The following is a 55,805-nucleotide window of genomic DNA, read 5'->3' as shown; positions in this document are numbered from 1 at the left end:
GGCCGAGCGGGCCAAGCTACTGGCGGGTCTTGAACTGAGCCCGTCAATCGGTCAGGGTTTCGAGCCATCCCCCGGAGATCTTCCGGCCGGGGGCCAATCCCCCCACAAAGAGCGACGAGGAGAACCCTCTCCATGGCCAAGCACCAGCGCACCCGTCGTGTCAACGTCAAGCTGACCGCCGCTGTCACCGCCGTGGCGGCGGCGGCCGGAGTCACCCTGTTCGGAAGCTCGTTCGCCGGAGCCGCGCCCGTCCCCATGGGAACGGTCTACGGCACGGACGCGGCGACCGCCGTCTCCGGCAGCTACATCGTGATGCTGGACGAGAAGAAGACGGACAAGTCCGAGCTCGCCAAGGAGTACGGCGGCACGCTCAAGCGCGACTACTCCTCTAGCATCAACGGCTTCTCCGCCAGCGGCCTTTCGGAGACCGAGGCCAAGCGCCTCGCCGCCGACCCGGCCGTCGGCAAGGTGGTGCAGAACAAGAAGTTCAGCATCAACGCCACCCAGGAGAACCCCCCGTCCTGGGGTCTGGACCGCATCGACCAGACCGAAACCGCGGGCGACAAGGCGTACACCTACCCGGACTCCGCCGGTGAGGGCGTCACCGCGTACGTCATCGACACCGGGGTCCGCGTCACCCACGAGGACTTCGAGGGACGCGCCACCTCCGGCTTCGACGCCGTCGACAACGACGACGACGCCGACGACGGCAACGGGCACGGCACCCACGTGGCGGGCACCATAGCCGGGGCCGCCCACGGCGTCGCCAAGAAGGCCGACATCGTCGGCGTCCGGGTCCTGGACGACAACGGCTCGGGCACCACCGAGCAGGTCATCGCCGGGATCGACTGGGTCGCCGCCAACGCCAAGGGCCCGTCCGTCGCCAACATGAGCCTCGGCGGCGGGGCCGACCCGGCGCTCGACGAGGCGGTCCAGAAGGCCATCGCCGCGGGCATCACCTTCGGGGTGGCCGCGGGGAACGAGTCCAGCGACGCGAGCCAGAGCTCGCCCGCCCGGGTCCCCGAGGCGATCACCGTCGCCTCGTCCACGGAGGCCGACGAGCAGTCGGACTTCTCCAACTACGGGGAGATCGTCGACATCTACGCCCCGGGCTCGGACATCACGTCCACCTGGAACGACAGCGACACCGGCACCAACACCATCTCCGGCACGTCCATGGCCACCCCGCACGTGGTCGGCGCGGCCGCCGTCTACCTGGCGGGCAACCAGGACGCCACCCCCGAGCAGGTCGCCACGGCGCTCACCGGGGGAGCCACCCCGGACGCCATCAGCAACGCCACCGAGGGCACGCCGAACAAGCTCCTCAAGGTCGTCGAGTAGCCGTCCCACCCGGTTCCGGCCGGACGCCGGGCGACGGGGGCCCCACACCCCGCCGCCCGGCCACCGCACACAGCAGCCGCCGCGCTCTCCCCCACGGGGCGCGGCGGCTGCGGCCGTGCCCGGGGGTCGCTCCAGGGGGTGTCCTGCTGATCAGGCCGGGCTCGCGGGGTGGATGCCGCACCTCGCGGCGTTGTCGTCGCTCTCCGAGGCTCCGCGTCCCCTGCCTCCTTCGCCCGGCGATGCACGACACCAGACCCCGCTCCCTCATCCGGCCCGATCAGCAACACACCCCCTAGGGTGAGGAGCCATGACGACGACGTACGCGGCGCTCCTGCGCGGGATCAACGTGAGCGGCAGCCGGAAGGTCCCGATGCCCGAACTGCGCGACGTGCTCGGCGGACTGGGCCACACCGGTATCGCCACCTACCTCCAGAGCGGCAACGCCGTCTTCCGCAGCGACCAGGGCGACGAGGACAGTCTCGCCGCCCACCTCTCGGAGGCGCTGCGGGAACGGTTCGGCTTCTCCGTCGACTGCCTCGTCCGCGACGGCCGCTACCTCGCGGCCGTCGCCGAAGCCTGCCCCTTCCCGGCCGCCGAACTGGCGGGCAAACAGCTCCACATCACCTGCTTCGACCGTCCCGTGGACGCCGGGCGCTTCGCCGACCTGGAAGCGGAAACCTTCCTGCCGGAGGAGTTCCGTCTCGGCGACCGCTGTCTGTACCTGTACGCCCCGGACGGAGTGGGCCGCTCCAGACTGGCCGTCGAACTGGGTCGCCCCCGCCGGACGAAGGGCCTCATCGGCACCAGCCGCAACTGGAACACCGTGGTCCAGCTCGTGGAGATGACCCGTGGCTGAGCCCTCGCCCGCCGTGGCCGCCGCCATCGAAGGCGAACTGCGCCTGCTGGACCCGGTGGTCCGGGCCTCCGCCGGTCTGCTGGCCGAGCTGTTGCACCCCGGGTTCCGGGAGGTCGGCACCCGCGGTCACCTCTGGGACCGGGAGACCATCATCGCCTCGCTGACCGCGGACGACGGCCCGCGCCCCGGCCCGCTGACCGCGTCCCGGATGCGCGGGGCGGAGCTGGGCCCCGGACTGGTGCACCTCACCTTCGACACGGAGTCCAAGGGGGTCCACGCACACCGCAGCTCCCTGTGGCGGCTGACCGGGGAGGGCTGGCGGCTCTACTTCCACCAGGCGACGCCGTTCAGCGCCGAGGCTCCGGCCCCCGGGGCGTGAGGGCGGCCCTCATCCCCGGGGGCCGGAGCGGCACCGGTCTCAGCCCGCCGGGCAGAAGGCGTCCTTCTTCGGCATCTTCCCGTCCACCAGGTAACGCGTGGTGGTGTTCAGCGCACAGGGGTTGTCGCCGTACACGTAGACCCCGTGACCGCTGTCGTCCACGCTGACCAGCCGGGACCGGTCGCTGAACTTCTTCCGCAGCAGCTTCCCCCCGGCGTGCGGGGTCGGCACGTCCCGGAGGTTCTGGACGAGCAGGATGTTGCGCGGCCCGTCGTCGTTGATCTCCACCGGCTCCTCGGCCTGCTCGTACGGCCAGTAGGCGCACGGGAGGATGTTGGCGGAGGCGGCGCCGAACATCGGGTAGCGCGCGCGGTCCTCCCGCACGCCCTTGCGGTAGGTGTCCACGCTCGTGGGCCACTTGACGTCGTTGCAGGTCACGGCCAGGAAGACGGAGAGCTGGTTGTCCAGGGTCGGCGGGGTGTCCGCCGCGCCGTCCCGCTGCCCCGCCGGGCCGCCCGGCAGGTCCGCCAGGCCGTTCCGGCCGCCCAGGGCGCGCAGGGCCTTGGCGTCGCCGCTCTTCAACGACTGCCAGTACTGGGCCAGCTTGCCGTACTGCACCTCCTTGAAGAGGAAGGAGAAGGTGAGCTGGCGCAGCACGGTGCCGTCGAAGCCGTCGACCGGTTCCTCGTCCAGCTGCTGTGCGAGAGCGAAGTAGGTGGCGCGGACCTGGGCGGGGGTGCGGCCCAGCCCGTAGCTGTCGTGGCGGACGGACGCCCACCGGGCGAAGTCGGGGAACGTCTGCTCCACGCCGAGCGCGAAGCGGCGCATGCCGTCGCGGTCGAGGTGGGTGTCGCCGACGATGCTGTCCAGCACGATGCGGTCGGAACGCTCCGGGAACATCGACGCGTAGGCCGCCCCGAGCGCGGAGCCGTAGGAGTACCCCAGGAAGCTGGTCTTCTCCTCGCCCAGCGCCGCCCGGATACGGTCCAGGTCACGGGCGGTGTTGGCGGTGGTCAGATGGGGCAGCACACCGTCGCTGTCGCGTTCGGCGCACTGTCCGGGGATCTTCTCGACCACCTTGGCCCGCGCGGTGACTGCCGCGTCGTCGACCGCGTAGGGCGGGATGTTGCCGAAGTAGGGGCCCTCCGGGGTGAACCCGCAGGTCACCGGCGCCGAACGCCCGATGCCCCGGGTGTCCATGCCGATCACGTCGTAGGTGTCCAGCACGTCGGAGGGGATGCCCCGGTTGGCCAGGAAGGCCGGCTGGGACAGCCCGGAGCCGCCGGGCCCGCCGGGGTTCAGCATGAGTACGCCGCGCCGCTTCTCCGGGTTCGTGCTGGCCAGCCGCGAGATCATCAGCTCGATCCGGTCGCCGTCCGGGTCGGCGTAGTCCTTCGGTACGGGAACGGTGCCGCACTCCAGCACGAGAGGGGCGGCCTCCGCCGCCACGTCCTCGGGGCAGGCGCCCCACCCGACCTTCGACGTCGCCTGCTCCTCGGCTCCCGCCGGTCCCGCGACGAGCGACCCGCTCAGTCCGATTCCCAGGGCGACCCCCAGGGCCGCGCTCCGCCGGATACCGCGTCCTCGTGTCATATCCGCATCTCCCCATGCGCCGGTGATGGATCAGGAGCGCCCATCGCACTCCGTGCCCCAGGGGCACGGTCAAGCCCGCCACGCGGAAGACGGCCCCCGCGCGCCGGGGGTCGACCCGCCCGCCGGGGGGCAGGGGAGGGGCAGGGGACGCTCCCGCCGGGGCGGCCCCGCCGGGCGGCGCGCGCTCCCGGCGACCGACAACGGATGACGGACGACGGACCCCCGGAAAGGGACTGCCGTGGCATGGAGCACGCGTCAGCTGGCGGAACTCGCGGGCACGACGCTCAAGACGGTCCGGCACTATCACAAGCTGGGCCTGCTGGCGGAGCCCGAGCGCTCACCGAGCGGCTACAAGCGGTACAACGTGCGGCACCTGGTGCGCCTCATGGGCATCCGCCGGCTGTCCGACCTGGGGGTGCCGCTCTCCGACATCCCCACGGTGGCCGCCGCCGACGAGCGGTCCAAGGAGGTCCTGCGCGCCCTGGACGCCGAACTCGCGGCGAACATCGAGCGCCAGCAGCGCATGCGCCGCGAACTGGCCGCGGTCCTGGAGGACGGGGCCTCGCTCGACCTGCCCGCCGAGTTCGGGGCCGCCGCCGCCAGCCTGCCGCTGGCCCAGCAGAACCTCCTGGTGGCGTACTCCAGCATCCTCACACCGCAGGCGATGTCCGCCATACGGGAGCAGTACTCCCGCCCCCGGGACGAGATGGCCGAGGAGTTCGAGCACCTGCGGGACGACGCCCCCGAGGAGGTCCGCCGCAGACTGGCGGCCCACCTCGCGGCCGAGGTCCGCGCCCAGCGCGCGGACCCGTCCTCCGTCACGGACCTCGTCGCCGCCTCCCGCCACAGCGGCGCGCTCACCCAGTCCGTCGTCACCCAGGCCCTGGTGGCGTTCTACAACAAGGCCCAGCTCGACGTCCTGCGCCTCCTGCACGGCCTCCTCCAGGAAGAGGAGAAGAAGGAACAGGAGGAGAGCGGGAAGCGGGACAAGAAGGGCGGAAAGGCGAGGAAGGTCACCGAAGCGCCCACCACCCGCCCCGGACCGCCCCCGACATGACCGGTTAGCCTTGCCTCTGTTTGACCGGAGGCCGGTACCGGAAGTCGCCCCTCCGCTGTCCGGAACACGCTGAGGAGCAGATGAGTGGGGGCTGACAGGGCCGGGCGCGGCGTGATCCGCCGTGCCGTAGCGGGGCAGCGCCGCGACGTCGTCATCGGATCGGTGCTCGGCGCCGGTCACCAGATCGGCGAGGCGCTCGTCCCCGTCCTCATCGGGATGATCGTCGACCGCGCGGTGGTCCGCCCCGACGGGGGAGCGCTCGCCGGGTGGCTGGTGATCCTCGCCGTCGTCTACGCCATGCTCTCCTACGGCTTCCGCTTCGGCGCACGGGCCGGGGAGCGCGCCGCCGAACAGGCCGCGCACCAGTTGCGCCTGGACGTCGTACGCCGGGTGCTCGCCCCGCACGGGGGAGCGGAAGCGGGGCGTCCGCCCGGGGCCCTGGTGAACGTGGCCACCGAGGACGCCCGCCGCGTCGGCGCCGCCACCATGGCGCTGACCCTCGGCATCGCCGCCGTCGTGGGCGTCGTCGCGGGCGCGGTGCTCCTGCTCCGCGCCTCCCTGCCCCTCGGGCTCCTCGTCCTGGTCGGCGCCCCGGTCCTGATGGCGCTCGGCCACTTCCTGGCCCGCCCCCTGGAACACCGCAGCGAGGCCGAGCAGGAACAGGCCGCCCACGCCTCCGGGGTCGCCGCCGACCTGGTCGCCGGGGTCCGCGTGCTCAAGGGACTACGGGCCGAGCGCGCCGCCGTCGACCGCTACCGCGCCACCAGCCAGGCCTCCCGCGAGGCCAATGTGCGCGCCGCCCGCGCCGCCGCCCTCCAGACCGGCCTGATGCTCGCGCTGACCGGTGGGTTCATCGCGCTCGTCGCCCTCGTCGGCGGCCGCCTGGTCCTCAGCGACTCCATCGGCCTCGGCGCCCTCGTCTCCGCGGTGGGCCTCGCCCTCTTCCTCCCCGGGCCGATCAGCGTGCTGGCCTGGGTCGGCGCGGACCTGGCCAAGGCCCGCGCCTCCGCCGCCCGCCTCGCGGACGTGCTCGCCGCCCCCGGCGAGACCACCGGCGGCACCGCCGCCCCGGCCGCCCCCGCCCCGGGCGAGCTGCGTCTGCGCGGCCTCGGCCACGCCGGGCTCGACGCCCTCGACCTGACCGTGCGCCCCGGCGAACACCTCGGCATCGTCGTCACCGACCCGGCCGACGCCGCCACCCTGCTGCGCTGCCTGGCCCGCCGCTGCGACCCGGAGAACGGCAGCGTCGAACTCGACGGCGTCCCGCTCATCGACCTGGCCCCCGCCGCCCTGCGCTCGGCGCTGCTCGTCGCCGAGCACGACGCCCAGCTCTTCGAGGGCACCCTCCGGGAGAACGTCACCGCCGCCGCGCCCGCCGGGACCGACCCGCGCCCCGCGATGGAGGCCGCCGCCGTCGACGAGGTCGCCGCCACCCTGCCCGGCGGCGCCGACGGCCGGATCGGCGAGCGCGGCAGCTCGCTCTCCGGCGGCCAGCGCCAGCGCGTGGCCCTGGCCCGCGCGCTCGCCGCCGACCGCTCCGTCCTCGTCGTCCACGACCCGACGACCGCGGTCGACGCCGCCACCGAGGCCCGGATCGCCGCGGGCATCCGGCGCGCCCGCACCGGCCGCACCACCGTCCTGGTCACCAGCAGCCCGGCGCTGCTCGCCGCCGCCGACCGGGTCGTCCTCGTCGACGGCGGCACGATCACCGCCGAGGCCCCGCACGAGGACCTCGTACGCGACCATCCCGTCTACCGCTCGGCGGTGCTCACATGACCACGGCATCCGGCACACCGGGCTCGGCCCGCGACGACGGCAGGGAGCTGCTGCCCACCGCCACGCCCGCCCGCACCCGGGCCGCTTTGCGCGCGCTGATCCGGCCCGACCGGGGCCTCGCCCTCACCGGGATCGGCGTCCTGGTCGCGGCCACCGCCGTCGGCCTCCTGGTCCAGCCGCTGCTGGGCCGGATCGTGGACACCGTCGCCGACGGCCGCCCCGCCGGGGACCTGACCCTGCCCGTCGTCCTGCTCGTCGCGGTCGCCGCCGTGCAGGGCCTCACCACCACGGTCGGGCTGACCCGGATCGCCCGGCTCGGCGAGAGCGTCCTGGCCCGGCTGCGCGAGCGGTTCGTCGAGCGCGCCCTGAACCTCCCCGCCGACCGGCTGGAGCGGGCCGGGGCCGGAGACCTCACCGCCCGTGTCACCGGGGACGTCGCCCGGGTCGCGGAGGCCGTGCGCTCCGCGCTGCCCGAGATGGCCCGCTCGCTCCTCGCCATCGTCCTCACCCTCGGCGCGCTCGCCCTGCTGGACGTACGGTTCCTGCTCGCCGCGCTCCTCGCCGTCCCGGTCCAGCTGCTCACCGCGCGCTGGTACGTACGCCGCGCCCTGACCCTCTACGCGGACCAGCGGGTCGCCAACGGGGCCCAGCAGCAACAGCTCCTGGAGACCATCGGCGGAGCCGTGACCGTGCGCGGCCATCTGCTGGGCGAGCAGCACACCGAGCGGGCCGCGAGCCGCTCCCGCGCGGCCGTCGGGCTGACCATGCGCAGCGTCAACCTGGTGCTGGGCTTCTACGGCCGCCTCCACATCGCCGAGTACATCGGACTGGCCGCCGTCCTGGTCACCGGCTTCCTGCTGGTGCGCGACGGGGCGGTGTCGATCGGCACGGCCACCGCCGCGGCGCTCTACTTCCACAGCCTGTTCGGTCCGGTCAACGCCGCCCTGGTGCTGCTGGACGACGCCCAGTCCGCGGCCGCCGGACTCGCCCGCCTGGTCGGCGTCACCGACCTCCACGAAGCCGCCGACCCCCACGAGGCTGACGACCGCCACCAAGCCGCCGACCGCCACGAGGCCGCCGCGCCCGCCGCCGTACCGCACCAGCGCACCGGCCCCGGGGCGGGCGCCGTCACCGTCAGCGGGATCGGGCACGCCTACGGACCGGGGCGGCCCGTCCTGCACGACGTCTCCCTCACCCTGGAGCCCGGCGAACACGTGGCCCTGGTCGGCACCAGCGGGGCCGGGAAGTCCACGCTCGCCCGGATCGTCGCGGGCGTCCAGCGGCCCACCACCGGCGCGGTCACCGCACCCGCCGGAGCGTCGTCCGTCGTCCTGGTCACCCAGGAGGTCCACGTCTTCACCGGCACCCTCGCCGAGGACCTCCGGCTCGCCCGCCCCGATGCCACCGACGCCGACCTGCGCACGGCCCTGGCCACCGTGCACGCCCTGGACTGGGCCGAGGCGCTGCCCGAGGGACTGGCCACCGTCGTCGGCGAGGGCGGCCACCGCCTCGACCCCGCCCGCGCCCAGCAACTGGCCCTCGCCCGGCTCGTCCTGGCCGACCCCGCCCTCGCCGTCCTCGACGAGGCCACCGCGGAGGCGGGCAGCGCGGGCGCCCGGGTGCTGGAACGTTCCGCCGGGGCCGCCCTGTCCGGCCGTACCGCCCTGGTCGTCGCCCACCGCCTCACCCAGGCCGTCGCCGCCGACCGGATCGTCGTGCTGGAGGCGGGCCGGGTCGTCGAGAGCGGACCGCACGAGAAACTGCGGGACGCGGGCGGGCCCTACGCGGCGCTGTGGCGCGCCTGGTCCGGCAGCCGCACGGCCCCGCACGCCTGACCGGCCGCGGGCCGGGCGGGCTCACGCCGACAGCGACGCCCCCACCGGCGCCCGCGCCTCGTCGTACCGCCGCAACAGCAGCCGGGCCAGCTCCGGGGCGGGGCCCAGGACACCGGCCAGGACGTCCGCGCCCGCCGCCTCGGCGCCCGCCGCGATGCGGTCGGGCAGGCGGCCGGGGGCGATGACGTACGGGGCCACCGCGATCCGCTCGACACCCTCGGCGCGCAGGGCCCGTACCGCGTCCTCGGTCGAGGGGAAGCCGCCGGGACGTACGGCGGAGGCGACCGCGGGCCGCACGGCGCACCAACCGGTGTGCCGCAGCTCCCGCGCCATGTCAGCGATCACCGCGATCGCCTCCGGGTCCGTGGACCCCGCCGAGGCCAGCACCAGCCCCGTCCGGGGCAGGTCGCCGGAGCGCGCCCCGGCCTCGCGCAGCCGCCGCTCCAAGGTGGCGTCGAGCAGCGGGGACGGGCCGAGGACGTCGGCCTGGCGGATGTGCGGGCGGGGCAGCCGGGCGCGGGCCTCGCGCAGCACCGAGGGGATGTCCGTCTTGGCGTGGAACGCCCGGGTGAGCAGCAGCGGGAGGGCGACGACCTCGCCCACCCCCTCCGCGGCCAGCCGCTCCAGCACCCGCGGGACGGACGGGGCGTTGAACTCCAGGAACCCCGTCTCCACCCGGAGCCCCGGCCGTGCGGCCCGGACCCGCTCGGTGAGCGCGTGCACGGTCGCGGCATGGCGCGGGTCGCGGCTGCCGTGGGCGATGACGAGAAGGACGGGATGTGCCATGGGACAGCTCAGTTCTTGACGAGGAGACCGCGGCTGCGCAGCACCCACCGCTCCAGCGGACTGAAGATCAGCAGGTCGATCGCGATGCCGACGAACAGGATGAGCAGGATGGAGAGGAAGACCCCGGGCATGTCGAAGTTGCTGCGCCCGTTCTCCAGCAACTGGCCGAGCCCCAGACCCAGTTCGGGTGAGGAGGCGATGATCTCGGCGGCCATCAGCGAGCGCCAGGAGAACGCCCAGCCCTGCTTGAGGCCCGCCAGATAGCCGGGCAGCGCGGCCGGGAGGACGATGTGGACCGTCCCGCGTATCCCGGTCGCCCCCAGCGTGCGGCCCGCCCGCAGGAACAGCGGCGGCACCTGGTCGACGCCGGAGACCAGCCCGTTGGCGATCGAGGGTACCGCGCCCAGCAGGATCACCGCGTACATCATCTGGTCGTTCAGCCCGAGCCAGATCACCGCCGGGGCCACCCACGCCACGGAGGGCAGCGACTGGAGCCCGGCCAGGATCGGGCCGATCGCCGCCCGGACCAGCTTCACCCGGGCGACCAGCAGCCCCAGCGGCGTACCGATCGCCACCGCCAGGAGGAAGCCGAACAGGCCGCGCGAGACGCTGGTCCAGATGACCTCCAGGAGCGTCCCCCTCAGCCACATCTCCCGGGCGCTGTCCCACACCGCGGACGGCGGCGGCAGCTTGTAGACCTCGGTGACCTGTGCGCGGACCAGCAGCTCCCAGACGATCAGGACCAGGGCCACCGCCACCACCGGCGGGAGCACCTTGTTCCGCAGGACCTCGCCGACCGGGGTGCGGCGGACCTGCACCGCGTCCAGGGCGTCGAGCCCCGCCTCCAGGCCGGCCAGGTCGTCGGGCTTCGCGCCCGGGGCGCCGGCCGGGCCGTCCGGCCGCTTCCGGTCGGACGTGGTGTCAGTGCTGGCCATGGCGGCGGATCTCCCCACGCAGTTCTTCGGTGATCTCGACGGACAGCTCCGCCACCGCCGTGTCCTCGATCCGGCGCGGCTGCTCGATGTCGACCGTCCACTCACGGGCGATCCGTCCCGGCCGGGACGACAGCAGCACGACGCGCTGCGCGAGCCGTACCGCCTCGCGGACGTTGTGGGTGACGAAGAGGACCGAGGCGTTCGTCTCCCGCCAGATCCGGGTCAGCTCGTCGTGCAGCACATCACGGGTGATGGCGTCGAGCGCCGCGAACGGCTCGTCCATCAGCAGCAGTTGGCTGTCCTGGGCGAGCGCGCGGGCCATCGCCACCCGCTGGCGCATACCGCCGGAGAGTTCGTGCACCCGCTTGCCGTACGCGCCGCCGAGCCGGACGAGTTCGAGCAGCCGCTCCGCCTCGGGCCGGCGTTCGGACTTGGCCACCCCGCGCAGCCGCAGGGCCAGTTCGACGTTCTTCCCCGCGGTCAGCCACGGGAAGAGGGCGTGCTCCTGGAACATCAGGGCGGGCCGCCCGCCGGGGGTCTCGATCGACCCCGCGGACGGGCGGTCCAGTCCGGCCACCAGGTTGAGCAGCGTCGACTTGCCGCACCCGGAGGCTCCCAGGAGGGTGACGAACTCGCCCGGGGCGACATCGAGGGTGATGTCGTCCAGCACGAGCTGGGGCCCGGTGGGCCCGGCGAAGGACTTCGAGACGTGCGCGAGACGTGCGGCGTGCTCGACCGCCGTGCTGTCCTCGGCCTGGGTGAGCGTGGTGGTCGCCATGACCGTCACCTCCTGGGGATCCTTGGGTCCGTTACGGGTGGACTACTGGACGCCGAGACCGGCGTCGGCGACCTCGGGACGGCCCTCGGCCTTGAGGATCTTGTTCAGCGGCCCCAGGTCGTAGATGCCCTCCAGCTTCGGGTCCTCCAGCAGACCGGCCTTCACCGAGTAGCCCGCCTGCGTCCTGAGGGTCTCCGCCAGCGGGTCGTCGGTGATCTCGATGGACTCCCACGCCGGGTCGAGGATCTCCTGGGGCAGCGGCTTGCCGCTGAGCTTCTCCAGCGCCTTGTTGGCGGAGGCCTTCGCCTCCTCGGGGTTGTCCTTGATCCACTTGTTGGTGGACACCGACCCGCGGACCACCGCCTCGACGACGTCGGGGTGCGCGTCGAGGAACTTCTGCGACACGATGATGTGGGTGATCACGAACTTCTTGTCCGGCCACAGGTCCTTCTCGTCCAGGAGCACCTTCGCGCCCTCGGAGACCAGCTTGGAGGCGGTCGGCTCGGGGACCCACGCCCCGTCCAGCGAACCGGACTTGTAGGCGTCGGGTGTCACCTTGTTGTCCGAGCGGACCACGGAGACGTCGCCCTTGCCGCTCTGCGGGTCGACCTTCCAGCCCTTCTCGGAGATCCAGTTGAGGAAGGCCACGTCCTGGGTGTTGCCGATCTGCGGGGTCGCGATCTTCTTGCCCTTGAGGTCGTCCAGGGTCTTGATCTTCTCCGGGTTGACGACCAGCTTCACCCCGCCCGAGGCCGAACCCGCCACGATCCGCAGCCCCTTGCCCTGCGACTTGACGTAGGCGTTGATGGCGGGGGAGGGGCCGATGAAGCCGATGTCGATGGACCCGGCGTTCAGCGCCTCGATCTCGGAGGGACCCGCGTTGAAGGTCGTGGACCGGACCTTCGTGCCGCCCAGCTCCTTCTGGATGGTGCCTTCCTGGATGCCGACCAGGGCGGTGGCGTGCGTGAGGTTCGGGAAGTAGCCGATCTTCACGGTGTCCGTGGAGAGCTTCTTCCCTCCGGCGGAGACGTTCGCCTTCTTCCCGCCGTCGTCCGTGCTCTCGGAGCCGTAGCCGCAGGCGGTGGCGGTCAGGGCGAGCAGGGGCAGGGCGGCGACGGCGACGAGGCCGCGGCGGACGGTGGAACGGGGGGCAGGCACGGGAGGCTTTCCTCTCGTAGGCCCGGTGCGCACGTCCCGCTGTCTGTTCAGGGGGGCGTGGCCGGGAGGTCGGCAGGTCTTCGGCGGTACGGGTGCGGGGGGTCCAGGGCGCGCGAGCGGTGCGCGTACGTCATCGCGCACATCGCCCGACCCCGCCCTGGCCGCTCCCGAGGGCGCCGCTGCCGACCCGGCCGCCCTCCTTGGCGAAGGTCGAGTAGAAGTCGCCGCTCATCAGAAGTCCCACTCGGCGTCGTCGTCGCCCACGACCGGCTCCGGGGCGGCGGCGAACGCGGCGCCCGCCATCCCGGCGCTCAGCGTCGTCCCGTCCGCCGGATCGATCAGCAGGAACGATCCGGTGCGCCGGGAGTCGGCGTACGCGTCGAGCGCGAGCGGTTCGGCGGTCCGTACGACGACCCGCCCGATGTCGTTGGCGACCAGCTGCCCGGGGGCCGGGTGCTGGGAGAGGTCGTCCAGGGTCAGCCGGGACGGGATGTCCCTGACGATGGCCTTGACCGTGCGGGTGGTGTGCTTGAGCAGCACCCGCTGGCCCACCGAGAGCGGCTGGTCGGCCACATGGCAGACGGTCGCCTCGACGTCCTGGGTGGTGGCCGGGGCGTCGTCGGCGGGGGCGATGAGGTCGCCGCGCGAGATGTCGATGTCGTCGGCCAGCCGCAGCGTCACCGACTGCGGGGCCCAGGCGACGCCGACACTCTCCCCGAGCGCGTCGATGCCGGTGATCGTGGTCCCGCGCCCCGAGGGGAGCACGGAGACGGCGTCGCCGACCCGGAACACCCCGGCGGCGATCTGACCGGCGTACCCCCGGTAGTCGGGGTGCTCGGCGCTCTGCGGGCGGATCACGTACTGCACGGGGAAACGCGCGTGGCAGGCGGTGAGGTCGTGGCTGACCGGGACCGTCTCCAGGTGCTCCAGGACGGTCGGCCCGCCGTACCAGTCCATGTGCGCGGACGGCTCCACCACGTTGTCCCCGGCCAGGGCCGAGATCGGGACGGCGGTGATCTCCGGGACGCCCAGGGACGCGGCGTACGCGGTGAACTCCTCGGCGATGGCGGCGAACACGGGCTCCGCGTAGTCCACCAGGTCCATCTTGTTGACGGCCAGCACCACATGGGGCACCCGCAGCAGCGCGGCGACGGCGGCGTGCCGGCGGGTCTGCTCGACGACCCCGTTGCGCGCGTCGACCAGCACCACGGCCAGCTCGGCGGTGGAGGCCCCGGTCACCATGTTCCGGGTGTACTGCACGTGCCCCGGCGTGTCCGCGAGGATGAAGCGGCGCCGGGCGGTGGCGAAGTAGCGGTAGGCGACGTCGATGGTGATGCCCTGCTCGCGCTCGGCGCGCAGCCCGTCGGTGAGCAGCGCCAGGTCCGGTGCCTCCTGGCCACGGCTGAGGGACACCTGCTCGACGGCCTCCAGCTGGTCGGTGAGGACCGACTTGGAGTCGTGCAGCAGACGTCCCACGAGGGTGGACTTGCCGTCGTCGACGGACCCGGCGGTGGCGAAGCGCAGCAGGGTGGTGGCCGACAGCTGCTCGGCCGACAGGGCGGGTGTGGTCATGGGGGCCTCTCGTGTGGATCAGGCCGGATCAGGGAGCGGGGTCCGGTGCCGTGCATCGCAAGGCGGAGGGGGACTCATGGCGGAGCCGTGGTGAGTGACGACAACGCGGCGGAGGTGCGGCACCAGGGGACGCGAGCCCGGCCTGGTCCACACGAGAGGCCCTCAGAAGTACCCCTCGCGCTTGCGGTCCTCCATCGCGGCCTCGGACATCTTGTCGTCCGCGCGGGTCGCGCCCCGCTCGGTGAGCCGGGAGGCGGCGATCTCGGTGATCACGGCGTCCAGCGTGGTGGCGTCGGAGTCGACGGCGCCGGTGCAGGACATGTCACCGACCGTGCGGTAGCGCACCAGCCGGGTCTCGGTGGGCTCGTGCTCCTTGGGGCCGCCCCAGTGACCGGCCGTCAGCCACATGCCGTTGCGGTTGAACACCTCGCGCTCATGGGCGAAGTAGATCTCCGGCAGCTCGATCCCCTCACGCTCGATGTACTGCCAGACGTCCAGCTCGGTCCAGTTGGAGATCGGGAAGACCCGTACGTGCTCACCGGGTGCGTGCCGCCCGTTGTACAGCTGCCACAGCTCGGGCCGCTGGCGGCGCGGGTCCCACTGGGAGAACTCGTCGCGCAGCGAGAACACCCGCTCCTTGGCGCGCGCCTTCTCCTCGTCGCGCCGCCCCCCTCCGAAGACGGCGTCGAAGCGGTGTCGCTGGATGGCCTCGGTGAGCGGGACGGTCTGGAGCGGGTTGCGGGTGCCGTCGGGGCGCTCGCGGAGCTTCCCGGCGTCGATGTACTCCTGGACGGAGGCGACGTGCAGCCGCAGCCCGTGCCTGCCGACGGTGCGGTCGCGGTAGTCCAGGACCTCGGGGAAGTTGTGCCCGGTGTCCACGTGCAGCAGCGCGAACGGCACCGGCGCGGGCGCGAACGCCTTCAGCGCCAGGTGCAGCATCACGATGGAGTCCTTGCCGCCGGAGAACAGGATCACCGGCCGCTCGAACTCACCCGCCACCTCACGGAAGATGTGGACCGCCTCGGACTCCAGGGAGTCCAGGTGGCTGAGCGCGTACGGGTGCGCGGTGTCCTCGGACACGGTGGTGGTGACGGCACTCACGCCAGGCCCCTCTCGGTGAGCAGCGCGTGGAGCGCCGCCGCTGACTCCTGCACGGTCTGCTGGTGCGACTCGATGCGCAGATCGGGCGATTCGGGCGCCTCGTAGGGGTCGTCGACCCCGGTCAGCCCGCTGATCTCGCCCGCCGCCTGCCGGGCGTACAGCCCCTTCACATCGCGTACGGAGCACACCTCGACGGGCGTCGCGACGTGCACCTCCAGGTAGGTGGTGGACTCGGCGGCGTGCCGCTTGCGGACTGCCTCGCGGCTGTCGGCGAACGGGGCGATGACGGGGACCAGCACCTTCACGCCGTTGGCCGCGAGGAGTTCGGCGACGAAGCCGATGCGGGCCACGTTGGTGTGGCGGTCCTCGCGGGAGAAGCCGAGGCCCGCGGAGAGGAACTCGCGGATCTCGTCGCCGTCGAGCACCTCCACCCGGTGGCCCTCGGTCCGCAGCCGGCCCGCCAGCTCGTAGGCGATGGTGGTCTTGCCCGCGCTCGGCAGACCGGTCAGCCAGACCGTGGCTCCCGTCTCCGTCACGCTCATCGAGGTCTCCTGATCAGTCGTCATCAGCCGTGCAGCCCGCACTCGGTCTTGCCCCGCCCGGCCCAGCGGCCGGCCCGCGCGTCCTCGCCCTCCAGCACCCGGCGGGTGCACGGCGCGCAGCCCACGGAGGCGTAACCGTCCATCAGCAGCGGGTTGGTGAGGACCCCGTGCTCGGCGACGTAGGCGTCCACGTCGTCCTGGGTCCAGCGGGCGATGGGGGAGACCTTCACCTTGCGGCGCCTGGCGTCCCACCCGACGACCGGGGTGTCCGCCCGGGTGGGGGACTCGTCCCGGCGCAGCCCGGTCGCCCACGCGGCGTACGCGCGCAGGCCGTCCTCCAGCGGCTTGACCTTGCGCAGCGCGCAGCACAGGTCGGGGTCGCGGTCGTGCAGCTTCGCGCCGTACTCCGCGTCCTGCTCGGCCACACTCCGGCGCGGGGTGATCGTGATGACGTTGACGTCCATCACCGCGTCCACCGCGTCCCTGGTGCCGAGGGTCTCGGGGAAGTGGTAACCGGTGTCCAGGAAGACCACGTCGACGCCCGGCAGCACCCGCGAGGCCAGGTGCGCGACGACGGCGTCCTCCATCGAGGAGGTGACGCAGAAGCGAGGTCCGAAGGTCTGGGCCGCCCACGTCAGGATGTCCTGCGCGGAGGCGTCCTCCAGCTCCCGGCCCGCCCGCTCGGCGAGTTCCCGGAGCTCCTGGTCGTGCAGCTCACCGTTGATCAGAGTGTCCGTCATATCCGGTCCCCTCCACCGCTGTCGCGCTGAACGCTTCGGGTCAGCAGGCCCAGGAACTTCAGCTGGAAGGCGCGGTTGCAGGAGGCGCATTCCCAGGCGCCGTGACCGGTCTCGTTGGGGCGCAGGTCCTCGTCGCCGCAGTACGGGCAGTAGAACGGGGCGGCTCGCTCGCTCATGACAGGGACTCCGCACTGGCGCGCGCCGCCCAGGTCGCGAAGCGCTCGCCGTCCTCGCGCTCCTCCTGGAACCGGCCGAGCACCCGCTCGACGTAGTCCGGCAGTTCGGCCGATGTCACCTTCAGACCGCGGACCTTGCGGCCGAACCCGGCCTCCAGCCCGAGCGCACCCCCCAGGTGCACCTGGTAGCCCTCGACCTGCTCGCCGTTCTCGTCCAGCATCAACTGGCCCTTGAGACCGATGTCCGCGACCTGGATGCGGGCGCAGGCGTTGGGGCAGCCGTTGATGTTGATGGTGATCGGGTGGTCGAACTCCGGGATGCGGCGCTCCAGTTCGTCGATGAGGGAGGCGCCGCGCGCCTTGGTCTCGACGATCGCCAGCTTGCAGAACTCGATGCCGGTGCAGGCCATCGTGCCCCGCCGGAACGGAGAGGGCGTGACCCGCAGGTCGAGCGCCTCCAATCCGGCGACCAGCGACTCCACCTGCTCCTCGGCCACGTCCAGCACGATCATCTTCTGCTCGGCGGTGGTCCGCACCCGGCCCGAGCCGTGCTGGTCCGCGAGGTCGGCGATCTTGCTGAGCGTCGTCCCGTCGACCCGGCCCACCCGCGCGGCGAAGCCGACGTAGAAGCGGCCGTCCTTCTGCCGGTGGACTCCGAGGTGGTCGCGCCAGGTCTGGGCGGGCTGCTCGGGCACGGGGCCGTCGACCAGCGTGCGCTTCAGGTACTCGTCCTCCAGGACCTGGCGGAACTTCTCCGCGCCCCAGTCCGCGACCAGGAACTTCAGCCGGGCCCGGGTGCGCAGCCGCCGGTAGCCGTAGTCGCGGAAGATCCCGATGACCCCGCCGTAGACGTCGGCCACCTCGTCCAGCGGCACCCAGGCGCCGAGCCGCACCCCGAGCTTGGGGTTGGTGGAGAGACCGCCGCCGACCCAGAGGTCGAAGCCGGGGCCGTGCTCGGGGTGGTTCACGCCGACGAACGCGATGTCGTTGATCTCGTGCGCCACGTCCAGCTGCGGGGAGCCGGAGACGGCGGACTTGAACTTGCGGGGGAGGTTGGAGAAGTCGGGGTTGCCGATGAACCGGCGCTGGATCTCCTCGATCGCGGGGGTGCCGTCGATGATCTCGTTCTCGGCGATGCCCGCGACGGGGGAGCCGAGGATCACGCGGGGCGTGTCACCGCAGGCCTCGGTGGTGGAGAGGCCCACCCCTTCCAGCCGCCGCCAGATCTCCGGCACGTCCTCGATCCGGATCCAGTGGTACTGCACGTTCTGCCGGTCGGTGAGGTCGGCGGTGCCGCGCGCGAACTCCTGGGAGACCTCCCCGATCACCCGCAGCTGCTGGGTGGTCAGCCGGCCGCCGTCGATCCGGACGCGCAGCATGAAGTACTTGTCGTCCAGCTCCTCCGGCTCCAGTACGGCCGTCTTGCCGCCGTCGATGCCGGGCTTGCGCTGGGTGTACAGCCCCCACCAGCGCATACGGCCGCGCAGGTCGTTCGGGTCGATGGAGTCGAAGCCGCGCTTGGAGTAGATCGTCTCAATACGTGTCCGTACGTTGAGACCGTCGTCGTCCTTCTTGAACTGCTCGTTCCCGTTCAGCGGCGTGTGGTGGCCCACGGCCCACTGACCCTCGCCACGGTGTCGTCCGGCCTTGCGGCGGGGCGTGGCGGTCGCAGGCTGATGCGGGGTTGCGGCCATGGCGATACGTCCTTCGGGACTGCGGGAGGGCGGCTCTGAGCGGCGCACTCGCGCTGAGGCGCGGCGGTGCGCGGGGCGGTTCAGAGGAGAGGTGAACGCGGCGGTGCTGGTGCTGTCAGCCCGCCGGACAGATGGCGCTGGACATGCGGCCGAGGTCGACGTGACGTCGACTCACCAAGGCGATTCCAGTTCCGGACATGACGGAAGCGTGTCACGCGCACTTCGGGGCAGTCCACCACTATCCATTATGTGGACGCGTTGGTCTCGCATCGTGGGAAACTGTGGTTCCGGTCACAGAGCGCGCCCCGGGGGCCGGTTCCCCGGCGCCGCAGGACGCCATGGGAGCGGCTCAGGGGCCGTACGCCCCCGGCCACGGGCCCGGAGTCGCCAAGACCGGTTCCACCTCGGTCCTCGTGTCGAAGAGCCGGAAGCCGCGCCGCAGGTAGTTGTCCATCGCGTACGGCCCGTCCTTGGAACAGGTGTGCAGCCACACCCGCTCCGTCCGGGGCCGCTGCGGCCACCGCTCCGCCAGGTCCCAGGCGCGCGCCGTCCCGTACGACAGGAGGTGACCGCCGATCCGCCGCCCCCGGAAGGCCGGGACCAGACCGAAGTAGAGGATCTCGACCGCGCCCCCGTCTTGCGCCTCCAGCTCGACGTACCCGGCCGGCGTCCCGTTCACGTACGCCACCCAGGTCTCCGTCCCGGGCCGCTCCAGAAACTCCCGCCACTGCGCGTAGGTCATCCCCAGCCGGTCCGTCCACCGGATGTCACCGCCCACGGCCGCGTACAGGAAGCGGCTGAACTCCGGCAGCGGCACCTCGGACCGGACGATCCGCACATCGCCCTCCGGTACGGCCGCGGGCCGCAGATCGGTAGCGGAGGTCTGCTCCAGGGACCAGGTGGTCACCTCGGTGGTCGGCGCTGTGGCCTGCGGGACGTCGCTCATGACGGCCAGCGAACCACGCCTGCGCGCCCGTCCGCCCGGCGGCCCCCGCCTCAGCCGCTCCCCGGCCTCCCCCGCGCCCCCGTCACCACCGGCGCCGTGGAGTGCGGCAGCAGATCGCCCGGGTGCTCGGGACGGACCACCTCCACCCGCACACCGTCCCCGAAGCGGTACGGGCGGTGCGCCAGCACCTCCGCCAGATGCCGCCGCAGCCGGGATATCTCGGCCCGGACCGTCACCGTCCTGGTCGCGTCCCCGAAGATGTCCCGCGCCAGCTCGGACGCCGTCCGCCCCTCCCGGTGCACGAACAGCGCGTACAGCAGCTCGGCGTGGCGCGGCGATAGCCGCTGGGTGCTGCTGCCCAGCGGACCGGTCAGATGCACCGCCAGCGCCCGGGGCCTGCTCAGGTCCAGCACCACCCGGCGCGGCGGCCCCTCCGTCCCGCCGCTCTCGTCCACCTGTACGAGCCAGCCCCCCGGCAGCGGCTCCACCCGGCACATCCCGAGCGAGGGGAACCACACCCGGCCCGCCCGCAACGACTTCGGCAGCGGCAGCCGGTCCACCGGAGGCATCCCGGTCACCGCCGCCAGCCGCCCGTGGGTGTCCACCGCCAGCGCCCGCCCGCTGATCCGGCACAGGATCGGCGCGGCCACCGCCCGCAGCCGCTCGATCTCCACCAGGTGCCGGGTGCGCAGCTCGGCCTCGGCGAGCCGCGCCACCGAGTCGACCAGGGCCAGCGTCGCCGGGTGGAACGTGGCCGCCGGGCCGCTGATGTCCACGATCCCGATCAGCTGCCCGTCGCGCGGATCGCGGACCGGGGCCGCCGCGCAGGTCCAGCTGTGCAGCGCCCGGATGAAGTGCTCGGCCGCGTGCACCTGGACGGGGACCCGGGCCGCCAGCGCCGTCCCTATCGCGTTCGTCCCGGTCGCCGCCTCCGCCCAGGCGGCGCCCTCCTCCAGGCAGATGTCGTGCGCCCGGCGCAGCACCCCGGGGTTGCCCTGCCGCCACAGCACCCGGCCCTCGGTGTCGCTGACCACCATGATCTGCTGCGCGGCGTCCGCGATCGAGGCGAGCCCCGACCGCAGCAGCGGCATCAGCTCACCGAGCGCCGAACCGCGCCGCCGGTGCTCGATCTCGTCCGCCTCCAGCAGTCCGCTCCCCGGGGACTGCTCCGGATCGATGCCGCTACGCACCGCGCGGTCCCAGGAGGCTTCGATCTCCGCGCGGGGTGCGACGCCGCCGCGCTCACCCGAGAGCCGGGCCTCCCGGGCCCGGTGGAGCAGCCGTGCCGCCCCCCGGCCGGACCCCTCGCCGGACACCCGCACCACCCCGGCAGAACCTGTCTCGGTCATGGTCCCCCGTTCTCCCCGAACGCTTCCCACCCCGTCCACACAACGGCAGTTCACACAATGGTTGCAACCCTTTGCAACTCTGGTGTCGCGCCGCGCGACCGTACGAGAGTTGGGGGTACACCGTGGGCCGGGCCTGTTCCGGCCGGGCGGTGGTGCAGAAGCGTGGAGGGTGGTGCCGTGTCGGCGCGGCACCACCCTCTGTCGCCTCCGGCGGGAACCGCGCGGGTCAGCTGAGCATCCCGGCCCGCAGTTGCGCCAGGGTGTTCTTGAGGATGCGGGAGACGTGCATCTGCGAGACGCCGAGGTGCGCGCCGATCTCCGCCTGCGTCAGCTCCTGGCCGTAGCGCAGCCGCAGGACGGTGCGCTGGCGGTCGTCGAGCGCGGCCAGCAGAGGCGTCAGCGCGTGCAGGTTCTCCACGTGCTGCAATCTGCGGTCCTGGTCCCCGAGCATCTCGGCCCAGCTCAGCGTCGTCCCCCCGGTGCCGGAGCCGCTTCCGCCCAGGGGAGTGTCCAGGGAGCCCGCCGTGTGACCGTTCGCCGCGATCTGCGCCTCCGCCACCTCGTCCTCGGGCAGGCCGAGACGGAGGGCCAGTTCCGAACGGGTGGGGGCGCGGTCCAGGTACGCCTCCAGATCCTCGTGCGCCGCCCGGACCGAGGACCGCAACTCCTTGAGCCGCCTGGGCACTTGGACGGACCAGGTGGTGTCGCGGAAGAAGCGTTTGATCTCCCCGCTGATGTAGGGGAGGGCGAAGGCGGGGAAGTCCACCTCGCGGGAGAGCTCGAAGCGTTCGATGGCCTTGATGAGACCGATGGTGCCGACTTGCAGGATGTCCTCGAACTGCCCGTGGTGCTGTGCGCGATACCGCTTGGCCGCGAACCTCACCAGATTCATGTATGTCTCGACCAGCGTGTTACGGGCGTACTGGAATGCGGCTGTGCCCTCCTCCAGTTCGGCGAGCTGTTCGAAGAGCAGGCGGCTGATCTCCCGGGAGTCCTGCGGCGGGGAGGGAAGCCGTTCCTGGCCGGTTGGAAAATCATTTTCCGCTTGCGGAACTGCTGTCGAGGTCCCGATGAGAGCCTTCATGGCACTTCTCCGTACGGCGACGCGAATATCTTCCCGGTAAACCTACAGGGCTCGGAGGGAGAGCCGGTACGGCGCCCTTCGTGAAATAGGAAGGGCCTTTCCAGGGAAATATGAAAAGCGTTAATTAAACATTCACACAGATGGGATGTGGCCGCTCCGGAGACATTCCGGGGAAGCCCACCAGGAGCGTCTCCCGTCCACCGCATCGGTTCCCGTCCGACGTCAGCCCGGAAGCGGCCCCCGCCGCGCGCCGCGGGGGGCGGTCGCGTGCGCGCGACACCCGAGGGGGTCACCGGCCCGCGACCGCCCGGCGGGTTCGCCGTCGGCCCGCGCCCGCCTACCGGACGTTCCTGGACGCCAGGCCCGCCGCCGCGCACAGCGCTCCCCAGCCTCCCGCGACCGCGGCGGCCTTGCGGCGCGCGGCCGGATCGGGCAGCTGCGTACCGAAGAGCACCGCGTCGCCGAGGTCGGCCGCGACCCGGCACGCGGTCGCGGCCCGCAGCGCGGAGCCGTCCTTGGCGATCAGCATGGCGAGGCCGATCGCCGCGTCCCGGACGCCCAAGGCGCGGATCAGCAGCGCGGTCGGAACGGGTACGGACCCGTCCTCCTCGTCCAGGCCGCACGGACGGGCCATCAGCGCCGGGCGCACCAGAACCCCCACTCCGTAGGCGGCGGTCGCCGCACCCACCCAACGCACCGGACCAGCTCCCACAGCGTCCTCCTCATCTCTCCGCCGACGCCGCCGCCGGACGTCCCTTCCGAACGCCCCCGACGGCACGACGGATCACGAGTTCCCACGCTTCACCGGTCGACACCTGGGGGATGTCCTGTCGATCATGCCGGGCCCACGTGCCCCGGCACCGCACCTCGCCGTGTCGTCGCCCCTCGCCACAGCCCCGCCCCGGCCTTCCGCCTGACGACGCACGGCACCGGCCTCCGCCCCCGCGGGACCCGGCCCGACCGGCGGGGCACCCCCGGCACACACCGCCGATCGGCCGCCACACCCCCGGAGCATTCCGGTCCCCGGGGGGTGTGGCCCGTACCAGACGGGGCAACGGACCGGCATGGCTGTTCTGCGTAGAGTTGCCCGGCCCCTGCTGGCCGCCACCTTCATCCGTGACGGGCTCGCGGCGGTCCGCGAGCCCGCCCGCCCCGACGTCCCCGAGGATTCCGGGCGAGAACGGGAGGCGTCCGCACTCGCCTCGCGGGTCCCGTTCCTGCCGGAGGACCCCGCGCAGCTGGCCCGCCTCCAGGGCGCGGTCCAGCTCGGCGCCGGAGTCCTGCTCGCCCTGGGGCGTGCGCCCCGGCTCGCGTCCGCTGCCCTCGCGGTGACCCTGGTCTCCTCCACCCTGACGGCGTCCGGGGACCGGGCCGCCGGGAAGAGCTCCCACGAGGACGGGGCGGACGAGGAGGACAGGGCGCGGCGCGTGGAGATCCTCACCAAGGTGTCCCTGTTCGGCGGGCTGCTGATCGCCGCGGCCGACACCCACGGCAAGCCCTCGCTCGCGTACCGGACCCGCCGGACCGCGAGCCACGCGTCCGACGCGCTCAGCCACCGCGCCCACGCCGTCACCCACCAGGTGGGGAACGCAGCGGGCGCGACCGTGGACAGCGTCACGCACTCCGTCGAGGCGGCCCGCAAGCGCCTGAGCTGAGCACCGGGGAGCCGGCGTCCCGGCCGGTGTCGTCGTGGGTCCCTCCCGGAGCGCGGGAGGGACCCACCGCTCGTCCCGGTCCACCCGCCGCTCGTCCCGGTCTACGCGGCGACCGGCCGGGCCCGCGCCACCACCGAGGCCAGGTCCAGCGTGTGCGGCAACGTGCCGAACGTCGCCCCCCGGTCCCCGCCGAGCCGCGACGCGCAGAACGCGTCCGCCACCTCCGGCGGCGCCCAGCGCACCAGCAGCGAACCCTGGAGCACCAGCGCGACGCGCTCCACCACCCGCCGGGCCCGCGCCTCGATGCCCTCCAGGTCCCCCAGCTCCGTCAGCAGGTCCTTGACCGCCGCGTCCAGCCGGTGGTCGGCCCCGCGCCCCTTCCCGACCTCGCGCAGGAACGCTTCCACCGCGCCGGGCTCCCGCTGGAGCGCCCGCAGCACGTCCAGGGCCTGCACGTTGCCGGAGCCCTCCCAGATCGAGTTGAGCGGCGCCTCGCGCAGCAGCCGAGGCATCCCCGACTCCTCCACGTACCCGTTGCCGCCCAGGCACTCCAGCGCCTCGCCGACCACCGCGGTGCACCGCTTGGTGACCCAGTACTTCGCGGCGGGCACCGCGAGCCGCAGGAAGGCCCGCTCCTCCTCGGTGTCCGTGTCGCAGGCCGCCGCCAGCCGCATCGCCAGGACGGTGGCCGCCTCCGACTCCAGCGCCAGGTCGGCCAGCACGTTGCGCATCAGCGGCTTCTCGATCAGCGGCCCGCCGAACACCGAGCGGTAGGTGCTGTGGTGGACGGCCTGCGCCACCGCCTGCCGCATCAGCGCCGCCGAACCGATCACGCAGTCCAGCCGGGTGGCGGCGACCATCCCGATGATGGTCCGCACCCCCCGCCCCTCCTCGCCGACGAGGCGTGCCCACGTCCCGTCGAACTCGACCTCGCCGGAGGCGTTGGACCGGTTGCCCAGCTTGTCCTTCAGCCGCTGGATCGCGAACGGGTTGCGCGTTCCGTCGGGGAGCACCCGCGGCACCAGGAAACAGCTCAGCCCGCCCGGCGCCCGCGCCAGCACCAGGAACCCGTCCGACATCGGCGCCGAACAGAACCACTTGTGCCCGGTGAGCAGATACTCGCCCTCGCCCGGCAGCGGCTGTGCCCGCGTCGTGTTGGACCGCACGTCCGTGCCGCCCTGCTTCTCCGTCATGCCCATCCCGAGGAGCGCCCCGGCCTTCTCCTGGGCGGGCCGCAGCCCCTCCTCGTAGACGTACGAGGTCAGCAGCGGCTCCCAGACGGCGGCCAGCGCCGGATCGGTCCGCAGCGCGGGCACCGCGGCGTGCGTCATCGACAGCGGGCAGCCGTGCCCCGCCTCGGCCTGCGTCCACACCAGGAACCCCGCCGCGCGCCGCACATGACCGGCCGGGCGCCCCCAGGCGTCCGTCAGCCCGGCCGACACGGCGTGGCCCAGCAGCCGGTGCCAGGACGGATGGAACTCCACCTCGTCGATCCGGTTCCCGTACCGGTCGTGCGTGTGCAGAACCGGCGGATGCGCGTTCGCCCGCGCACCCCACTCCTGCGCCTGGGCGGACCCGGCGGACCGGCCCAGCTCGGCGAGTTCGCCCAGCGCCCCGGGCAGGACACCCGGGTCGACATGCCGCTCGACCGCCTCGGTGAGGACCCGGTCGGCGGCGAAGACGTCATAGCCGACCAGGGGCGGAACCTGGTTGGACACGGTGTGGGTGGTGGCTGCCATGCCGTTACGGTAAGGAGGTGCAGGCAGCAAAGGAAACACCCGAGCGGCCACCGGGCCGGCTCCACCGGGCGCGAGTGCTCTACCGCAACGTCTCCAAGCGCCGGATGGCGTGGCAGTTGCTCAAGGACACCGTCAACTCGTGCATCGAGTACCGCATCCTGGGCCTCGCGGCCGAGGCGGCGTTCTTCACCCTGCTCTCGCTGCCCCCGCTGCTGCTCGGCCTGATCGGACTGCTCGGCTACGTCGACGAGTGGACGACCACGGAGACGGTCGCCTCCATCGAGCGCAACATCCTCTCCGCGTCCCAGACGGTGCTCTCCGAACGCGGCGTCAACGACTTCGCCAAGCCGCTGCTCGCCGACGTCACCACCGGGGCCCGCCCCGACGTCATCTCCATCGGCTTCGCCATCGCCCTGTGGTCCGGCTCCCGCGCGGTGAACGTCTTCATCGACACCATCACCGTGATGTACGGCCTCGACGGCCACCGCGGCATCGTCAAGACCCGGCTGCTCGCCTTCCTGCTCTACGTCGTCGCCCTGCTGCTGGGCGCGGTCGTGCTGCCGCTGCTGGTGGTCGGCCCCGACCGGGTCGTGGAGTTCGTGCCCTGGGGCACCGAGGTCATAGCCGTGGCGTACTGGCCGCTCGTGATCCTGCTCAGCGTCGCGTTCCTCACGACGCTCTACCACGTGTCCGTCCCCGTGCGGTCGCCCTGGATCGAGGACGTGCCCGGGGCGCTGGTGGCGCTCGGCATGTGGGTGCTCGGCAGCTTCCTGCTGCGCATCTACCTCACCAACACGGTCGAAGGGCCGACGATCTACGGCTCGTTGGCGGCGCCCGTCGCCGTCCTGCTCTGGATCGGCATCTCCGCCTTCGCTGTCCTGGTCGGCGCCGCGGTCAACGCGGCCATCGACCGGGTGTGGCCCTCGCTCGCCACCGCCGCCGCCCGCGAGGTCACCGAGCGCGCCCGCGCCGCCCAGGCCGCCGAACTCCTCGCCCGCTCCCGGGCCTCCGCCTACGAGGCCGCCACCGACGACGACGAGGACGAGGGCCCCGCGTACATGCCCTCCGAGTTCCCCGAGCGCTGGTCCCGCTTCCTTCCGCCCGACGACGTGAAGTCCCGGCTGCACGCGACCCGCGAGAAGGAACCCAAGGGCCCCAGGGAACCGCAGGAGGCGAAGCCGCCCAAGGACACCGACCAGCCGCCACCCTCGGGCGCCTGGTAGACGGCCGCCCCGGCCCTCACCCCAGGCAGTCCTCCGGCGAGGTCCCCGGGTCGGTCACGGCCAAGCCCAGGGCGGCCCGCTCGGTGATCCAGCGCGTCGGCCGGTACCGCGGATCGCCGGTCGACGCGTGCAGCGCCCGCTGGAGCTCCAGCATCCGTACGGCCCCGACACGCTCGCCCCACGCCAGCGGCCCGGCCGGATAGCCGAGGCCCGTGGTCACCGCGAGATCGATGTCGGCGGGCGCGGCCAGCGAGCGTTCCGCGATCGAACAGCCGACCGCGACCACGGAGGACAGCAGCCGCTGCGCCACCGTCCCCGCCGTGTCCCGCACCACCGACACCGCGTACGGCTCCCCGGCCCCGCGCGCCAGCACCGCCCGCGCGTCCCGGGCGGCCTCCGGCGCGGTGGCGGGCGTCACCGCCAGGACCCGCCGCCGCCCCGCCGCGGGCAGCACCTCGACCCCGAACGTACGCTCCCGGGGCAGCCCGCCCGTCGCGATCGCCGCCGCCACCGTCGTCCCCCACACCGGCACCAGCACCACGGCCGCAGCCGACGGCCCCGCGCCCCGCTCGACGCGGACCCCCGCCGCCTCCAGCGAACCGCTCAGCGCCTCCTCGTACCCGGCGGTCTCCGCCCGCCCGGCCGAGGCCAGGAACACCGGGCGCTCCCCGTCCCCACCGACCGGGCTTTCCGGCGCGGGGCCGGACGCCCCGTCCCCGTACGCGTACCAGCCCCGGCCCGTCTTGCGGCCGTGCAGCCCCGCCACCACCCGGTTCGGGGTGAGGAAGGAGGGGCGCAGCCGGTCCTCGTGGCGGAAGCCCGTCCAGATCGCGTCGACGACCGCAGCCGTCACGTCCAGTCCGGTCAGGTCCATCAGCTCGAAGGGGCCCATCCGCAGCCCCAGGACGTCCCGGGCGATCCGGTCGATCTCCGCCGGAACGGCCACCGACTCCTCCAGCAGCGCCAGCGCCTCGGTCACCAGCCCCCGCCCGGCGTGGTTGACCAGGAAACCGGGGGTGTCGGCGACGGTCACCGCCCGGTGCCCGCAGCTCTCCACCCACGCGGTGAGCAGGGCCGGGATCTCCGGGCGGGTCGCCGCCCCCGGCACCACCTCCACGATCCGCATCAGCGGCACCGGGTTGAAGAAGTGCAGCCCGGCCAGGCGCGACGGGTCCTGGAGCGTCGCCGCGATCCGGGTGACCGACAGGGAGGAGGTGTTCGTCGCGAAGAGCACGGAGGCGGGCAGCGCCCGCTCCAGCTTCCCGAACACCTCCGCCTTGGTCCCCAGATCCTCCCGGACCGCCTCGATGACCAGTTCCACGTCCGGGCCCGCCGCCCACGGGTCGCCGAGCGGCACCAGCCGGGCCACCGCCGCGTCCCGGGCGGCCGCGGTCGTCCGGCCCTTGGCCACCGCCCGGTCCAGCATCGAGGCGACGAAGTCCAGGGCCGCCGACACCGCCTCGGGCCGTACGTCGGCGAGTTCCACGGTGTGCCCGGCGCTCGCCGCCCACTGGGCGATGCCACGGCCCATGGCCCCGGCTCCGACGATCCTGATACGCATGGCGGAAAGGCCCTTTCGACGGAGGAGAAGCGGTCGGACCGACATCGTCGCGCCCTCACCGTGTCAGGGCCCATTGATCGGTGTCCACTACCGGATTAGGGTCCCATCGAGACCCCCCGGCTCTGTCGGCCACACCTCCCCGCCCACGCCCCGACAACCCGTCGGCCGCCCTCCCCACCGAGCCGCCCGTCGCCCGGGACGCCCTGCCGACACCCGTACGCGCGGCGGACGGTGAGGCGACCGGGACGCCCGGACTCCCGGTGCCGGGCGCGTCCGCCCCGGAACCGCCCCGGTCGCCGGACGCGAAGCTCACCCCGTCGCCCGTCGCCCGTCGCCCGTCGCCCGTCGCCCCGCCCCGCCCGTAGCCCCGAAGGAAGGCCGCCCGTGCCGCTCGACGTCGTCATCTGCGAACCCCTGCGCACCCCCATCGGCCGGTTCGGCGGGGTGTTCGCCCAGCAGACCCCGGCCGCGCTGGCCGCGCGCGTCATCGCGGAGGTCGTCGCCCGCACCGGCGTCGACCCCGGCCGGGTCGACGAGGTGATCCTCGGCCACGCCTACCCGACCAGCGAGGCCCCCGCCGTCGGCCGCGTCGCGGCCCTGGACGCCGGACTCCCCGTCACGGTCACCGGCTCTCAGATCGACCGCCGCTGCGGCTCGGGACTCCAGGCGGTCCTGGACGCAGCGATGCAGATCCGCGCCGGGTTCAGCGACGTCGTCATCGCGGGCGGCATCGACGTCATGAGCGCCGCCCCCTACTACACCCACGACGGCCGCTGGGGCATCAAGGGCCCCGGCCTCCAGCTCCACGACGCCCTGGCCCGGGGCCGGGTCACGGCGGGCGGCGTCAACCACCCGGTGCCCGGCGGCATGATCGAGACGGCGGAGAACCTGCGTCGGGAGTACGGCATCAGCCGCGCCGACCAGGACGCCCTGGCCCTGCGCTCCCAGCAGCGCGCCGCCCACGCCGCCGCCGAGGGACGCTACGACGCGGAGACCGTCCCCGTGAGCGTACGCACCCGCAAGGGCGAGACGACCGTCACCGCCGACGAACATCCCCGCCCCGACACGACGGCCGGACAACTCGCCGCCCTCCGCCCGGTGATGGCCACGTCCGACCCGGACGCCACCGTCACCGCGGGCAACGCCAGCGGCCAGAACGACGCGGCGGCCGCCTGCCTGGTCACCAGCGCCGCGACCGCGGAGCGCCTGGGCCTCACCCCGCTGGTCCGCCTGGTCTCCTTCGCCCGCGCCGGGGTCCCCGCCGCCACCATGGGCATCGCCCCCGTCGCCGCGACCCGCACCGCCCTCGACCGGGCGGGCCTCACCCTCGCCGACCTGGACCTGATCGAGCTGAACGAGGCCTTCGCCGCCCAGGTCCTCGCCTGCACCAGGGAGCTGGGTCTCGGCGAGAAGGACCACGAACAGCGGATCAACGTCAACGGGTCGGGCATCTCGCTCGGCCACCCGGTCGGCGCCACCGGAGCCCGGATCCTCGCCACGCTCACCCGCGAACTGCACCGGCGCGAGGCCCGCTACGGCCTGGAGACCCTGTGCATCGGCGGCGGTCAGGGTCTCGCCGCGGTCTTCGAACGCGTCGCGGTCTGACGGTTGGCGGCCGCCCGCCCGGCGCAGGGCAGACGGAAAGGTCCGGCCGGACAGTCCCCGCTGTCCGGCCGGACCTCGTTCTCACGCAGGCGCGGTATCAGTCCCGCGCGCTACGGGTACGGCGCATCAGCACGGCCCCGCCGAGCATCAGCGCGGCGCTGGCACCGGCGGCCAGACCCAGCTCGGCGGCACCGGTGTCGGCCAGGTGCGCACCCGGGGTGTGGGAGCCGGGAGTGCCGGACCCGGGGGTGCCGCCACCCGGAGTGTCCGTACCGGGGGTGTCGGTCGGCGGCTCGTCGACCGGCGGCTGGTCCACGGGCGGCTGGTCCACCGGCGGTTCGTCGACCGGGGGCTGGTCCACGGGCGGTTCGTCCACCGGGGGCTCATCGACCGGCGGCTCGTCCACCGGCGGCTCGTCCGTCGGCGGTTCGTCCACGGGGGGCTCGTCCACCGGGGGCTTGTCCGTCGGCGGTTCGTCCACCGGCGGCTTGTCGACCGGGGGCTTGTCCGTCGGCGGGTGCGGGGGCTTCGGCGTGTCGGTGTTGACGCACTTGTTGCCGAAGGCCGGGTTCAGCAGGGCGATCACATTGACCGTGTTGCCGCACACGTTCACCGGAACGTGCACCGGCGCCTGAACGGTGTTGCCCGAACCGACCCCCGGCGAACCGATGGCGGCACCCTCGGCCGACGCGTCGGCGTGCGCGGTGCCGCCGACCGCGGCGAGGAGGCCGGAGGCGGCCGCCACGACGATGAAACTCTTGTTCAAGACCTGTCGCATTACTTGTTACTTGCCCTTCCCTGACACATGCGCGCTGGACGAATGCCATAACGACCGGGGGCTGTGGGGGAAACTTGGCGATGCGTGGAAATTTTGTAATCACCCGAACGGATGGCGTGTGCGTATCCCGCAACCTCCGTTCCCCAGGTAGGGAAAACGATTCCGCCGAACACGAACACGTGGTCGTGCGAACGGATTCGGGGCGACGCGTGCGCATCCGCACGGCAGCCGGAGCCCGCCACTCCACCGCGTGCCCGGCATTCGGGTGAATGGGCGGAACCAAACGCCCGGGACCGAGTTGGTCAGGGCGCTCCGCCAAGGGGCAACCAGTACGAGAAGGGTTAATCGTGATCAAGAAGGTTCTGGCTACGGGCGCTGTCGCCGCCTCCGTCCTCGGTCTCGGCGCGACGCAGGCCATGGCGATCGGCAACGACGGAGGCACGACCTCGGTCAACGGAAACGGCGCTTCGCAGTCCTACGGCAACGCCGAGACCCACGGTGACTGGAGCCCGCAGTTCGGCCTGGTCCAGGGCTCGCTGAACAAGCCCTGTGTCGGCCTCCCGCTCAAGGGCAACGTCGGTTCGCTCGTCGGTCTCGTGCCGGTCTCGGTCCAGGACATCAACGTCCTGTCCTCCCCGCAGAACCAGCAGTGCACCGAGAACTCCACCCAGGCGAAGGGCGACGAGGCCCTGTCGCACATCCTGGAGGACATCCCGATCCTCTCGGGCAACGGTGCGGGCAACAGCTGACACGGCTGACATACCCGGGTCCGGGCCCTCGGCGTTCCTCCCCCGAGCGGCCTGGGCCCGCCGCTTTCCGCGAGAACGCGCGGCGGCTCCGGTCGCCGCGTCCGCGCACCACCCGCCGAATCGACGTCGCGTCATTCAGGCGGTTCTCCGGGAATCCGCTCCCCGGGCAGTTTCGATTCCGGCCGTCCGTCGTCACGGAGGGCAGCGCCGGAGTCACGAGCGATCCATACAGGGCTCGGGGCGGCACGAACGTCGTGACCGCGCCGGACTCCGCCGAGGAAAGGGACACACAGTGAAGTACACCAAGGTTGCCGCCGTCGCCGCCGGAACGCTCATGGCGATGGGCGCCGCCGCTCCGGCCATGGCCGACTCGGGTGCCGAGGCCGTCGCCGCGCACTCCCCGGGCGTGCTGTCCGGCAACATCCTCCAGGTCCCGGTCAACATTCCGATCAACCTGTGCGGCAACACCGTCAACGTGATCGGCCTGCTGAACCCGGCCTTCGGCAACGCCTGCATCAACAAGTGAGTCACTGACCGGCCGGGCGTCCAGCCCGGGACCGGTCGGCCCCGGACGGCGATCGCCGTCCGGGGCCTTTTCGTTGAACGGCCGCCGACGCGACAGAAAAACGCCCCCGCGCAGTTTCCCGATTGCGGACTGATCGTTATTCAGAGGGAAAGCGGCAGAAGTCACAGGTAAAGAAAGCTTGTGTGCGGCACGGGAACGTGACCGAAGCAGACGCCGCGCAGAAGGGAACTCCGAAGTGAAGTACGCGAAGACCGCCGCGCTCGTCGCCGGTTCCGTGGCCGCCCTCGGCGCGGCCGCCCCCGCCTTCGCCGCCACTGACGTCACGGCCCCCAACTTCAGCCTCGACCGTGGCCTCAACCAGGTCATGGCCAGTGCCCCGCAGGTGGTGGACCCGCTGGTCGAGGCCGTCGGCGAGACCACCGAGACCGTCTCCAAGGACGGCACGGTCGGCAAGCTGGCCGGTGAAGCCACCGGCGTGGCCGAGGGCGCCGCCCCGCTGCTCGGCGGCGTCCCCCTCGGCAGCTGACCGTCCCGCGCCGGCGGCCCCCGGGTTTCGCCGGACGCCCTTTTTCTCCGGTCACCGCATTCCCGTCCGTTCCGGCATCGCCTTTCCGTGAACGCGCGGAGGAATAGCCACCGTTCGAGTGAACGGGCATAACCAGATCCCGCCGGAGCGAGTTGTTCAGAACGCTCCGGACAGGCGGGCACACGTTTCATCCCAGAAGGGCTTTTCATGATCAAGAAGATTATGGCCTCGGCGGCCGTCGCTGCCTCGGTCGTCGGTGTCTCCGCTGCGGCCGCCCCGTCCGCCATGGCCATCGCCAACGACAACGGCACCACGTCGGTCAACGGCAACGGCGCCTCGCAGGCCTACGGCAACTCCGCCACCCACGGTGACTGGAGCCCGCAGTTCGCCCTCATCCAGGGCTCGCTGAACAAGCCCTGCATCGCCCTGCCCGCGAAGGCGAACGTCGGCTCCCTCGTCGGCCTCGTGCCGGTCGCCGTCCAGGACATCAATGTCCTGTCCTCCCCGCAGAACCAGCAGTGCACCGAGAACTCCACCCAGGCTAAGGGTGACGAGGCCCTGTCGCACCTCCTCGGCGACATCCCGATCCTCTCGGGCAACGGCGCCGGCAACAACTGACGCCACGAAGAACCACCGGGGGCCAGTCCCTCCGTCCGGCGACCTCTCGCCGGACGGAACGGGCTGGCCCTTCGGCGTGCGGTGGCCCGTCCCGCGCCCTGCCGGAGGGCGGTCGGGCGCGAGCGGTGCGGCGATTGGGCCGGATGCCGTAGCCCCGGCAGACGATCCGGCCCCGCCCGGGTAGGGCCTCTTCATGGATCCGTACGGCAGTCAGCCCCCGCACCGCGGAGAGCAGCCCGCACCGAGCAGCACGCCGATCTACGACCGGCTCGTGGCCGAATGGCGAGCGGCAGGCCACGGCCCCGCCCCGCAGGAGACCCCGGAACCCGTCCCGCGGAGCGGCGGGTTCGTCCCCGCCGCCCGCACCCCGGACGAGACCGCCGGGAACTGAGGAGAAAGCGTCGACCTTGCGCCGGATCGAACCCATTTGGGTGGTACCGCGCAACCGATCGCGGTCCGCGTCGGTTGATCAGTACGTTCCACAACGGGACGCTCCGAAAGGTGAAGCTTGATGAAGAAGATGATGGCCGGCGCGGCAGTGGCAGTGTCCCTGCTCGGTCTGTCCGCAGCCGCGGCTCCCACGGCCATGGCGATCGGCAACGACGGTGGCACCACCACGGTCAACGGCAACGGTGCCGAGCAGGAGTTCGGCAACGCCGAGACCAAGGGTGACTGGAGCCCGCAGAACCAGCTGGTGCAGGGCACGCTGAACAAGCTCTGCGTCGGCCTGCCGGCCAAGGTCAACGTCGGTTCGCTCGTCGGCCTCGTGCCGGTCGCGGTCCAGGACGTCAACGTCCTGTCCAACCCGCAGAACCAGCAGTGCTCCGACAACTCCACCCAGGCCAAGGGCGACGAGCCGCTGTCGCACATCCTGGACGGCATCCCGGTTCTCTCGGGCAACGGCGTCGGCAACAGCTGACCCACCCGGCACGGGCGGTCCTGAGGTCATCCTCCGGGCCGCCCGTCCTCGTTCCCGCGCCGCCGCGGCGGTCGCACGACGAGGCCCACCACTCCACGGGGGGTGGTGGGCCTCGCTGTGTGTCCCGCCGTGTGCGACGCGGCGGCGGATCAGCCCAGGGTGCGGACCGGGAGCAGGCAGTGCGCGGCCGTGCGGACGACCTCCTCGTCGGCGGCGAAGGCGCGCAACTGGTCCTCGCTGACCGGCTGCCCGGGGACGGCCTCCGGCCACGGCGCGGTCGCGAACATGCCGTACACCTGGCCCTGCGCCTGGGCCGCCGCCAGCCACTCGGCCGGCGCCGGGTACTGCGCCTTGAGGTGGGGCAGCGTGAGGACGGCCTGGCCCGCCTGGACGAGCAGCTTGGCCTGGATGCTCGACGTCTGCGCCGCGTCCTGGATCGAGCCGCCGACCTTCAGCCCCGCCCGCTCCAGAGCGGTCCGCACGGCCTCGCGGCCGACCTCCGGACCGTCCTGCCCGTCACCCAGCGAATAGGCGAGCAGGAAGGCGGTGTCCTGGTCGGCGTCGGGCTGCCGGCCGCTCCAGCCGATCAGGATCTGGGTGCCCAACTGGGCCGGTGTGTAGGTGTTGGCGGAGGTCTGGGGTGTCGTCATGCTCGGCACCCTAACGGCCATGGACCCGCCCCTATGCACGCGTATCACCCGATCGGGGGAGAGGTGCTCGCAACTCCGGCGAACGGGTCCGTCGACCGGAAAACCCGTTGACGCCGCTCCCCGGCCCCGGTCTAGGGTGAGCGGGTCACCAGGTGCAGGAAACAGGAGGTGAGGACATTGACGACTGTCGTCGCGGTGGGCACGGCCCACAAGAGCATCGTCCTCATCCCCGTGGCCACCGGCTGACCACTTCTCATCACTCCGCGCCGAGCGCGCGTGCCGGGGCCACCCTGTGAAGGGTCTCCCTTGTCTTTCCCGCTTTCTCCGGCAGCTTCGTCCCACCCCTCCGCCGCGCACCCGCTGACTCCCTACGGCTGGGACGAGCACTGGGCGGCAGCCTTCTCCCCTCACACCCGGCAGGGGCTGGTCCCCGGGCGTGTGGTGCGGGTGGACCGCGGCCAGTGCGACGTCATCACCGCCGACGGCCTCGTCCGCGCCGACACCGCGTTCGTCGTGCCCCGGGACCCGATGCGGATCGTCTGCACCGGCGACTGGGCGGCGCTCGACGCGGACGGCGACCCGCGGTTCGTCCGTACGCTGCTGCCGCGCCGTACCGCCTTCGTCCGCTCGACCTCCTCGCAGCGGTCCGAGGGGCAGGTGCTGGCCACCAACATCGACCACATCGCCATCTGCGTCTCGCTCGCCGTCGAACTGGACCTCGGCCGGTTGGAACGCTTCCTCGCGCTCGCCCTGTCCAGCTCCGCCGGCGCCGCGCTGCTCGGCGACGGGCCGCGCACCGGGGCGGAGCACCACCCCCAGGTGATCGTGCTGCTCACCAAGGCCGATCTGGTGCCCGACGCCGTCACCGTGACCCACCTCGTCCAGGACGTCGAGGCGATCGCCCCCGGCGTCCAGGTGCTGCCCGTCAGCTCCACCACCGGCGAAGGGCTCGACGTCTTCGAGGCCGTCGTCTCCGGCGGTACGAGCGTGCTGCTCGGCATCTCCGGCGCGGGCAAGTCCACCCTCGCCAACACCCTGCTCGGCCAGGACGTGATGGAGGTGCGGGCCGCCCGAGCCGTCGACGGCAAGGGGCGGCACACCACCACCACCCGCAACCTCCTCGTCCTTCCGCACGGGGGCGTCCTCATCGACACCCCCGGTCTCCGCGGCGTCGGCCTGTTCGACGCCGAGGCCGGGGTGGGCGAGGTGTTCGCCGAGATCGAGGAACTGGCCGCGGGATGCCGGTTCCACGACTGCTCCCACACGGTCGAACCGGGGTGCGCCGTGCTCGGCGCGCTCGCGGACGGCACCCTGCCCGAACGCCGCCTCGACAGCTACCGCAAGCTGCTCCGCGAGAACCAGCGGATCGTCGCCAAGACCGACGCCCGGGTGCGCTCGGAGATCCTGAGGGAATGGAAGCGCAAGGGCGCCGAGGGGAGGGCGGCCATGCAGGCCAAGCGGGGCCGGGCGCGGTAACCGCAGGCGTACGGCTCGACGTCCGAAAACCGCGAGTGCGGCAGGGGTGGCTGCCGCACACTGGACGGTGTGATGGACGAGAGAACCAGCTACGAGGCGGTGAGCAGCCGCGACGCACGGTTCGACGGGGTGTTCTTCTTCGCCGTCGTCACCACCGGCGTCTACTGCCGGCCGAGCTGCCCGGCGATCACGCCCAAGCGCGCCAACGCGCGCTTCTACCCGACCGCGGCGGCCGCCCAGGCGGCGGGCTTCCGCGCCTGCCGCCGCTGCCGCCCCGACGCGGTGCCCGGCTCCGCCGAGTGGAACGTCCGCGCCGACGTCGTCGGCCGGGCCGTGCGGCTGATCGCCGACGGGGTGGTGGACCGCGAAGGGGTGCCCGGACTCGCCGGGCGGCTCGGCTACAGCGCCCGGCAGGTCCAGCGCCAGCTCACCGCCGAGCTGGGCGCGGGGCCCGTCGCGCTCGCCCGCGCCCAGCGCTCCCACACCGCCCGGGTACTGCTCCAGACCACTGGGCTGCCCGTCACCGAGATCGCCTTCGCCGCCGGGTTCGCCAGCGTCCGGCAGTTCAACGACACCATCCGGCGGATCTACGCCCGTACCCCCAGCGCCCTGCGCGCCGAGGCCGGGACGGGGCTCGGCGGCCGGGTCCGGGACGGGGCGCGGTCCGGGATACCGCTGCGGCTCGCCCACCGGGGCCCGTACGCCACCGCCGCCATGTTCGACCTGCTGGCCGCCGACGCGGTCGCCGGGGTCGAGGAGATGACGGGGGAGCCCGGGGGCCGCACCTACCGGCGGACCCTGCGGCTGCCCTACGGCTCCGGGATCGCCGCCGTCGACGAGGCCTCGCCCGGCCCCTGGCTGGAGGCCCGGGTCCACCTCACCGACCCGCGCGACCTGACCACCGCCGTCCAGCGGCTGCGCAGGCTGCTGGACCTGGACGCCGACCCGTACGCCGTGGACGAGGCCCTCGCCGCCGATCCCCGCCTCGCCCCGCTGGTCGCCGCCCGCCCCGGGCTGCGCTCGCCGGGCGCGGCGGACCCGGAGGAGGCCGCCGTACGGGTGCTGGTCGGGCGGGAGCGGGCCGGGGAGCTGGTCGAGCGGTACGGGAAGCGGCTCGACGCGCCGTACGGCGGGCTCACCCGGGTCTTCCCCGAGCCGGGCGCGCTCGCCGGTGCCGTCGAGGACCCGGCGCTCGCGGCCCTGGCCGCCGCGCTCGCCGACGGGCGGGTACGGCTGGACGCCGGAGCCGACCGGGACGAGGCGGAGCGGGCGCTGCTGGCCCTGCCCGGCGTCGACCGGCCGACGGCCGCGCTGATCCGCATCCGGGCCCTCGGTGATCCCGACGTCGATCCGTGGGGCACGCCCGGCTCGGCGGCGTGGCGGCCCTGGCGCTCGTACGCCGTACGCCACCTGGACACCGCCGCCGGTCAGCTCCAGAGCACCGCGCCCAGCCAGGCCCCCGCCACCAGCAGGCACGCGAACAGCTCCACCAGCACCGCATAGCCCGTCGCCCGCATCACCGAGCGCACCGACGCCCAGGCCGCGCCCCGGCTGCCCAGCCGAAGCCGCTCCGCGCCGAAGATCGCCCCCACGTATCCGAGGACCGCGCCCGCCACGGGCACCACGAAGAATCCCGCGATCGCCGCGAGGCCGCCCGTCACCAGCGTCCGGCGGGGCGCCCCGGACTCGCCGGGGCGGCGCGGCGGCAGCAGCGGTTTCAGCGCCTGGTTCAGCAGCATCAGGGCCGTCGCGCCGATCAGAACGGCCCAGGCGGCCGTCGTCATGTCGGTCAGCGCCCACCACAGGACCGCAGCCCACACGATCGCCTGTCCGGGCACCCCCGGCAGCAGCACCCCGACCAGGCCCAGCAGCATGACCAGGCCGACGGCGACGAGCTGCCACACACTCATCCGACCAGCGTGCCGGAGAGCACGCGGCTCCGCCCGCCGAGGCGATCAGGCCGATCCCCGCCATCTGCGCCGATGACGTCCCGGGAGGGTCAGGGGGGTGGCGTACGGGAGACCCAGCCGCGTTCGTAGGCGTGCCAGCCCAGCTGGAGGCGGGTGGAGACCCCGGTCAGCTCCATCAGCCCCTTCACCCGCCGCTGCACGGTCCGCAGACCCAGATCGAGCTGCTTGGCCACGCTGGCGTCCGTCAGCCCGGCCAGCAGAAGCGACAGGATCTCCAGGTCGGTCGGATCGGGTCCCACCCTCTCCTCGCGCACCCCGCCACCCTCGCCGAGCCGCAGCGGCATCGCCTCCCGCCACACCGCCTCGAACAGGCCCGTCAGCGACTCCAGCAGACCGCTGGCGTGCACGACCAGCGCGGCGGGCTCCTCGCCGCGCCCGGTCAGCGGGACCATCGCCAGGCTGCCGTCGGCGACGACCAGCTTCGTCGGCACCCGGTCCACCACCCGGCACCGCTCGTCGCGGCTCAGCGCCGCCGAGAGCTCCAGGATGCCGTAGGGCATCGACAGGACCTCGCGCTCGACCACCACCCGGTAGCTCACCCCCCGTGCGGCGGCCCGCTCCTCGGACTCGTTCTCCATGCCGGTCACCGCGATCGGCTTGCCCGTCACCAGGGCGCACACCTCGGAGACAGCCCCCAGCTGCAACTGGTGGAAGCGCTGGGCGACGGCGCTCGCCCCCGTCACCACCTCCACCAGATCGTGGACCGCGGGCTCGCCCGCCTCCGCCCGGTACTCCTCGGCCAGCAGCGCCGAGGCCAGCTCCGCCTGCTCCAGTTCGTGCCGCTGCTGGATCAGCAGCGCGCCCAGGGCCACTCCCGGAGGGGCCGCCACCCAGCGGCCCGGCCGGGACGACGACTGCGCGGCCAGCCCCTGCTGTTCCAGCCGTCGCAGCGCCCGCTCGGTGTCCGCCTCGGGAAGGGCCAGCCGGTGCGCGAGATCGGTGAGCTCGGCGGCCCCCGCCGCGACGAGCGCGCGGTACGCGGCTTCCTGTCTCTCGTCGAGACCTATCGCCCCCAGCATGCTCCGGACCTCCCCGGGTGTGGTGATCGCGCGTCGCGACGCCCTGGACGGCGGGCGTCGAGTGGCGGGAAGAGGCCACGGCGTAAACCCGCCGCTCACATCATCTCCTGTCCCTCCGGCCCCTCTGCCACTGTTGCGTCACCGCAGCACCGACGACCTCCGGAACGCGGCCGTCCCTCGGGACCCCGCTGAGCCGGTGATCGGCTGATCCTACGAATGGCTGAAAAGCCGATGAGCCGATCATCATGACCGGTCTGCCGGGTGTCCTTCCCGTGGGGGGTGGGGTCGCCCGGCAGGCCTCGTCGTTGGCCCGCGATCGCAGGCCACATTTTCCGGATGCCCCGTTTTCGGGCGCCCTTCGCGGTGGAAAATAGGGGCATGAGTCAGCAGGGGGAGAAGCCCACCGCCCATGAGGACGACTGGTGGCGGAAGCTGTACGACGACGCCGTCCCGGACACCGGTCCCAGCAGCGCGCCCGACAGCCTCGACGACCGCTTCGACTCCGTGTCGGACACGGTGAGCGCACCGGCCCCGGCGCGGCCGCCCGGACCGGTGACCGTGCCGGAGCCACGCGACGCCGCCCCGCCCGGTCCGCCGCCCGCTCCGGCGGCCCCGCCCGCCGTATCGCCTCGGCCGGCCGCCCCGCCCGACCCGCCGCCGGCGCCGACACCGGCGGGCTCCGCCCCGCCACCGCCGCCGGCCGATCCCGTACCGCCGCCGTCCCCTCCGACGACGGCACCACCGCGTGCCGAGCCCGCTCCGGCGCCCTCCGCGCCTGCCGCCCCACCGGTTCCGCCGCCGCCGGCCGTCCCTCCCTCCGCGCCCTCCGCCCAGCCCCGCACCACCGTCTTTCCGGCCCCCTGGGAGCCGCCCGCCGGGCAGTCCGGTCCGCGGACGTTCGCCGCGCCCCGGCCGCCCGGACCTCCGGCGCCGCCCGAGCCGGACGGCGCGGACGCCCCCGGCGCCGTGGGCGAACCGCCGCCGGACCCAGCGGCCCAGGGATCCGGCGCCCGGCCCGACGTCGGGCATCTGGGGGACCGGCCGCCCACGTACGACGCCGAGCCCGCCGCCCTGCCCTCCGCCACCTCGGAGAACCTGGACGGACTGGTGCCCGACACCGTGCTGGACGGTGCGCGGTACGGGACGTACACCCTGCGCGCCGTCTCCGTCCGCGGCGACTCCGCCCGGTTCCGGGGGGAGCCCCGGCGTGACGGGCTGCTCACCGCCCGGTTCGGCAGCGGTGAGGGGGCGCTCGTGCTCGTCGCCGTCGCCGGGGGCGCACGGGCCAGTGAGACGGGGCACCTCGCCGCGGCCGACGCCTGCCGCTGGATCGGCGGGGCCGTGGCCCGCAGCCACCTCCGGCTCTCCGAGGACATAAGGGCGGGCCGCCGGGGCGACCTGAAGTCGGGGCTGCACCGGCTCACCGACCGCACGTACGGCAAGCTGCGCGCCCGTGCCGCCGAACTCGGCGTCGAGCCCGCCGCGTACACCGCGAACCTGCGCTGTCTGCTGCTGCCGGCCGACCCCGACTGCCGTACCCGGGTCTTCTTCGGGATCGGCGGCGGGGGACTGTTCCGGCTCCGCGACGGGCTGTGGCAGGACCTGCAGCCCCTGATCCCGGAGGCCCCGGAGGGCGGCGGGGTCCCGCAGGGCAACGGCGAGCCGGAGGAGGGGCCCGACGGGGACCGGCTGACCATGGACCTCCAGATCACGACCGCCCCCTCGCCGCCCATCGACGCCCCCGTGCCCCCGCCCGCCGAGCCGTTCCGGTTCCGGGCCTCCCTCGCCCGCCCCGGCGACACGCTGATGCTGTGCGGCAACGGACTGGCCGAGCCGATGCGCGGCGAGGCGGCTCTCCCCGCCGAACTGGCCGAGCGCTGGGGGAGGAACGGCGCGCCCGGACTGCCCGCCTTCCTCGCCGACACCCAGCTTCGGATCAAGGGGTACGCCGACGACCGCACCTGCGCCGCCGTCTGGGAGGCGTAACCCCGCACACCGTGGGTTGATGGAGTACGGAGCCCGAGCCGCCGGAGTCCCGGGCCCCGTAGTCCGGACAGCCGCAGTGCACGGAGCACGGGCAGGGAAGGGTGCGCACCCATGGCCAAGCAGAACGTGGCGGAGCAGTTCGTCGACATCCTCGCCAGGGCGGGCGTCAAGCGCCTGTACGGCGTCGTCGGGGACAGTCTGAACCCGGTGGTGGACGCCATCCGGCGCACCCCGGACATCGACTGGGTCCACGTCCGCCACGAGGAGACCGCCGCCTTCGCGGCCGGGGCGGAGGCGCAGATCACCGGCTCGCTCGCGGCGTGTGCCGGGTCCTGCGGACCGGGCAACCTCCACCTCATCAACGGCCTCTACGACGCGCACCGCTCCATGGCGCCGGTGCTGGCCCTCGCCTCGCACATCCCCTCCAGCGAGATCGGCCTCGGTTACTTCCAGGAGACCCATCCGGAGCTGCTGTTCCAGGAGTGCAGCCACTACAACGAGATGATCTCCCATCCGGAGCAGATGCCGAGGCTGCTCCAGACGGCGATCCAGCACGCGATCGGACGCGGCGGCGTCAGCGTCGTCACGATGCCGGGCGACGTCGCCTCCAGGCCCGCCCCCGCGAAGAGCGCCGAGCACGCCCTGGTCACCGAACGGCCCAGCGTCCGGCCCGGCGACAGCGAGATCGACAAGCTCTGCCGCATGGTGGACGAGGCCAAACGGGTGACGCTGTTCTGCGGCAGCGGCACGGCCGGGGCGCACGCCGAGGTCATGGAGTTCGCCGGGAAGGTGAAGTCACCCGTCGGGCACGCGCTGCGCGGCAAGGAGTGGATCCAGTACGACAATCCGTACGACGTCGGGATGAGCGGGCTGCTCGGCTACGGCGCCGCGTACGAGGCGACCCACGAGTGCGACCTCCTGATCCTGCTCGGCACCGACTTCCCGTACAACGCCTTCCTCCCCGACGACGTGAAGATCGTCCAGGTCGACGTACGCCCCGAGCACCTCGGCCGGCGTTCCAAGCTCGACCTCGCGATCTGGGGCGATGTGCGCGAGACCCTGCGCTGTCTGACGCCCCGGGTGAAGCCCAAGTCCGACCGGGCGTTCCTCGACCGGATGCTGAAGAAGCACGCGAACGTCTTGGAGGGCGTGGTCAAGGCCTACACCCGCAAGGTCGACAAGCATGTGCCGATCCACCCCGAGTACGTCGCCGCCGTGCTGGACGAGGTCGCGGACGAGGACGCGGTGTTCACCGTCGACACCGGGATGAACAACGTCTGGGCCGCCCGCTATCTGACGCCCAACGGCAAGCGGCGGGTGATCGGTTCGTTCAGCCACGGCTCGATGGCCAACGCCCTTCCGCAGGCGATCGGCGCCCAGTTCACCGACCGGGGGCGGCAGGTCGTCGCGATGTCCGGTGACGGCGGATTCTCCATGCTGATGGGCGACTTCCTCACCCTGGTCCAGTACGACCTGCCGGTCAAGGTCGTCCTGTTCAACAACTCCTCCCTGGGGATGGTGGAGTTGGAGATGCTGGTGGCGGGCCTTCCCTCGTACGGGACGACCAACAAGAACCCGGACTTCGCCGCCATCGCGCGCGCGGCCGGGGCCTACGGCGTCCGCGTGGAGAAGCCCAAACAGGTGCAGAGCGCGCTCAAGGACGCGTTCAAGCACAAGGGGCCCGCGCTCGTCGACATCGTCACCGACCCCAACGCGCTCTCCATCCCGCCGAAGATCAGCGCCGACATGGTCACCGGCTTCGCACTCTCCGCCAGCAAGATCGTGCTCGACGGCGGAGTGGGCCGGATGCTCCAGATGGCCCGCTCCAACCTCCGTAACGTGCCCCGTCCGTGAGCCCCGCCGAGCCCGCCCGCCGCCGGGCCGCGCCCGGCGGGTGACGGCATGCGCTGGCGAGGTGTGCCGTGCGCCCCTCGCCGCTCCCGCCCGTCCACTTTATTGATGAGTCGACAAGCGTGACCGTGTGCGTACAGGGGCATGCATCCCGTGAGGCTGTTCGACGGCAGCCGGATCCGAGGAGGTCGGTTCACTGTGCGGGCGGGGGAAATGACGAAGCGTCAGAAGAGGGCCGGGGCCGCTGAGGGGCGCGGCCCCCGGGTCCGGAGACCGGGACAGGCGCCGCAGTCGGCCCGGATGTGCCGCAGGGTCGGGCATACGGAACGATCGGCGGTGGGAGAAGTCCGGCGCGAGCTGCGGGAGTTCCTCCGGCATCGCTCCTGCCCGCAGGAGCGGACGGAGGCGGCGGAGCTCCTGGTGAGCGAGCTGGTGACCAATGCGCTGATCCACACCCGGCACGGAGCGGTGGTCACCGCGACCGCGACATCCGCCACCCTGCGGGTCGAGGTGCAGGATTTCGAGGCGGACCTGCCCGCGCCGTACGTACCGAACGCCGACGACGGTACGCACGGCAGGGGGCTGATCCTCGTCCGGAGCCTCGCCGACGCCTGGGGCGTGGAGGCGCGGGCCCTGGGCAAGGTGGTCTGGTTCGAGCTGCGCGGCGAAGGGGGCTGAGGGCTCCCTCCGCCGCGTCGGCGGCTCAGCCGAACTGCTGCTCCAGATCCTTGAGTTTCTGTTCCAGTGAGTCGAGCCGCGGGAGTGTCTGGGTGTCGTCCTCGGCGGTGAGGTCGACCGCCCGCGGGTCATTTCCCTGGTTCGGAGCGTCCAGGTTCTTCGAACTCGAACCGTCCGCCGACGGCTTCGGGCCGACGGCTTGCAGGGATGGCCGGGGTCGCAGAGGCAGCTGACCCGGCTCTGCTATGGCGGGCTCCGCGACGGGCGGCGCCGCGCCGCCCGAAGCGGGAGCCAGCGAGGGGACGTCCACCTGGTGGCCGCCGCGGATGCCGCGGCCCCAGGCGCGGTTCTGCCGGTTCAGGGCCTTGATGCGGGCCCGGTCCAGCTTGGCCTGCTCCCTGCGGCGGATGCGGTTCTGCTCCTGCTCCTTGCGGTCCTCCCGCACCTCGTCGACCGCCTCGTCCAGCGTGCGGACGCCTTCGAGGAGCATCAACGACCAGGCGCCGAAGGTCTCCCGGGGCGCCCGCAGCCAGCGGACGATCCGGATCTGCGGCAACGGACGGGGCACCAGGCCCTGTTCACGCAGCGCCGCCCGGCGGGTCTGCTTCAGCGCGCGGTCGAAGAGCACCGCGGCCGAGAGGGACATCCCCGCGAAGAAGTGCGGAGCGCCCGCGTGGTCCATGCCCCGCGGGGCGTGCACCCAGTTGAACCAGGCGGCCGCACCGGCGAACGTCCACACCAGCAGCCGGGAGCCGAGAGCCGCGTCACCGTGGCTCGCCTCCCGTACGGCCAGCACGGAACAGAACATCGCGGCGCCGTCCAGCCCGAACGGGACCAGATACTCCCAGCCGCCGCTGAGGTTCAGGTTCTGCCGGCCGAAGCCGACGAGCCCGTGGAAGGAGAGCGCGGCGGCGACCGCCGCGCAGCAGAACAGCAGGACGTAACTGGCGGTGGCGTACAGCGCTTCCTTGCGTCTGCGGCGTTCCTCGCTGCGTTCCCAGGAGTCGTCGGCCGCGGCCTTGGCACGCTTGCCGCGTGCGACCACCGTCACCGCCGCCATGACCCCCACGAGCAGCACGGCGCCCGGAAGCAGCCAGTCAAGCGATATGTCGGTCAGTCTCATGCGCGGTCCCTTGCGTCACGTAGGGCGTTTCGCACGCCATCGTGACGGAATTCCCCCGGCACTCCGCGAGTTTCGGGACAAGAGCACGCCATGGGGGAGGGAGAGGCTATCGATGGGCGGAATCTTCTCGAACCCCCGCCCGGTCCGACCGAGTCGCGTTCGATTCCCTCCCCCGGACGGGCGGTGTGGATCAGGAGGCCGCGCCCGCCAGGGATGACGGGGCGGCGCTCAGCTTCCGCACCCGGTCCGCGTCGCAGGTGCGCGGGCAGGTGACGCAGGTGTCCTCGGGGCGCAGGGTGTAGAAGAGGCAGCAGCTCGCCCGGTCCCGGGTGGGCAGCGACCGGCCCTCGGGCCCGGTCAGCTCCCGGAACCCGGCGGTGCCGACGTAGGGCTTCGTGGTGCCGGGGAGCAGCAGCTCCAGCTCGGCCATCGCGCGGCGCTCCTCGCCCAGCAGATGCGCGATGTACCAGAGGCCCTCGACGATCTCGTCCGTCGCCATCCCCCACAGCGCCCGCTTCCCGCGCCGCATGCGCGGTCCGAAGCCCTCCAGCACCGGGGCGAGGTGCTCGGTCAGGGCGGCCAGCACCTCGGCCCGCAGCGCCGCCTCGTCCGGCACGACCCTGGCTCCGGGCAGTCCGGCCGCCGGGTCGTCCGGCAGGCAGGCGAACTCCCGCACCCGCACGGTCAGATGCCCCAGGGCCCGCTGGAAGGCGACGTCCTCGACCGGGACGCGGGGGACGCGCCGCTGGAGGAACCAGGGCACCGTCACCAGCAGGCAGGCGGGCCAGGCGTAGCGGTGCAGACCGAAGCTGGCCACCACGTCCGGGCGGGCCTGCCGACCGTGGTCGCGCAGCACCTGGGCGTTGTCCCAGGCCAGGAAGGCGTCCACGGCGCTGCCGCCGGCCGCCAGCTCGGCCGCCCCGACCCAGCCCGCGCCGGACGGGGCGAGGGCGCGGTCGTCGAGCACCTCGGCGCGCAGACCGGGGAAGACCGCGGTCAGGCGGGCGTACGCCGCGCTCACGGGGGACGTCGCGGCACCGGTGGACGGCGGGGAGAGGGTCATGCAGGGACCACCGAATCGGGGTTCGTTTGCAGGTAAGGTTTACCTTACCCGACGCCGTCGATGTGTGAACCGCAGCCCCGGTCTTCTATCGTGCACACAAGGCCCGGCGTACGCGAGTCGCCAGCGGCATACGGAGGAGGTCCGGGTGGAGCAGGGCAGCGTGGACGAGGGCGCGAGCCCGGCGTACGCTCCCGGCGCGCTCCCGCGCCTCCCGGCGGCGGGGCGGGTGCCGGAGCAGGCGCGCGGCGAGTCCGCCCGGGGCGAACCCGCCCGCGGTGGACCGCCCGCCGCCCGGACGGTGCGGCGCCACTCCGTGCGCGGTCAGATTCTGGAGTCCCTGCGCGCCGCTCTCGTCGACGGCGAGCTGGTCCCCGGCCGGGTGTACTCCGCCCCGGCTCTCGGCGCCCGATTCGGGGTCTCCGCCACCCCCGTGCGCGAGGCGATGCAGCAGCTGGCCGTCGAGGGCGCCGTCGAGGTGGTGCCGAACCGGGGCTTCCGGGTCACCGAGCGCGGTCCCCGCGAGCTGGCCGAGCTGGCCGAGGTGCGCGCGCTGATCGAGGTCCCGGTGATGCTGGGCCTGGCCCGTACGGTCCCGGCCGACCGCTGGGGCGTCCTGCGCCCCCTGGCGGAGGCCACGGTCGCGGCAGCCGCCGGGGGCGACCTGGCCCGTTACACCGAGTCCGACCGGGCCTTCCACCGGGCGCTCCTCGCGCTCTCGGGCAACGAGCAGCTGGTCGCGATCGCCGACGAGCTCCACCGGCGCTCCCAGTGGCCTCTGGTCGCCGGTCCCGCCGTCCGCCAGGCCGATCTGCTGGCCGACGCGGCCGAGCACACCGCCCTGCTCGACGCCCTCATCGCCCAGGACCTCGGCGTCGTCGAGGCCCTGGTCCGGGAGCACTTCGCCGGCGCGGACGGCTGAGGCGGACGGCGGACCGGCGACGGCGGGGGCCGGTCGGGCCGCCCCTGCGCCCCCGGTCCGTGAGCAGCCGGGCTCCGGGGCCGTCTCAGCTCGCCTCGGCGGTGCGCTGGGCCGGGGGGCCGAGATAGGGGGCCAGCCAGGTGGGCACGCCGCCCAGCAGGCGGAACAGCCGCCCGGCCTCGGCGCGCAGCCGGGCCGCCTCCGGTTCGGGCTCCGCCTGGGCGAGGGAGATCAGCGCCGGGGCCGTACCGACCAGGAAGCCCAGCTCCTCCCGGATGCGCAGCGACTCCGCGAAGCCGTGCCGGGCCTCGGCCAGCTCGCCCTCGCGCAGGGCGAGGGCGGCCAGATGGCGCCAGGTGGAGGACAGCAGCAGCTCGTCCCCCTGGTCGGCCGCACCGGCGTGCGCCCGGCGGAAGGCGGCGCGCGCGGACTGCGGCGCGTCCGCGATGTTCTGGGCGATCAGCCCCCGCCGGAAGTCCAGCAGCGGCCGCGCCGGGGAGCCGGGCGCCAGCAGGGCCGCCGACCGGCTGAGCGCCACGCTCGCCTCGTCGGCCCGGTCCCGGACGGCCAGGAGCGTGGAGGCGTACGCCAGGTGCCCCCGCTCACAGGCGGCCGCCCCCCGTTCGTCGTCCGTGCGGGCGACGGCCTCGGCGGTGCGCAGCGCGTCCTCGGCGTCCGTCCAGCCCTGGCCGGTGTAGAGACACCGCTCGGTCAGCAGGGCGGTGCGCTGGAGGGCCGCGGCCGGGTCCGCGGCGTGCGGTTCCAGCAGGGCGGCCGCGTCCAGCCAGCAGGCGCGGGACCGCAGCCGCCATACCGCTGTCTGGAGCGGCGGATCGTCATCTGCTGTCGTTCCGGAACCAGACATGGCGGTATCCGCCACATTGCCCTCCCCGAGCGCGCCATTGTGCTGTTGAGTGCGTGAGTACCGCCGCATCTCAGCACGGATTGGCACGCCGGGCCAAGGGGTCCGGACGATGTCAGGTGAAGGAATTCACAATCGCCCCGGCCGCGGCCGTGGCCCGAGCTCCCCGGTCCGGCCCGGAAGATCAGCTCATCCGCAGGGCGAGGAAGAAGTCGAGCTTGTCCTCCAGCCGGGAGAGGTCGCGCCCCGTCAACTGCTCGATGCGGCCGACGCGATAGCGCAGCGTGTTGACGTGGAGGTGCAGCCGGGCCGCGCAGCGGGTCCAGGACCCGTCGCTGTCCAGGAAGGCCTCCAGCGTCTCGATCAGCTCCGCGCGGTGGCGCCGGTCGTAGTCGCGCAGCGGGTCCAGCAGCCGGGCGGTGAAGGCGCGGCGCACGTCGTCGGGCACGAACGGCAGCAGCAGCACGTGCGAGGCCAGCTCGTGGTGACCGGCCGCGCAGACCCGCCCGGCACGGGCCGCGGCCACCCGGCGGGCGTGCCGGGCCTCCTCCAGCGCGCCGCGCAGCCCTTCGGCGGAATGCACAGCCGCGCTGACACCCAGTGTCAGCCTGCCGTCGTCGGCGAGCCCGGCCGAGAGGGGCTCGCGTACGGAGGCGAGCAGCGCGTCGGCGTGCAGCGCGGGGTCCTGGCCCGCCGGGCCGCCGTCCGCCGGGTCCCCGGCCGTGTCGCCCGGGGCGCCGGCGTCCTGTCCCGCCTCCTCCCCGGTGTCCGGCGGCGAGGCGGTGAGGGCGGGCAGCGGGACCAGGGCGATGGCCTCCTCGCCCGTGTGGGCGACGGCGATCCGGTCGGCGGAGTCGGGGCCGCTGACCGCCGGGTCGACCAGGATCTCCTCCAGCAGCGCCTGGGCGACCGGGCCGCTCGCGATGTCCCCCGCGACGGCCGGGGCGCCCGCGGGGGGCTGGGCGGCGCTCTGTGCCGGGTCGGTCCAGTCCACCCGGGCCACCACCACCTGCCACTGCGGGGCCGCCCCGAGGCCGGGCAGCAGGACCGGGGCGGCGACCCGCAGCCTGGCCGCGATCTCGGCCGGGGCGGCGCCCGTCTGGACCAGCTCCAGGACCTCCTGGGCGAGCCGTCGGCGTACCGTACGGGCCGCGTCGCGGCGGTCGCGTTCGACCGCGATCAGCTGGGTGACGCCCTGGAGCAGGTCCAGCCGGGGCGCGGGCCAGTCCGAGGCGTCCGCCTCGACGGCCAGCAGCCAGTCGGACAGCACCGACTCCCGTACGTCGCGGGAGGCCGGGACCGCGCTCCGGCCGGTGCTGCGGATCGGGAAGAGGGAGTACGTCCTCCCGGCGACGGCCGCCCGGTGCGGGCCGCGGCGGCCGGTGCGGGTGGCCGCCAGATGGTGCCCGGCCAGGGCCGCGCCGAGCGTCCCGGGCAGCGCTTCGCCCGCCCCGGCGATCTGGCGGCCGGTGGGGGACAGCACCCAGGCCCGCAGGTCCAGGTCGGAGGTGAGCAGGTCCAGGACGACCTCGGGGCCGCCGCCCGCCGGGCCCGCGGTCATCAGCCTGCGGTGGCGGTCCACCACGGCCGCCAGATCACCCGCCCGCTCCCCGGAGACCTGGCGTACGACGTGTTCGGTGATCGTCGCGAAGGCCACGGTCTCGTGCACGGCGAAGAGCGGCAGGCGGTGGCGCAGGCACGCCTCGACCAGATCGGCGGGGATGGCGCCCAGCTCCGCCTCACCGGCCGCGAGACCGGCCACCCCGGCGCCCGCCAGGATGCGGACGAAGGGCTCCGCGTCCGCCGCGTCCCGGCGCCACGCCAGGCCCGTGAGCACCAGTTCGCCGCCGGAGAGATAGCGGCTGGGGTCGCGCAGGTCGGTGGTCATGACGCCGCGGACCGTCCGGTCCAGCTCGTCCTCGCCGCCGAGCAGCCGCAGGCCCAGCGCGTCGGTCTCCAGCAGTGCGCGCAGCCGCATCTCGTCGCCGCCGTTCTGTGTCCGTGGGGGGGGTGAGCAGGTGGGTGAAGCAGGCCGTGGGCGGGGGACTGCCGAGGCCAGGGGGTATCGGTGGATTGCGGTGAGGTTACTGATCCCCGCCATTCGTTCGAATCTACAAGACAAGGACGGAGACCAGCCAACTCCTTCAGTGTTTCGGTGACTGCACCGGCAGGGGCCGGGCTTGTGTACTGGGCCACACAGCACATGAACGCCACGTGAACGAGCTGAACGAGCCACGTCGAGGGCAGGCCGTCCCCAGCCCCAGCGAACGACCCGATTGAGAAGAAGAGAGCCACTCATGGACTTCCTTCGCCCCGCCAGCTGGGAGGAGGCGCTCGCCGCCAAGGCCGAGCACCCCACGGCTGTCCCCATCGCGGGCGGCACCGATGTGATGGTCGAGATCAACTTCGACCACCGGCGGCCCGAGTACCTCCTGGACCTGAACCGCGTCGGCGAGCTGTCCGAGTGGGAGGTGGGCCAGGAGAGCGTACGGCTCGGCGCCTCCGTGCCGTACAGCAGCATCATGGAGCACCTGCGGGCCGAGCTGCCCGGCCTGGCGCTCGCCTCGCACACCGTCGCCTCCCCGCAGATCCGCAACCGCGGCGGCGTCGGGGGCAACCTCGGCACCGCCTCCCCGGCCGGCGACGCCCACCCGGCGCTGCTCGCGGCCGACTGCGAGGTCGAGGCCGAATCCGTACGCGGAACGCGGCTGATTCCCATCGACGCTTTCTACACAGGGGTCAAGCGCAACGCCCTGGAGCCGGACGAGCTGATCCGGGCCGTGCACATCAGGAAGGCCGACGGGCCGCAGCAGTACTCCAAGGTCGGCACCCGCAACGCGATGGTCATCGCGGTGTGCGCCTTCGGTCTCGCACTGCACCCCGAGACCCGCACCGTGCGCACCGGCATCGGGTCCGCCGCCCCGACGCCCGTGCGGGCCAGGGAGGCCGAGGACTTCCTGAACGCCGCGCTCGACGAGGGCGGTTTCTGGGAGAGCGGCAAGATCATCACTCCCGCGATCGCCAAGCAGTTCGCCGCCCTCGCCTCGGGCGCCTGCAACCCGATCGACGACGTGCGGGGCACGGCGAAGTACCGCAGGCACGCGGTCGGCATCATGGCCCGCCGGACGCTCGGCTGGACCTGGGAGCAGTACCGCGGCGCGGGCCGCACGCTGGAAGGAGCTGCGTAACCATGCGAGTCAATTTCACGGTCAACGGCCGTCAGCAGGAGGCCGACGACGTCTGGGAGGGGGAGTCCCTCCTCTACGTCCTGCGGGAGCGCATGGGCCTGCCCGGCTCCAAGAACGCCTGCGAGCAGGGCGAGTGCGGCTCCTGCACGGTCCGCCTGGACGGTGTCCCCGTCTGTTCCTGTCTGGTCGCCGCCGGACAGGCCGAGGGCCGCGAGGTCGTCACCGTCGAGGGTCTGGCCGACTACGCCAGGCACCGCGAGGACGCCCACCCCGGCGGCGGCTGCGCCTCCGGCGCGTGCGGCACCACCCTGGACGCCGCGCAGCGCTGGCAGGCCCGGCCCACCGACGGGCAGACCGGCGAGGCCGTCGAGCTGTCCCCGATCCAGCAGGCGTTCATCGACGCCGGAGCCGTCCAGTGCGGCTTCTGCACCCCCGGCCTCCTGGTCGCCGCCGACGAACTGCTGGAGAACTCCCCCTCCCCGTCCGACCAGGACATCCGTGAGGCGCTCTCCGGCAACCTGTGCCGCTGCACCGGCTACGAGAAGATCCTCGACGCGGTCCGCCTCGCGGCCGCCCGCCAGGAAGAGGCGGTCCAGTCATGACGACGCGCCCCGACGCCACGGCTCCTCTCGCGGCGGCCGCCCCGAAGGCCCAGTCCGTACCGGCCGGAACCCCCACCAAGATCACCCAGGGCTCCCCCACCAAGGGCGGCATCGGCGAGTCCACGCTGCGCCCCGACGGCACCCTCAAGGTCACCGGGGAGTTCGCGTACTCCTCGGACATGTGGCACGAGGACATGCTGTGGGGCCAGACGCTGCGCTCCACCGTCGCCCACGCGGAGATCGTCTCCATCGACACCTCCGAGGCGCTGGCCACCCCCGGCGTCTACGCGGTGCTGACCTACGACGACCTGCCCGCCGAGATGAAGAACTACGGGCTGGAGATCCAGGACACCCCGGTTCTGGCCCACGGCAAGGTCCGCCACCACGGAGAGCCGGTGGCCATCGTGGCCGCCGACCACCCGGAGACCGCGCGCCGCGCCGCCGCGAAGATCAGGATCGACTACCGCGACCTGCCGCTCGTCACCGACGAGGCGTCGGCGACCGCACCCGACGCCGTGCTCGTGCACGAGGGCCGCGACGACCACCACATCGGCCACGTCCCGCACCCCAACATCGTGCACCGCCAGCCGATCATCCGCGGCGACGCCGACGAGGCCGCCAAGCGCGCCGACGTCATCGTCACGGGCGAGTACACCTTCGGCATGCAGGACCAGGCGTTCCTCGGCCCGGAGTCCGGACTCGCGGTGCCCTCCGAGGACGGCGGCGTCGAGCTGTACGTCGCCACCCAGTGGCTGCACTCCGACCTCGGCCAGATCGCCCCGGTCCTCGGCCTGCCCGAGGACAAGGTCCGTATGACGCTCTCCGGCGTCGGCGGGGCCTTCGGCGGCCGCGAGGACATCTCGATGCAGATCCACGCCTGCCTGCTGGCGCTCCGCACCGGCAAGCCCGTCAAGATCGTCTACAACCGGTTCGAGTCCTTCTTCGGCCACGTCCACCGGCATCCGGCCAAGCTCCACTACGAGCACGGCGCCACCAAGGACGGCAAGCTCACGCACATGAAGTGCCGGATCGTCCTGGACGGCGGCGCCTACGCCTCCGCCTCCCCGGCGGTCGTCGGCAACGCCTCCTCGCTCTCGGTCGGCCCGTACAAGATCGAGGACGTCGACATCGAGGCGGTCGCCCTCTACACCAACAACCCGCCCTGCGGAGCGATGCGCGGATTCGGCGCGGTCCAGGCGTGCTTCGCCTACGAGGCGCAGATGGACAAGCTGGCGGCGAAGCTGGACATGGACCCGGTGGAGTTCCGGCAGCTCAACGCCATGGAACAGGGCACCCTGCTGCCCACCGGGCAGCCCTGCGACTCCCCGGCCCCGGTCGCCGAGCTGCTGCGCCGGGTCAAGTCCCGGCCGCTGCCGCCCGAGCAGCAGTGGCTGGCGGCGGGCAGCGAAGGCACCTTTGTCGACGTCCGCGCGCTGCCCGGCGGGCTCTCCAACACCACCCACGGCGAGGGTGTCGTGCGGGGCGTCGGCTACGCGGTCGGCCTGAAGAACGTCGGCTTCTCCGAGGGCTTCGACGACTACTCCACCGCCCGGGTGCGGATGGAGGTCATCAACGGCGAGCCGGTCGCCACCGTGCACACCGCGATGGCCGAGGTCGGCCAGGGCGGCGTCACCGTGCACGCCCAGATCGCCCGTACCGAGCTCGGCGTCAACCAGGTCACCATCCACCCGGCCGACACCCGCGTCGGCTCCGCCGGCTCCACCTCCGCCTCCCGCCAGACGTACGTCACCGGCGGCGCGGTCAAGAACTCCTGCGAGGCGGTGCGGGAGCAGGTCCTGGAGCTGGGCCGCCGCAAGTTCGGCACCTACCACCCGGCCTGGGCCACCGCCGAACTCCTGCTGGAGGGAGGCAAGGTCGTCACCGACGGCGGCGAGGTCCTCGCGGACCTGGCCGACGTGCTGGAGGACGAGACCGTCGACATCGAGCTGGAGTGGCGCCACCGGCCCACCGAGGCGTTCGACCTGCGTACCGGACAGGGCAACGGCCACGTCCAGTACTCCTTCGCCGCGCACCGCGCGGTCGTCGAGGTCGACACGGAGCTGGGCCTGGTGAAGGTCATCGAACTGGCCTGCGCCCAAGACGTCGGCAAGGCGCTCAACCCGCTCTCCGTCCTCGGCCAGATCCAGGGCGGCACCCTCCAGGGCATGGGCGTCGCGGTGATGGAGGAGATCATCGTCGACCCGCAGACCGCGAAGGTGCGCAACCCCTCCTTCACGGACTACCTCCTGCCCACGATCCTCGACACGCCGACGATCCCGGTCGACGTGCTCGAACTCGCCGACGAGCACGCCCCGTACGGGTTGCGCGGCATCGGCGAGGCCCCCACCCTGTCGTCCACCCCGGCCGTCCTCGCGGCGATCCGGAACGCGACCGGGCTGGAGCTCAACAGGACCCCGGTGCGGCCCGAACACCTCACCAGCACCTGAGCTACCGGGGCCGGGTGATCCCCGGCCCCGTCTCCGAGCGGTCCCCCCCCCGGAACTCTCCGGGCGGTGCGCGAGCCGGGAACGTCACACTTCTCCGCATCCCGCACCGCCCGGAGACACCCGGCACCGCTCGCGGTTCTCCGCCGTGCCGTCCCCGCACGGCAGCGCCTCACGGATCATCCGTGCCGCCGGCACATCCGTATCTGCCTCACCAGTTCGTCCCGGCCGTCCCCGGGTCGTGCGCCGACGCAGTCATCCCAAATCCCGCATTCAGGAATCGTCACGCGGGTGCCCCTGTGAACCTTGGGAGTCAGGCATCATGACCCAGCAGTCCGTGGAACCGAAGACCAGTCCGGAGGCCGCGGGCCCCGGCTCGCGCGTCCCCGCCGGAAGATCATGGCTCGACCGGTACTTCCACATATCCGAACGAGGCTCCACCGTCGCGCGCGAGGTGCGCGGCGGCGTCACGACCTTCATGGCCATGGCGTACATCCTCCTGCTCAACCCGCTGATCCTCGGCGGGGAGGACGTCAACGGCGACCTCCTCGGCCAGAGCGGCCTGATCACCGCGACCGCCCTCGCCGCGGCCGCCACGACCCTGCTCATGGGCTTCGTCGGCAAGGTGCCCCTGGCGCTCGCCGCCGGTCTGAGCGTCTCCGGGGTGCTCGCCTCACAGGTCGCGCCCAACATGAGCTGGCCGCAGGCCATGGGCATGTGCGTGATCTACGGGGTGGTGATCTGCCTCCTGGTCGTCACCGGCCTCCGCGAGATGATCATGAACGCGATCCCGCTCGCGCTCAAACACGGCATCACCATGGGCATCGGGCTCTTCATCGCCCTCATCGGCCTCTACAAGGCCGGGTTCGTCCACCAGGGCCAGGCCACCCCCGTGACCCTCGGGCCGGCCGGTGAACTCGCCGGATGGCCCGTCCTGGTCTTCTGCGTGACGCTCCTGCTCATCTTCATGCTCCAGGCGCGCAACATCCCCGGCGCGATCCTGATCGGCATCGTCGTCGGCACCCTGCTCGCCGTCGTCCTCAACGCGGTGACCGACATCGACGCCAAGGACTGGAGCAGCGGCCCGCCCGCCCTGGAGGGCAGCGCGGTCTCCATGCCGGACTTCTCGCTCTTCGGGAACGTCGAGTTCGGCGGCTGGGGCGACGTCGGCGTCATGACCGTCGGCATGATCGTCTTCACCCTGGTGCTGGCCGGCTTCTTCGACGCGATGGCCACCATCATCGGCGTCGGCACCGAGGCCAAGCTGGCCGACGAGAAGGGCCGCATGCCGGGCCTGTCCAAGGCGCTGTTCGTCGACGGCGCGGGCGGTGTCATCGGCGGTGTCGCCTCCGGCTCCGGCCAGACGGTGTTCGTCGAGTCCGCCACCGGCGTCGGCGAGGGGGCCCGTACCGGTTTCGCCTCGGTCATCACCGGCCTGTTCTTCGCCGCCTGCCTCTTCTTCACCCCGCTCACCGCGATCGTGCCGACCGAGGTGGCCTCCGCCGCCCTCGTCGTCATCGGCGCGATGATGATGCAGAACGCCCGGCACGTGGACTGGGGCGACCGCTCCGTCGCCATCCCGGTCTTCCTGACCGTGGTCCTGATGCCCTTCACCTACACCATCACCACCGGTGTCGCCGCGGGTGTCATCTCCTACACCGCCATCAAGGTCGCCCAGGGCCGGGCCCGTGAGATCGGGGCCTTCATGTGGGGACTGACGGTGATCTTCATCGTCTTCTTCGCCCTCAACCCGATCGAGAGCTGGCTCGGCGTCCACTGACGCCCCCTCCCTCCCTTCCGCCCAAGGAGACACGCCATGCTGGACATCGCCGAAGAACTGCACCGGTGGGTCTCGCGGGGACGCGAGTTCGCCGTCGCCACCGTGGTGGCGGTCGGCGGCAGCGCGCCCCGGCAGCCCGGCGCCGCCCTCGCCGTCGACCGGGACGGCACGGCCATCGGGTCGGTCTCCGGCGGATGCGTGGAGGGCGCGGTCTACGAGCTGTGCCGCCAGGCCCTGGAGGACGGCGCATCCGTCCGCGAGCGCTTCGGCTACAGCGACGAGGACGCCTTCGCGGTCGGCCTGACCTGCGGTGGCGTCATCGACATCCTGGTGACACCGCTGCGGGCGGACGATCCCGCCCGCCCGGTGTTCGCCGCCGCGCTCGCGGCCGCCGCGGAGGGGACGGCGGCCGCCCTGGCGCGGGTCACGGACGGCCCCGCCGAACTGCTCGGGCTCCCGCTCCTGGTCCGCCCCGACGGGAGTTACGAGGGCGGGCTCGGCGGCCACCCGGCGCTCGACCGGACCGCCGCCGCCGAGACCAGGGCCCTGCTGGACGCGGGCCGCACCGGCCCGCTCGCCATCGGTGCGGAGGGCTCC

52 protein-coding genes (1 of these 52 running past the window's edge) are annotated in these 55,805 nt (G+C 73.1%); 26 read left to right on the top strand and 26 right to left on the bottom strand.

Going from position 1 to position 55,805, the window contains the following annotated elements; translation table 11 throughout:
* Window positions 1–132: 132 nt before the first annotated feature.
* The 3 genes from ACIRRU_RS22820 (at window position 133) to ACIRRU_RS22810 (ending at window position 2,576) form a co-directional block, all read left to right on the top strand.
* A complete protein-coding gene (locus ACIRRU_RS22820; RefSeq protein ID WP_403683370.1) occupies window positions 133–1,341 on the top strand; it encodes a S8 family serine peptidase in 1,209 nt (402 codons plus the stop codon).
* A 307-nt stretch (window positions 1,342–1,648) separates the two neighbouring features.
* Window positions 1,649–2,197, top strand: coding sequence for a DUF1697 domain-containing protein (locus ACIRRU_RS22815; RefSeq protein ID WP_403683368.1), 549 nt, complete (start codon window positions 1,649–1,651; stop codon window positions 2,195–2,197).
* Complete coding sequence (locus ACIRRU_RS22810; RefSeq protein WP_363201440.1) at window positions 2,190–2,576, top strand: nuclear transport factor 2 family protein; 387 nt, start codon at window positions 2,190–2,192, stop codon at window positions 2,574–2,576. Before ACIRRU_RS22815 ends, ACIRRU_RS22810 begins: the two co-directional genes overlap by 8 nt.
* A 39-nt stretch (window positions 2,577–2,615) precedes the next feature.
* On the opposite strand, the gene ACIRRU_RS22805 is transcribed toward ACIRRU_RS22810, so the two are convergent.
* Window positions 2,616–4,169, bottom strand: a complete 1,554-nt coding sequence (locus tag ACIRRU_RS22805; protein WP_403683366.1) for an alpha/beta hydrolase — start codon at window positions 4,167–4,169, stop codon at window positions 2,616–2,618.
* A 238-nt stretch (window positions 4,170–4,407) separates the two neighbouring features.
* On the opposite strand from ACIRRU_RS22805, the gene ACIRRU_RS22800 reads away from it, so the two are divergent.
* The 3 genes from ACIRRU_RS22800 (at window position 4,408) to ACIRRU_RS22790 (ending at window position 8,837) form a co-directional block, all read left to right on the top strand.
* Window positions 4,408–5,226 (top strand): MerR family transcriptional regulator, encoded by an 819-nt coding sequence (locus ACIRRU_RS22800; protein ID WP_403683365.1) that lies wholly within the window; start codon window positions 4,408–4,410, stop codon window positions 5,224–5,226.
* 84 nt (window positions 5,227–5,310) lie between these two features.
* On the top strand, window positions 5,311–7,002 hold the full coding sequence (locus tag ACIRRU_RS22795) for an ABC transporter ATP-binding protein (protein WP_403683363.1): 1,692 nt from the start codon (window positions 5,311–5,313) through the stop codon (window positions 7,000–7,002).
* Window positions 6,999–8,837 carry an ABC transporter ATP-binding protein gene (locus tag ACIRRU_RS22790; RefSeq protein ID WP_403683362.1) on the top strand — a complete coding sequence of 613 codons (1,839 nt, stop codon included), beginning with the start codon at window positions 6,999–7,001 and terminating at the stop codon, window positions 8,835–8,837. The genes ACIRRU_RS22795 and ACIRRU_RS22790 overlap by 4 nt, the downstream gene beginning before the upstream one ends.
* A gap of 21 nt (window positions 8,838–8,858) precedes the next feature.
* Here ACIRRU_RS22790 and ACIRRU_RS22785 read toward each other — a convergent pair whose 3' ends face one another.
* From ACIRRU_RS22785 to ACIRRU_RS22715, 15 genes are all read right to left on the bottom strand, one after another.
* Window positions 8,859–9,623 carry a sirohydrochlorin chelatase gene (locus ACIRRU_RS22785; protein ID WP_403683360.1) on the bottom strand — a complete coding sequence of 255 codons (765 nt, stop codon included), beginning with the start codon at window positions 9,621–9,623 and terminating at the stop codon, window positions 8,859–8,861.
* A gap of 8 nt (window positions 9,624–9,631) precedes the next feature.
* Window positions 9,632–10,558, bottom strand: coding sequence for an ABC transporter permease (locus ACIRRU_RS22780; protein WP_403683358.1), 927 nt, complete (start codon window positions 10,556–10,558; stop codon window positions 9,632–9,634).
* Window positions 10,545–11,336 (bottom strand): ABC transporter ATP-binding protein, encoded by a 792-nt coding sequence (locus tag ACIRRU_RS22775; protein WP_363201447.1) that lies wholly within the window; start codon window positions 11,334–11,336, stop codon window positions 10,545–10,547. Before ACIRRU_RS22775 ends, ACIRRU_RS22780 begins: the two co-directional genes overlap by 14 nt.
* 42 nt (window positions 11,337–11,378) lie before the next feature.
* Complete coding sequence (locus ACIRRU_RS22770; protein WP_403683356.1) at window positions 11,379–12,494, bottom strand: ABC transporter substrate-binding protein; 1,116 nt, start codon at window positions 12,492–12,494, stop codon at window positions 11,379–11,381.
* 231 nt (window positions 12,495–12,725) lie between these two features.
* Window positions 12,726–14,066, bottom strand: coding sequence for a sulfate adenylyltransferase subunit 1 (locus ACIRRU_RS22765; protein WP_403683354.1), 1,341 nt, complete (start codon window positions 14,064–14,066; stop codon window positions 12,726–12,728).
* Between the two features lie 162 nt (window positions 14,067–14,228).
* Window positions 14,229–15,167, bottom strand: coding sequence for a sulfate adenylyltransferase subunit CysD (gene cysD, locus ACIRRU_RS22760; protein ID WP_403683352.1), 939 nt, complete (start codon window positions 15,165–15,167; stop codon window positions 14,229–14,231).
* Entirely contained in the window at window positions 15,164–15,733 is a 570-nt protein-coding gene (cysC, locus tag ACIRRU_RS22755; protein WP_403683350.1) for an adenylyl-sulfate kinase, read from the bottom strand. The genes cysD and cysC overlap by 4 nt, the downstream gene beginning before the upstream one ends.
* Complete coding sequence (locus ACIRRU_RS22750) at window positions 15,733–16,449, bottom strand: phosphoadenylyl-sulfate reductase (RefSeq protein ID WP_403683348.1); 717 nt, start codon at window positions 16,447–16,449, stop codon at window positions 15,733–15,735. The genes cysC and ACIRRU_RS22750 overlap by 1 nt, the downstream gene beginning before the upstream one ends.
* The gene (locus ACIRRU_RS22745) at window positions 16,446–16,625 is read right to left on the bottom strand and encodes a hypothetical protein (protein WP_403683346.1); all 180 of its coding nucleotides are present in this window, start codon (window positions 16,623–16,625) and stop codon (window positions 16,446–16,448) included. The genes ACIRRU_RS22750 and ACIRRU_RS22745 overlap by 4 nt, the downstream gene beginning before the upstream one ends.
* The gene (locus tag ACIRRU_RS22740; RefSeq protein ID WP_403683344.1) at window positions 16,622–18,319 is read right to left on the bottom strand and encodes a nitrite/sulfite reductase; all 1,698 of its coding nucleotides are present in this window, start codon (window positions 18,317–18,319) and stop codon (window positions 16,622–16,624) included. Before ACIRRU_RS22740 ends, ACIRRU_RS22745 begins: the two co-directional genes overlap by 4 nt.
* Window positions 18,320–18,434: 115 nt before the next feature.
* Window positions 18,435–18,518, bottom strand: a complete 84-nt coding sequence (locus ACIRRU_RS22735; RefSeq protein WP_309500612.1) for a putative leader peptide — start codon at window positions 18,516–18,518, stop codon at window positions 18,435–18,437.
* Window positions 18,519–18,668: 150 nt separating this feature from the next.
* The gene (locus ACIRRU_RS22730) at window positions 18,669–19,265 is read right to left on the bottom strand and encodes a GNAT family N-acetyltransferase (protein ID WP_403683342.1); all 597 of its coding nucleotides are present in this window, start codon (window positions 19,263–19,265) and stop codon (window positions 18,669–18,671) included.
* Window positions 19,266–19,315: 50 nt separating this feature from the next.
* Window positions 19,316–20,614 (bottom strand): GAF domain-containing protein, encoded by a 1,299-nt coding sequence (locus ACIRRU_RS22725; protein ID WP_403683341.1) that lies wholly within the window; start codon window positions 20,612–20,614, stop codon window positions 19,316–19,318.
* A 226-nt stretch (window positions 20,615–20,840) separates the two neighbouring features.
* A complete protein-coding gene (locus tag ACIRRU_RS22720; protein WP_403683339.1) occupies window positions 20,841–21,698 on the bottom strand; it encodes a SigB/SigF/SigG family RNA polymerase sigma factor in 858 nt (285 codons plus the stop codon).
* A 337-nt stretch (window positions 21,699–22,035) separates the two neighbouring features.
* A complete protein-coding gene (locus tag ACIRRU_RS22715; protein WP_363201458.1) occupies window positions 22,036–22,410 on the bottom strand; it encodes a hypothetical protein in 375 nt (124 codons plus the stop codon).
* A gap of 352 nt (window positions 22,411–22,762) precedes the next feature.
* Here ACIRRU_RS22715 and ACIRRU_RS22710 point away from each other — a divergent pair, with 352 nt between their 5' ends.
* Entirely contained in the window at window positions 22,763–23,353 is a 591-nt protein-coding gene (locus ACIRRU_RS22710) for a DoxX family protein (RefSeq protein ID WP_403683337.1), read from the top strand.
* 101 nt (window positions 23,354–23,454) lie between these two features.
* On the opposite strand, the gene ACIRRU_RS22705 is transcribed toward ACIRRU_RS22710, so the two are convergent.
* Window positions 23,455–25,092, bottom strand: coding sequence for an acyl-CoA dehydrogenase family protein (locus ACIRRU_RS22705; RefSeq protein ID WP_403683335.1), 1,638 nt, complete (start codon window positions 25,090–25,092; stop codon window positions 23,455–23,457).
* A gap of 74 nt (window positions 25,093–25,166) precedes the next feature.
* Here ACIRRU_RS22705 and ACIRRU_RS22700 point away from each other — a divergent pair, with 74 nt between their 5' ends.
* Window positions 25,167–26,315 (top strand): YihY/virulence factor BrkB family protein, encoded by a 1,149-nt coding sequence (locus ACIRRU_RS22700; protein WP_403683470.1) that lies wholly within the window; start codon window positions 25,167–25,169, stop codon window positions 26,313–26,315.
* Between the two features lie 16 nt (window positions 26,316–26,331).
* On the opposite strand, the gene ACIRRU_RS22695 is transcribed toward ACIRRU_RS22700, so the two are convergent.
* On the bottom strand, window positions 26,332–27,876 hold the full coding sequence (locus tag ACIRRU_RS22695; RefSeq protein WP_403683333.1) for a 3-hydroxyacyl-CoA dehydrogenase: 1,545 nt from the start codon (window positions 27,874–27,876) through the stop codon (window positions 26,332–26,334).
* Window positions 27,877–28,260: 384 nt separating this feature from the next.
* Between ACIRRU_RS22695 and ACIRRU_RS22690 the strand changes: the two genes are divergently transcribed.
* Entirely contained in the window at window positions 28,261–29,481 is a 1,221-nt protein-coding gene (locus ACIRRU_RS22690) for an acetyl-CoA C-acetyltransferase (protein WP_403683331.1), read from the top strand.
* A 97-nt stretch (window positions 29,482–29,578) separates the two neighbouring features.
* On the opposite strand, the gene ACIRRU_RS22685 is transcribed toward ACIRRU_RS22690, so the two are convergent.
* Window positions 29,579–30,259 (bottom strand): chaplin family protein, encoded by a 681-nt coding sequence (locus ACIRRU_RS22685; RefSeq protein ID WP_403683329.1) that lies wholly within the window; start codon window positions 30,257–30,259, stop codon window positions 29,579–29,581.
* Between the two features lie 347 nt (window positions 30,260–30,606).
* On the opposite strand from ACIRRU_RS22685, the gene ACIRRU_RS22680 reads away from it, so the two are divergent.
* From ACIRRU_RS22680 to ACIRRU_RS22655, 6 genes are all read left to right on the top strand, one after another.
* Window positions 30,607–31,008, top strand: coding sequence for a rodlin (locus ACIRRU_RS22680; protein WP_363201465.1), 402 nt, complete (start codon window positions 30,607–30,609; stop codon window positions 31,006–31,008).
* Between the two features lie 292 nt (window positions 31,009–31,300).
* Window positions 31,301–31,534, top strand: coding sequence for a chaplin (locus ACIRRU_RS22675; protein WP_363201466.1), 234 nt, complete (start codon window positions 31,301–31,303; stop codon window positions 31,532–31,534).
* A 235-nt stretch (window positions 31,535–31,769) separates the two neighbouring features.
* On the top strand, window positions 31,770–32,060 hold the full coding sequence (locus ACIRRU_RS22670; RefSeq protein WP_403683327.1) for a hypothetical protein: 291 nt from the start codon (window positions 31,770–31,772) through the stop codon (window positions 32,058–32,060).
* A gap of 207 nt (window positions 32,061–32,267) precedes the next feature.
* Window positions 32,268–32,678 (top strand): rodlin, encoded by a 411-nt coding sequence (locus tag ACIRRU_RS22665; RefSeq protein WP_403683326.1) that lies wholly within the window; start codon window positions 32,268–32,270, stop codon window positions 32,676–32,678.
* Between the two features lie 193 nt (window positions 32,679–32,871).
* Entirely contained in the window at window positions 32,872–33,069 is a 198-nt protein-coding gene (locus ACIRRU_RS22660; protein ID WP_403683324.1) for a hypothetical protein, read from the top strand.
* 120 nt (window positions 33,070–33,189) lie between these two features.
* A complete protein-coding gene (locus tag ACIRRU_RS22655) occupies window positions 33,190–33,597 on the top strand; it encodes a rodlin (RefSeq protein ID WP_363201470.1) in 408 nt (135 codons plus the stop codon).
* A 149-nt stretch (window positions 33,598–33,746) separates the two neighbouring features.
* On the opposite strand, the gene ACIRRU_RS22650 is transcribed toward ACIRRU_RS22655, so the two are convergent.
* Window positions 33,747–34,247: a DUF5949 family protein gene (locus ACIRRU_RS22650; RefSeq protein WP_403683322.1), complete on the bottom strand. Its 501-nt coding sequence runs from the start codon at window positions 34,245–34,247 to the stop codon at window positions 33,747–33,749.
* Between the two features lie 306 nt (window positions 34,248–34,553).
* On the opposite strand from ACIRRU_RS22650, the gene rsgA reads away from it, so the two are divergent.
* Together rsgA and ACIRRU_RS22640 are read left to right on the top strand one after the other, a co-directional pair.
* Window positions 34,554–35,723 carry a ribosome small subunit-dependent GTPase A gene (gene rsgA, locus ACIRRU_RS22645; protein ID WP_403683321.1) on the top strand — a complete coding sequence of 390 codons (1,170 nt, stop codon included), beginning with the start codon at window positions 34,554–34,556 and terminating at the stop codon, window positions 35,721–35,723.
* Between the two features lie 72 nt (window positions 35,724–35,795).
* Window positions 35,796–37,226 carry a DNA-3-methyladenine glycosylase 2 family protein gene (locus tag ACIRRU_RS22640; protein ID WP_403683468.1) on the top strand — a complete coding sequence of 477 codons (1,431 nt, stop codon included), beginning with the start codon at window positions 35,796–35,798 and terminating at the stop codon, window positions 37,224–37,226.
* Here ACIRRU_RS22640 and ACIRRU_RS22635 read toward each other — a convergent pair.
* Both ACIRRU_RS22635 and ACIRRU_RS22630 read right to left on the bottom strand, forming a co-directional pair.
* Window positions 37,151–37,633, bottom strand: coding sequence for a DUF456 domain-containing protein (locus ACIRRU_RS22635; protein ID WP_403683319.1), 483 nt, complete (start codon window positions 37,631–37,633; stop codon window positions 37,151–37,153). The two genes, ACIRRU_RS22640 and ACIRRU_RS22635, sit on opposite strands and share 76 nt — an antisense overlap.
* 89 nt (window positions 37,634–37,722) lie before the next feature.
* On the bottom strand, window positions 37,723–38,712 hold the full coding sequence (locus ACIRRU_RS22630; RefSeq protein ID WP_403683318.1) for a helix-turn-helix domain-containing protein: 990 nt from the start codon (window positions 38,710–38,712) through the stop codon (window positions 37,723–37,725).
* 378 nt (window positions 38,713–39,090) lie between these two features.
* Between ACIRRU_RS22630 and ACIRRU_RS22625 the strand changes: the two genes are divergently transcribed.
* From ACIRRU_RS22625 to ACIRRU_RS22615, 3 genes are all read left to right on the top strand, one after another.
* Entirely contained in the window at window positions 39,091–40,698 is a 1,608-nt protein-coding gene (locus tag ACIRRU_RS22625) for a protein phosphatase 2C domain-containing protein (protein ID WP_403683316.1), read from the top strand.
* Window positions 40,699–40,809: 111 nt separating this feature from the next.
* Window positions 40,810–42,552, top strand: a complete 1,743-nt coding sequence (locus tag ACIRRU_RS22620; protein WP_403683315.1) for a pyruvate dehydrogenase — start codon at window positions 40,810–40,812, stop codon at window positions 42,550–42,552.
* A 297-nt stretch (window positions 42,553–42,849) separates the two neighbouring features.
* Window positions 42,850–43,227, top strand: a complete 378-nt coding sequence (locus ACIRRU_RS22615; protein WP_403683466.1) for an ATP-binding protein — start codon at window positions 42,850–42,852, stop codon at window positions 43,225–43,227.
* A gap of 25 nt (window positions 43,228–43,252) precedes the next feature.
* Here ACIRRU_RS22615 and ACIRRU_RS22610 read toward each other — a convergent pair whose 3' ends face one another.
* Both ACIRRU_RS22610 and ACIRRU_RS22605 read right to left on the bottom strand, forming a co-directional pair.
* Complete coding sequence (locus ACIRRU_RS22610; RefSeq protein WP_363201480.1) at window positions 43,253–44,350, bottom strand: DUF2637 domain-containing protein; 1,098 nt, start codon at window positions 44,348–44,350, stop codon at window positions 43,253–43,255.
* 190 nt (window positions 44,351–44,540) lie between these two features.
* Window positions 44,541–45,413: a (2Fe-2S)-binding protein gene (locus ACIRRU_RS22605; RefSeq protein ID WP_403683313.1), complete on the bottom strand. Its 873-nt coding sequence runs from the start codon at window positions 45,411–45,413 to the stop codon at window positions 44,541–44,543.
* Between the two features lie 145 nt (window positions 45,414–45,558).
* Here ACIRRU_RS22605 and ACIRRU_RS22600 point away from each other — a divergent pair, with 145 nt between their 5' ends.
* Window positions 45,559–46,332, top strand: coding sequence for a GntR family transcriptional regulator (locus ACIRRU_RS22600; protein WP_403683311.1), 774 nt, complete (start codon window positions 45,559–45,561; stop codon window positions 46,330–46,332).
* A gap of 85 nt (window positions 46,333–46,417) precedes the next feature.
* On the opposite strand, the gene ACIRRU_RS22595 is transcribed toward ACIRRU_RS22600, so the two are convergent.
* Window positions 46,418–47,197 (bottom strand): hypothetical protein, encoded by a 780-nt coding sequence (locus tag ACIRRU_RS22595; protein WP_363201483.1) that lies wholly within the window; start codon window positions 47,195–47,197, stop codon window positions 46,418–46,420.
* A 181-nt stretch (window positions 47,198–47,378) separates the two neighbouring features.
* The gene (locus tag ACIRRU_RS22590; protein WP_403683309.1) at window positions 47,379–49,172 is read right to left on the bottom strand and encodes a PucR family transcriptional regulator; all 1,794 of its coding nucleotides are present in this window, start codon (window positions 49,170–49,172) and stop codon (window positions 47,379–47,381) included.
* 319 nt (window positions 49,173–49,491) lie between these two features.
* On the opposite strand from ACIRRU_RS22590, the gene ACIRRU_RS22585 reads away from it, so the two are divergent.
* The 5 genes from ACIRRU_RS22585 to ACIRRU_RS22565 all read left to right on the top strand — a co-directional run.
* Window positions 49,492–50,382, top strand: a complete 891-nt coding sequence (locus ACIRRU_RS22585) for an FAD binding domain-containing protein (protein ID WP_403683307.1) — start codon at window positions 49,492–49,494, stop codon at window positions 50,380–50,382.
* A 2-nt stretch (window positions 50,383–50,384) separates the two neighbouring features.
* Window positions 50,385–50,984 carry a (2Fe-2S)-binding protein gene (locus ACIRRU_RS22580; protein ID WP_403683305.1) on the top strand — a complete coding sequence of 200 codons (600 nt, stop codon included), beginning with the start codon at window positions 50,385–50,387 and terminating at the stop codon, window positions 50,982–50,984.
* Window positions 50,981–53,431, top strand: a complete 2,451-nt coding sequence (locus ACIRRU_RS22575) for a xanthine dehydrogenase family protein molybdopterin-binding subunit (protein WP_403683303.1) — start codon at window positions 50,981–50,983, stop codon at window positions 53,429–53,431. The genes ACIRRU_RS22580 and ACIRRU_RS22575 overlap by 4 nt, the downstream gene beginning before the upstream one ends.
* Before the next feature lie 319 nt (window positions 53,432–53,750).
* Window positions 53,751–55,208 (top strand): NCS2 family permease, encoded by a 1,458-nt coding sequence (locus ACIRRU_RS22570; RefSeq protein WP_403683301.1) that lies wholly within the window; start codon window positions 53,751–53,753, stop codon window positions 55,206–55,208.
* Between the two features lie 36 nt (window positions 55,209–55,244).
* On the top strand, window positions 55,245–55,805 hold the start of the coding sequence (locus ACIRRU_RS22565; RefSeq protein WP_403683299.1) for an XdhC family protein. The gene runs 582 nt beyond the window's last position; 561 of the gene's 1,143 nt are visible here — the first part of the coding sequence; the start codon lies at window positions 55,245–55,247; its stop codon lies beyond the right edge, outside the window.

It is taken from the genome of Streptomyces sp. NPDC101181 (assembly GCF_044767975.1).
Taxonomy (GTDB): domain Bacteria; phylum Actinomycetota; class Actinomycetes; order Streptomycetales; family Streptomycetaceae; genus Streptomyces.
This window is presented reverse-complemented; position numbering and strand designations above follow the sequence as displayed.

What these genes read in the sequence shown, in the direction of transcription:
- ACIRRU_RS22610 (WP_363201480.1), bottom strand. Translation starts at nt 44,350, where the DNA reads ATGAGACTGACCGACATATCGCTTGACTGGCTGCTTCCGGGCGCCGTG.
- ACIRRU_RS22570 (WP_403683301.1), top strand. Translation starts at nt 53,751, where the DNA reads ATGACCCAGCAGTCCGTGGAACCGAAGACCAGTCCGGAGGCCGCGGGC.
- ACIRRU_RS22820 (WP_403683370.1), top strand. Translation starts at nt 133, where the DNA reads ATGGCCAAGCACCAGCGCACCCGTCGTGTCAACGTCAAGCTGACCGCC.
- ACIRRU_RS22710 (WP_403683337.1), top strand. Translation starts at nt 22,763, where the DNA reads ATGGCTGTTCTGCGTAGAGTTGCCCGGCCCCTGCTGGCCGCCACCTTC.
- ACIRRU_RS22590 (WP_403683309.1), bottom strand. Translation starts at nt 49,172, where the DNA reads ATGCGGCTGCGCGCACTGCTGGAGACCGACGCGCTGGGCCTGCGGCTG.
- ACIRRU_RS22740 (WP_403683344.1), bottom strand. Translation starts at nt 18,319, where the DNA reads ATGGCCGCAACCCCGCATCAGCCTGCGACCGCCACGCCCCGCCGCAAG.
- ACIRRU_RS22805 (WP_403683366.1), bottom strand. Translation starts at nt 4,169, where the DNA reads ATGACACGAGGACGCGGTATCCGGCGGAGCGCGGCCCTGGGGGTCGCC.
- ACIRRU_RS22745 (WP_403683346.1), bottom strand. Translation starts at nt 16,625, where the DNA reads ATGAGCGAGCGAGCCGCCCCGTTCTACTGCCCGTACTGCGGCGACGAG.
- ACIRRU_RS22750 (WP_403683348.1), bottom strand. Translation starts at nt 16,449, where the DNA reads ATGACGGACACTCTGATCAACGGTGAGCTGCACGACCAGGAGCTCCGG.
- ACIRRU_RS22580 (WP_403683305.1), top strand. Translation starts at nt 50,385, where the DNA reads ATGCGAGTCAATTTCACGGTCAACGGCCGTCAGCAGGAGGCCGACGAC.
- ACIRRU_RS22790 (WP_403683362.1), top strand. Translation starts at nt 6,999, where the DNA reads ATGACCACGGCATCCGGCACACCGGGCTCGGCCCGCGACGACGGCAGG.
- ACIRRU_RS22720 (WP_403683339.1), bottom strand. Translation starts at nt 21,698, where the DNA reads ATGAAGGCTCTCATCGGGACCTCGACAGCAGTTCCGCAAGCGGAAAAT.
- ACIRRU_RS22765 (WP_403683354.1), bottom strand. Translation starts at nt 14,066, where the DNA reads ATGACCACACCCGCCCTGTCGGCCGAGCAGCTGTCGGCCACCACCCTG.
- ACIRRU_RS22620 (WP_403683315.1), top strand. Translation starts at nt 40,810, where the DNA reads ATGGCCAAGCAGAACGTGGCGGAGCAGTTCGTCGACATCCTCGCCAGG.
- ACIRRU_RS22635 (WP_403683319.1), bottom strand. Translation starts at nt 37,633, where the DNA reads ATGAGTGTGTGGCAGCTCGTCGCCGTCGGCCTGGTCATGCTGCTGGGC.
- ACIRRU_RS22695 (WP_403683333.1), bottom strand. Translation starts at nt 27,876, where the DNA reads ATGCGTATCAGGATCGTCGGAGCCGGGGCCATGGGCCGTGGCATCGCC.
- ACIRRU_RS22685 (WP_403683329.1), bottom strand. Translation starts at nt 30,259, where the DNA reads ATGCGACAGGTCTTGAACAAGAGTTTCATCGTCGTGGCGGCCGCCTCC.
- ACIRRU_RS22605 (WP_403683313.1), bottom strand. Translation starts at nt 45,413, where the DNA reads ATGACCCTCTCCCCGCCGTCCACCGGTGCCGCGACGTCCCCCGTGAGC.
- ACIRRU_RS22660 (WP_403683324.1), top strand. Translation starts at nt 32,872, where the DNA reads ATGGATCCGTACGGCAGTCAGCCCCCGCACCGCGGAGAGCAGCCCGCA.
- ACIRRU_RS22815 (WP_403683368.1), top strand. Translation starts at nt 1,649, where the DNA reads ATGACGACGACGTACGCGGCGCTCCTGCGCGGGATCAACGTGAGCGGC.
- ACIRRU_RS22575 (WP_403683303.1), top strand. Translation starts at nt 50,981, where the DNA reads ATGACGACGCGCCCCGACGCCACGGCTCCTCTCGCGGCGGCCGCCCCG.
- ACIRRU_RS22630 (WP_403683318.1), bottom strand. Translation starts at nt 38,712, where the DNA reads ATGCTGGGGGCGATAGGTCTCGACGAGAGACAGGAAGCCGCGTACCGC.
- cysC (WP_403683350.1), bottom strand. Translation starts at nt 15,733, where the DNA reads ATGACGACTGATCAGGAGACCTCGATGAGCGTGACGGAGACGGGAGCC.
- ACIRRU_RS22725 (WP_403683341.1), bottom strand. Translation starts at nt 20,614, where the DNA reads ATGACCGAGACAGGTTCTGCCGGGGTGGTGCGGGTGTCCGGCGAGGGG.
- ACIRRU_RS22785 (WP_403683360.1), bottom strand. Translation starts at nt 9,623, where the DNA reads ATGGCACATCCCGTCCTTCTCGTCATCGCCCACGGCAGCCGCGACCCG.
- ACIRRU_RS22585 (WP_403683307.1), top strand. Translation starts at nt 49,492, where the DNA reads ATGGACTTCCTTCGCCCCGCCAGCTGGGAGGAGGCGCTCGCCGCCAAG.
- ACIRRU_RS22665 (WP_403683326.1), top strand. Translation starts at nt 32,268, where the DNA reads ATGATCAAGAAGATTATGGCCTCGGCGGCCGTCGCTGCCTCGGTCGTC.
- ACIRRU_RS22615 (WP_403683466.1), top strand. Translation starts at nt 42,850, where the DNA reads ATGTGCCGCAGGGTCGGGCATACGGAACGATCGGCGGTGGGAGAAGTC.
- ACIRRU_RS22595 (WP_363201483.1), bottom strand. Translation starts at nt 47,197, where the DNA reads ATGTCTGGTTCCGGAACGACAGCAGATGACGATCCGCCGCTCCAGACA.
- ACIRRU_RS22655 (WP_363201470.1), top strand. Translation starts at nt 33,190, where the DNA reads ATGAAGAAGATGATGGCCGGCGCGGCAGTGGCAGTGTCCCTGCTCGGT.
- ACIRRU_RS22625 (WP_403683316.1), top strand. Translation starts at nt 39,091, where the DNA reads ATGAGTCAGCAGGGGGAGAAGCCCACCGCCCATGAGGACGACTGGTGG.
- ACIRRU_RS22735 (WP_309500612.1), bottom strand. Translation starts at nt 18,518, where the DNA reads ATGTCCGGAACTGGAATCGCCTTGGTGAGTCGACGTCACGTCGACCTC.
- ACIRRU_RS22650 (WP_403683322.1), bottom strand. Translation starts at nt 34,247, where the DNA reads ATGACGACACCCCAGACCTCCGCCAACACCTACACACCGGCCCAGTTG.
- ACIRRU_RS22775 (WP_363201447.1), bottom strand. Translation starts at nt 11,336, where the DNA reads ATGGCGACCACCACGCTCACCCAGGCCGAGGACAGCACGGCGGTCGAG.
- ACIRRU_RS22780 (WP_403683358.1), bottom strand. Translation starts at nt 10,558, where the DNA reads ATGGCCAGCACTGACACCACGTCCGACCGGAAGCGGCCGGACGGCCCG.
- ACIRRU_RS22640 (WP_403683468.1), top strand. Translation starts at nt 35,796, where the DNA reads ATGGACGAGAGAACCAGCTACGAGGCGGTGAGCAGCCGCGACGCACGG.
- ACIRRU_RS22705 (WP_403683335.1), bottom strand. Translation starts at nt 25,092, where the DNA reads ATGGCAGCCACCACCCACACCGTGTCCAACCAGGTTCCGCCCCTGGTC.
- ACIRRU_RS22730 (WP_403683342.1), bottom strand. Translation starts at nt 19,265, where the DNA reads ATGAGCGACGTCCCGCAGGCCACAGCGCCGACCACCGAGGTGACCACC.